Genomic DNA, 56,694 nt, shown 5'->3' with positions numbered 1-56,694 from the left:
ACATCAGCATGGAGCCGCAGGGCCTCCAGCATATGCGTGCGATCTACCGGACGATCCACGCCAGCAACTCGGTCCTGCTCAACAGGTCGATCAGCGGCCCGGATTACCTGGAACGGGACAAGCTGGCGCTCCTCCAGCACGCCGCCAACCTGGGCGTGCCGGGCCTGAAGACCATTGCGGTGCCCCCCAAGAAGTACGCTCGGAAGGTCATCCCCGAGGTGGAGCGGGAGCTCGGCCCCGGACCCTATATCGTCAAGCCACGCGAACTCGGCATGGGCGTGGGTGTCCTCAAGGTCGAGACGGACCAACAGCTCGCCTCGACGATCGATATCGTCTCGACGACCGGAACGGGCTACATCGTTCAGCAATTCCTCCCTCATCACGCAGACATGCGGGTGTTTGTCGTCGATGGCCAGGTGGTCACTTCGCTCAGCCGAAAGCCCCGGCCCGGTGGATATCTCGCCAGTATCAGCCAGGGCGGCTCACTGGAAGTGAACGACGATCATCTCCAGGTCGAGGAATGGTGCAACAGGATAGCAAAGAGCCTGAATGCAGAATTCCTTTGCATCGACTGGCTCATGACAGACTCCGGGCCGATTCTCAACGAGTGGAGTACGGCCAGTGCCGGATTCACACTCCTGCCGGAGCCGCAACTCACTCTGCTCGCCGACGCCTTTTTCGGCTGGATCAAGCGAAAATTCGAGGAAGGGAACTGACGGCGTGGCCGACGAGACCTGGTTCGGCACCGCGAAGCTGCCGGAGAAGTCGCGACTGGCGGTTCCGGAACTCACCGAGCACCTGGATCGTACGCTGGACGACCTGGACTATCCGGTCAACAGCATCTCCATGAACCCGGTGGTCCTGCCGCAGGAGCGCTACACGGAACTCTTCGACGCCACCCGGCAGTTGCTCCGGCTGCTTCGTCGCGCGCTCTTCGGAATCGCCCCGGACTTCCACGGAAGACTCCACGCGCTCGGCGCAGTGGAGGAAAACTACCCGCTGTGGGTCAAGGGACCGCTCGAAGAGACGTACGCGACGTGCATGACCCGCCCGGACATCGCCATCGGCCCCACAGGTCCCAAGTTCCTCGAGTTCAACATCGGTTCCGGCATCGGCGGCGTCGTCGAGACCTCCGTCCAGTCCGCAGTCTGGAAGGCCGCGTACGGTGGCACCGACGCGGCGCCCTTCCGCGCCACGCCGGACCCGCTCTCCGTACGAGACCAGATCTTCGTGCGGGCCGTGCGCGATCTGGGCACCCCTCCCGCCGTGGCCATCGTCGGGGCACTGCGCGAGTTCAACGCTGTACGCACCACACGGTACTTCGACATCCAGGTTCAGTCGCTGCGCAACCAGGGCCTGCAAGCGGAGTACTTCGAGCCCGAGCAACTGCTCCAGGGGCTCGGCCTGGGCGGAGGCCGCTCGACTCCTCGCTACCGGCTGGGCCTGCGGCACTTCACCATCTTCGACTGGACGCGGCTCGGGATCGATCTTGCACCGATGCGTTCTGCCCTGGACGCGGAGTGCTTCCTGATCGCCTCTCAGAGCGCCTACCTCGTCGCCAACAAGAAGGTGCTGGGCTGGGTCTCTGAAGGGCTGCCGTGGATGACCGCGGAGGACCATGCCCTGGTCGAACAGTACTTGCCGTGGACCAGGACCGTTTCCGACCGGCCGGTGCGCTGGCGCGGTATCACCCGGCCGCTGCCCGAACTGCTGCTGTCGGAGAGGGAGAGCTTCGTCCTCAAGCCTGCCATCGGACTGGGCAGCCACGGTGTCGTCCTCGGCCGCCACGTCGACGAAGCCACCTGGCACACGACCTTGGACACCGCGCTGGGCACCGGCCAGTACATCGCGCAGGAATACGTCGAGCCCGTGCCGTACCGCGTGGAACTGCGCGAGGAGGGCAGCGAGGACACCTACGAGACCGACGTCCACCCGGTACTGAGCCCCTTCCTCTTCGACGGGCAGCCCGGTGGCTGCCTGGTGCGCTACCTGCCGCCCGGTCGCGCGGGTGTCACCACCATCCAGGGCAATGGCGCGTTGCCGTCGGTTGCACTGCCCGTCTGATCCGCCAGGTCGCCCTCCTGACAGGAACGCGATATGACCACGCCTTTATCCGAGCGCGCCGCCCGGTGGCTGCGCACACCCCGGCCGAGGCCTTCGGCGTCCGTCCGCCTGATATGCCTGGCGCACGCCGGGGGAACCGCCAGTGCATACCAGGACTGGTCGCCGTACCTTCCCGACGACATCGAGCTGTCCGTCGTCCAGTACCCGGGCCGCCACGACCGCATCGCGGAGCCCTGCGTGGACTCGATGGACGAGATGGCCGACGAGATCGCGGCCGCCGTACGGCCCCAGGGACGACAGGACATCGTGCTGTTCGGCCACAGCATGGGTGCCGCCGTCGCCTACGAAGTGGCCCTGCGCCACGCGGAGCACGGACACCCTCCGCGGCAGTTGATCGTCTCCGGACGTGCGGCTCCGCACCGTCATCCGGGGGGCGACCTGCACACCAAGGACGATGAAGCGCTCGTGTCCGAACTGCGCAGCATGTCCGCCACCGACCAGGCCGTGCTAGACGACCCCGAACTCATGGCCCTGCTGTTTCCGATGATCCGGGCCGACTACCGGCTCATCGAGCGCTACCAGCGCAAGTCACCGCCCCGGATCGACACCCCCATCACGGTCTTCCACGGCCGTGCGGACGACCGGTTCCCCCTCGAAGAGGGCGAAGCCTGGAGGGAACTGACGAGTCGGGGCTTTGACCGCCGGGTGTTCGAAGGCGGCCACTTCTACCTCCACGACCGTGTCCATCAGGTGGTGTCTGCAGTCGTCGAGGCCATCGGCACGACCACGACAGCACTCCAGACGCCGGAAGGCAGCGCCCGAGGAGCCGACACGTGAGCGACAATGCCGCGGCCACTGCCGTCTTCGACGCTCTCGTCGCCCACGACATGGGTCCTTACTTCGCCACGCCGTGCGGTGTGCTGGCACCACTGCTGGCCCACTTGCAGGAGCGCGCCGACTACCACGTGGTGGCGCGCGAGGACAACGCCGTCGGGATGGCAGCCGGCGTGGCCCTCGCCGGAGGTACTGCCACCGTGCTGATGCAGAACTCCGGATTCGGGCAGTCCGTCAACGCCCTGGCCTCCCTGGTGGTCCCTTACCGCATCCCCATGCTCCTGATCATCAGCATGCGTGGAACTCCGCCGGACCCAACACCCGAAAACCTCGCGATGGGCCGGCTGACCGCGCCAATCCTGGACGGCCTCGGTATCGAGCACGACTACCTCTCCGCCGAGACGGCCGACGATCAGATCCGGGACGCCCGGCGCACGGTCGTGGAGAAGCGTCACAGCCATGCCTTGCTGGTACGACCCGACGAATTCGACTGGAAGGCGTGACCGTCGTGCCGTTCGACAAGTCCACGGCCATCGCCGAGATCCTGGCCGCCGCGCCCGGGGTCCCCACTGTGTTCACCACTGGCTTCGCCTCCCGTGTGGCCGCGTCCATGGACGAGCGGCCGAACCACTTCTACATGACCGGCTCCATGGGCCTGGCCCTGGCTCTGGGGACCGGTGTCGCCATGGCCTGGCAGCAGCCGACGATCGTCGTCGACGGGGACGGCAGCCTGCTGATGAACCCGGCCACGCTGCTCGCCGTGGGAGCGGCACCGGAGCTGCCCCTGGTGCACATCGTTCTGGACGACGGCCTGTACGCCTCGACCGGTGGTCAGCCCACCCCGGGAAAACACGCCCATCTTGCTGGGTTTGCCACTGCGAGCGGTTACCGGTCTGTATGCGAGGCGACCAACCCGTCCGCTCTGCGGACCCGGCTCGCGACTGCGCTCGGGGCTCCCTCAGCCGTCTTCATTCACTGCCCCGTCCAACCGGACGCGGCCCCGCCCCTGAGGCGTGTCACGCCGGACCTCCCAGGCGTCGCGATGCGCTTCTCGCAGTTTGTCAGGAGGGCTGCTGCACCGTAGCCGGCTTGTAGGACACCCAGGCAGTCCGTCATGAACTCCGATGGTGCTGTCGCTTCTTCACCCCGATTCGACACCTGGACCACGGGCAACCACACCCGGTCTGCCTCGGCCGCTCTTGTCACCTGTGCTGGGGCGGCGTGTGCAGGATGGGAAGGACCCGGACGACCGGGTCGGGGGTCGACAGAGCTTTGCGCAACTGGTGGTTTTCCAAGGTCAGTTGATTGACCACCCGGACCAGCCCCTGAACGTCGGCGCGGAGTTGCTCGAGTTCGGCTTTGTCCTTCTCGCGGAGTTCCTTGAGCCGTACGATCTGTTTACGGAGCCGGGTCTCGGCGTCGGTGGGCTGTCCGCGCTCTTTGACCTTGGCGTAGAACTCGTTCTTCAGATCGAGGTGGCGCTGGGTGAGAGCGTTGCGGGGGACGCCGGCCTCGATGGCGAGGGCCACGATGGTCAGGGCCCCGTTGGAGCGCTCGGGTCGGCCGGTCAGGATGCGGTCCATGGCGGCGCGGATGCGGTCGCGCTCGTCTGCTGCTCCGCTTACGCCTCGAGGGCGGCCTGGCCGGCAGGAGTGCTGGGGATCGTCCGGCCGGTCTCCGCCAGCCGCTTCGTGTCGGTGTGCCCGGCGAGGATGTCGTCGGCGAGGTCGTCGACCATGCGCAGGGCCCAGACGAGCAGCGGCCCCATAGTCTCTTCGGCCAGTGGCTCGCTGGCGTTCTCCCCACTGCCGGCGGAGGAGACGGCCGGGAGGTAGTCGTCGGCACCGAGTTCGTCCCACGGCGGCCGGGAGACCCCCGTGGGGCGGGCGGAGAGCTGGTCGAACGCCCACAGGCGGGTGAGGGTGCCGAGGATTTCCAGCACACGCTCCCGGCTGGAGCCGGCGGCGAGCAGGTGCTGGTCGTAGGCGGTCCAGACGGCCGTGGTGCACTGGGCGAGCGAGGTCAGCCCGCGTTCCTCGAGCCACGCCGCCAGGTACATCCACTGCCGTACCGCCTCGGTCAGGTCACTCAGGCTGACGCGGGCCCGCAGCCGGGTGGCGCGTTCGGCGAGGAACGTGGGCCGCAGCTCGCCGTTGATCATGGTCCAGGCAACCAGCCGGGGTGTGGTCGCCTGGGGGCAGGGATGCCCGGCGTCCGTGTCGGCTCACGCCACACCCCCGCAGGGGTCCAGGCGGTCGTCGAGATCCTGGATGCCTTCGGACTCCCGGGCGATGCGCGCGAAGACCTCATCCAGCTCCGGCATCGGCGCCTGTTCCGGATCGTCATCGGCCGTGGCCAGCATCGCCCGCAACTGCAGGTCGGCCACCGGCGCTAATGGTGACGTCGGGTATTGGAACTGTCCGAATGCCCCCTGAGCCGGCCGTTGCCGCCGGGGTCGTCATGATTGGCAGGCCCGGATCAGAGACGCAAGGACGGTGTCTGGGTCGTGCAGGGGACGGGCGCCGTCGGTGACGACTCGGCGTGTGCCAGGATCCACCGGGTCCGTCTGTGCCCAGTCGGGAGACCCGATGTTGATCTCGACCTCCAGCCCTGACGTTGTGGCAAAGCGTCGTTCGCTGATCGGTCCCCATGACTGGGTTCTGACCAGCTTGCCGAGGGCGAGCTCGACGGCCCATGCGTTGTCGGAGTACTGGGACTCGTCAGTCGTGAGAAGGACGAGGTCGATGTCGGAGTCAGGCCGTGCGCCATTGCGAGCGCACGATCCGACAAGTAGGAGACCGACGACGTCGTGGCGGCCTGCGGCCCACCGCGTGACGCGGTCGATGATTTCTTTCGTTTCGGCAGCCCGTTCCGGTGAGATCGCAGGTCGCTGACTCGCTGGCTGGTTGTCACGGTGCATCGTGTTGCCTCCCGGGTGAGTAGCGGTGGCTGACTTCCGCGGCGTAGTTGGCCCAGTCGCCCGCGGAGAGACGTTGCCAGGCGACGGCGACGTCGGTGTGGATGCCCAGGGTGCGGGCGAGGATCGCAGCGGGGATCGCGGTGGCGAGCTGGAAGAGAGCGGTGCTGCGGGCCTGGTTGGGTCGGATGCCGAGGTTGTTCAGCCGTTGCGTCAGCTGTGTGGTGCTGATCGGCCGTCCGGGCTGGCCGCCGGGGAAGAGCCAGGGAGAGGGCGCCAGGGCGCCTATGGTCGCGTGTCCCTTGCGGTTCGCGGCAACGGTGCGGGCCAGCTGGGCGACGGGCTCGGGCAGCTGAACGGGTGCATTGCCGAGGTGGAGACGGACTTCCTGAGGACCGATCTCGACGTCCTCGGTGGTCAACCGGTGGATTGACGACGGCCCTTGGGCATAGAGGAGGAGAAGCAGCCCGGCGAGGCGGTCTTCGGGCTTGAGGGTGTCGTCGTGCAGGAGCCGGCGTGCGGTGTTCCAGCGGTGTTCGTCGTCGAGTGGCTGGGTGGGGCCGTTCCAGCGGACGGCGGGGACGTGGACGGTGGTGAGCTTGTTGGTGCGGGCCCAGCGGATGAAGTGCCCGGCCGTCTGGCGGTAGGCGGCCAAGTCGTCGGTGAGCCACCGGTCGAGGTCGGCGTGCCGACAGGTCTCCAAGGTGAGGTCGTGGGCCGCCAGCCAGCTCAGGAAAGCGACGGCCGCGTGGGTGCGTTGACGCGCGGACATGAACTGCTGCGGGGTAAGAGGGCGGCCGTTGTTACGTTGACGAAGCCGCCGGACCAGGTGCCAGATCGTGTACCGGTGCAGAACTTTGCGATGTTCGGGGTCCGGCTGGGAGGCGAGGAGGCTGGTGAGGAAGCGTTCGAGGCGGACCATGTACTCGTCGCGCTCGGGCAGGGCACCGACGCCGACGAGGACTTGGCGGAGGTGGGCGAGGGGTGGGCTGTCGGGCAGTTCGTCGAGGGCCTCGTGGGTCAGGGCTCGCCGGCCGGACGCGAGGTCGGACAGGACTGGGGAGACGGACGGCTTGTTCAGCCACCGCCTGGCGGTGATGGGGTGCTCGGTGGTGGCGATGTTGTGCCGGAGGGCTTCAAGGCCTGGGTGGAGGGCATTGGACGGGGCCCCCAGTAGCTCGCCCAGGCGCCGGTTGATGAGACAGCGGGCGCACTGGCCGGGGTGCGGGTAGTCGGGATCGCTGCAGGTGGGACAGGTGTGCCAGACCTCAGGGGCGGTGCAGTCCGCGCAAAGTGGCTGGTCGAGGGTCCCGGAGACGACCGCCGCAACACCTCGGCAGACCGAGCACGCGGCTGAGCGGCGCTGGCAGTCCGGGCACCACGGCTGGCCCGTGGTCCGGGAGGTGCCGCAGGGCTTCTCCTCGCCGCAGATGCTGCACGTTCCGGTGGGCAGGGAGGGGCAGCTGGAGCAGAGCGGACCGTCCGGCGTGCGGGTGTTCACGACCTTCCGGCGGCCGCAGTTGATGCAGGTCTCCAGGTTCGCCGGGTCGTTGACCAGGCAGTTCGGACACAGCGGTCGGCCCTGGTCGTCGCGGGTGGCCGGTTCTCGGCGGGCTCCGCAGCTTGAGCACTCCTCGATGCGGGAGTGGGCGATGCAGGTGCGGCAGACTCGCTGTCCGTCCAGGGGCTTGTCGATGCGTACGACTCTGTGGCAGCCCGGGCAGGACGGCTGGACGATGCCGGCGACGCCGGCCGCGTGCAGCAGGTCGATCAGCCGGAGGATCGCGCGGTGGGGTGCGAGGTGGCCGTCCCCGGTCAGCAGGGCGGGGTTGGCTTCCAGGGCCCAGGCGAGTTTCTGCTGGTAGGAGGGGCGGGGTGCCGACCGGCGGACCGCGTCGGCGATCACTTCCCGCCCTGCGTGCGGATCCAGTTCGGCGATCAGGGCGCTGATCACCGTGATGGGATCGCGTCCGTCGGTGTCTGGGCACTTGGCGCATCGCGGTCGCCCGGCCCGGTCCCGCGTAGCGACCCGGCGGGTGTTTCCGCAGGCAGCGCAGGACTCGGGTTGCGGTCCGCAGTTCCCGCAGTACCAGTCCTGGCCGCGGCGCTGGAGGGTTCGCATCTGTCGGCCGCACTCGGCGCAGCACGGCGGCGAGACCGTCTGGGCTCCGGCCTCACGCAGGGCGATGAGCAGGTCGCCGACGGCCCTGGGCGCCGGAGAGCGTCCGTCGCTCAGCACGCTGGGATGCTCGGTCAGATGCGCGGCGAGGCGGCGTGACTTCGCGCGGCCGCCCGCGACGCCTGTGACCACGTCGCGGATCCGGTCGGGCTCCAGTCGGTGTTCGACGGCCGCGACCAGGTCCACGATCAGCCCGATCGGATCGGAGACGGCCCGCTCGGGGTGTCCGGGTGCGGTCACGGCCGCTCGACACCGCGGATGCGGGCCCGCTTGGGCCGCAGGTCACCGACACTGCTCTCGGCGCCAACGGCCTTCTTCGTCCGGGTGGTTGAGCTGGCTCCGGCTGCGGTGACGGGCTCGATGAGGTCGTCCATGGTGCAGTCGAGAATGTCGAGCAGGGCCATGAGGATCTTCAGGCTGAGCCGCTCGGGGCGTTCGACGACGAGCCGGTAGACCTGGCTGGACGACAGGGTGATGCCTCGTTCGTCCAGCAGCGGGATGAGGTCGGTGGTGGAGAAGAGCCCGCGGTCGGCCATGACCTTGCGCAGGTGCCATTGGTAGTCGAGCTTGGCGGCCATCATCGGTCCTTGTCTGCGGAGGTCGGGGCGAGTGCGGGCGCAAGTGCCTTGTGGAGCATGGTGTTCATGAAGTCGTCGCTGACGTGCGTGTAGATGGCGGTGGAGCTGTCATTCTCGTGACCGACTTGCTGCTGCAGAAAGCGCCGGTCGACCCCGTCCTCCGTGAGGTGGGTGACGTAGGCGTGGCGAGCGGAACCGCCCTCCGGCGCGACCAGCCGACGGCGTTCTGCCGGGGTCAGCGATGCCCAGGGCCGCCGGATGCCGTTGATCAGCCCGCCCCTCTCGTCGGGCTCGGTCACCATCAACGGCTCACCCCACCGTCGCGGCGGCCGCCAACGGGTGCCCTCTGCGGTGGCGGCCCGGTCCAGCTCCACGTAGTCGTGCACCGTGGCGAGGACCTCATAGGAGACCCAGGTGGTGCGGAACTTCCTGCCCTTGGTGATCCCGGCCGGCACCGGGAACGGGATTGGCACCACGGTCGGCTCGGGCGGCAGCGCGGGGATCTCCCACGGCAGCAGGTAGGTGAACTCCTGCAGCCGCAGCCCAGTGGCAAGCGCGAGGTCCCCGACGGCCGCATTGCGGATCATCTCCCGGCCGTGAAAGCCGGTGTCCTGCGAGCCGTCCGGGGCCAGTCCTCGCAGGCCCTTGCGGAACAGCTCGGTGAAGTCCGGCTCCAGGTACTTGATCGTCACGTGCGGCTTGGGGGTGCGGCGGACCGCCAGGTTCACCTTCACCTCCCGGCCGGTCCCGGCGAACAGGGCCCGCGCGGCCCGGTAGGTGAACGGCTCGGCCGTCGCATACTCCTCGTGCATCGCCCACCGGTAGAACAGCGACAGGATGCTCATGTGCTGGCCCCACGTCGTCGCCCCGAACCGGGCCTTCAACGGGCCCGCCGCCCGGTGCTCGGCGTACCGGCTCAACGCAGCCTTCAACCGTGCCCGCGAGTCGAACAGACCCACCCCGTGTACGGCCAGGAACTCCATCCACTCCTTGACCACCCGCGCGTAGTTCTCCCACGAGCTCGGCGCAGGCGCCCCGCTGGCCGGTAACTCACGCAACCACCGGTTCACCACCGCCGCCGGACGCGGCGCAGCCGGACCGTCCTCGAAGCACAGGTCGTCGTCGACGAGCACGGGCATCCCCTCGGGGATCAGCGGCCGATGCTCGACGTCCCAGGACTCCCAGCCCCGGGACGAGAAGAAACTCAGGATCATGGGCGCTGACAGTAGAAACACCACACGGCTGAGCGCAAAGCCCAAACACCCAGGCCACCAGCCCCGTTGGAGCCAATCGCCACACGGAAACTAAGCAGAGACAACGTGCCGCAGGAGGTGCGGGTAAAGATCGGTGACGGGGCCGGTCAGGAAGTTCGCGGCCGCGGCGTGCAACTGCCGGCGGAACGTCGACGGCGTGATCGCGGGTGCGATCGGCAAGTTGAGCGCCGCCACCGCCTTCGGCTTCCGTTCGGACGGCCACAAGGGTGCCGAGGCATGCTCGACGTCGTCGCCGAACTCCGCCCGGACCTCTTCGATGTACCACCAGAGCAACTCACGTCCCTCGCGGAACAGGTACGCCTCGCGTGGCCTCGGCCCAGAGCCCCGAGCTCCCTTGCCCTGGACGACGAATCGGCCCCACTGCCCGTGCTCCCAGTGAATGTCCCCCATCGTCACCGGGCACAGTTCCGCAGCTCGGACTCCGGAGATGTACCCGATCTTGGACATGACGTAGTCGCGGCAGGCCACCGCGAACTTCCTGGAGTGGGACAGCTGCTCCCGCCAGCGAGCGAAGAACTCCTTCATCGCTGTTTGTGACGGTGGGATCCTCAGCCCGAAGTCGCCCCGGTGCACGGGCCTGTTGAACGGGTCGACCGGCGACTCCATCGACGCCCCGAACCGCATCATGATCTCGTGCGCGTAGCGCTGCTCGAGGAACGCGAAGAACGCGTCGATATGGTTGAGCTTCTGCCGGTTGGTGTGGCGGGCGCGCTTCCCCGGGCCGGCGAAGTACTTATCGACCTCGCGCGGGGTCAGGTGCCAGGGAACGGTGCCGTAGAAGTCACAGACCTCGATGACGGGCTTGATCAGCTTGTCGATCGACGAAGGCGCCAGCCCGGCCGCATCCCGGGCCCACTGATACTCCGTGAGCGCATCGACGAAGAAGCTCTCCTCGTCCTGGGCGGACATCCGCGCTTGTTGCCGTCGTTGAAGAGTGACGACATCGGCCAAACCGGTCTCGATCGGACCTGAGCCTCGTCCATGGCCGTGAGTGGCGGCACGAGGGTGAGGGTGCAACCTTCAAAATCTGACACAGTCGCTGAGATTACCTGAGTTGCAGCGAACTTCTTCCAGTTACTCGCAAATTCCTGGAGATCGAGAATCGGGGGCTCGGCATGCCCCTGACCTGCTGACGAGCACCTTCACCCCTCTTGGTGGCCCCGCGGGAACCTGCGCGTCCTCCACTAATGCAGGCCGGCCCGCTGGTGGCCTCCCAGCCGGCCCTCACCCTCGGCGACGCGGGTCTCAGCCTGACCCTGGGCATCGTCGTCTACGCCGAGTCGGTCCGCACCGGCTGGTGGCTGCTGCCCCAGCTGCTCGGCGTCGCGCTCATCGCCACCGGAGTCCTCGCCCTCGCCGCCCTCCCCCTCACCCGCACCCTGACCAGCGAGGAACAGCCCGCCGAAGCACACGACGAGGCATCTTGACGCAGCCCGCGCAGATGAGGTCGCCCGACCGACGCATTCTCAGGCCGGCCCGCCCGGACCCGCTCCGCCCCCTTGGAGGCGCTCCAGGTCGGACGGGCGGACCTGGATGGCCACCAGTGCGATCAGCGCGGCCAGCGCGGCGAAGACCGCCGCCATGATGAACGCGGCCGACACCCCGGCGGTGAGGATCTCGTCGGCGAAGGGTGGTGGCAGCTCCCCGGTGCGCTGGAACCGGACCCGCTCGGCCGGTGTCGCCTGCTGCAGGAAGAGCGGGATCTGCTGCTCGGCCTCGTTGGCGCTGGCCGTGCCGTACATGGTCACCAGGATGGACAGCCCGAGCGAACCGCCCACCTGCTGCGTGGCGTTGAGCAGACCCGAGGCCGCCCCCGTCTCCCGCGTGGAGACGTTGGACAGCGCCATCAGCGTCAGCGACACGAACTCCATGCCCATCCCGAGGCTGAACACCAGCATCGGCCCGAGCACACTGCCCGCGTAGGTGGAGTGCACGTCGGTGAGCGTCAGCCAGGCCAGTCCGGCCGCGGCGAGGAGGCCGCCGAGCACCATGAACGGTTTGGGCCCGAACACCGGCAGGAACCGCGAGGCCAGCCCGGCCCCGATCGCGATGACCGCACTGACCGGCAGGAACGCCAGCCCCGCCTGCAAAGGGCTGAAGTCCAGCACGTTCTGCACGAACAGGGTCAGGAAGAAGAACATGCCGAACATCGCCGCGGCCAGGCACAGCATGATCCCGTACGTCCCCGCCCGGTTGCGGTCGGCGAACATGTGCAGTGGCGTGATCGGCTGCCGGGACCTGCGCTCGATCGCGATGAACACCGCCAGCACGACGGCGGCCGCGCCGAACGAGGCCAGCGTCAGGGCGTCCCGCCAGCCGTCCTGCGCGGCCCGGATGAACCCGTAGACCAGCAGCACCATGCCGGCCGTCGAGGTGAGCGCACCGGCCAGGTCGAAGCGGCCCGGATGCCGTTCGGACTCCTTGATCCAGCGCGGTGCGGCGAAGGCGATCAGCAGGCCGATCGGCACGTTGACGAACAGCACCCACCGCCAGTTCAGCCACTCCACCAGAATTCCGCCGGCCAGCAGCCCGATGGCGCCGCCGCCCGCCGAGACCGCGGCGAACACGCCGAAGGCCCGGTTGCGTTCCGGCCCTTCACGGAAGGTCGTGCTGATCAGGGCGAGCGCGGTCGGCGAGGCGATGGCACCGCCGACGCCCTGCAAGGCGCGCGCGGCGAGGAGTTGACCGCCGTTCTGCGCCAGCCCGCCCAGCAGGGAGGCGAGCACGAACAGCAGCACGCCGAAGATGAACACCCGCCGCCTGCCGAGGATGTCACCGGCCCGCCCGCCGAGCAGCAGCAGCCCGCCGAACGTGAGCGTGTAGGCGTTCACCACCCACGACAGGCTGGTCGTGGAGAAGTCCAGAGAGCGCTGGATGTGCGGCAGCGCGATGTTCACGATGGTGATGTCCAGCACCACCATCAGCTGACACGAGGCGATGACCAGCAGGGCCATCGCGTTCCCGCCGCCGCCGGACCTCTCGGCGGTGGTCTGCTGGGCTGCGGGTGCCGGGCGTGGTCCACCGGTCATGCGGGATCGCCCCTTCGGGAGTCCACCCGTCCGACGCTACGCCCGGGTGGTGCGCCCCACCACTCGATCGGAGCAGCGCCCTCACCCGAGGGGCCGCCGCCCCCACGCCACCGCCATACCCGGCCCCAGTTCGGCGAGGAGCGGCGAGTCCAGATAGGCCAGGGCCTCGTCGACCACCTCGTCGTCGACCCGGCCCGTCGCCACCAGTTCGGGCCGCATCCGGCTCCAGGTCTCCGACCAGAAGCGCGCCAGCGGTCCGCCCGCGGCCAGCGGCGGGCAGTACACCTCGGCGCCCACGTCCCGCAGGCCCTCCTCGCGCAGCACATGCGGGTAGCCGGGCACACCGGAGATGTCCGTGCCGATGGTCGCCCACAGCGCCTGCCACATCGCGTTCATGGTGCGCCGGTAGGCGGAGGAGGTGTCCAGCACATCGGGCAGCTCCACCGCGTCGGCCAGCACCAGCCGGCCGCCCGGTGAGAGCCAGCCGGCCAGGCGGGAGACGATCCGGCGCCGCTCCGGCAGATGCATCAGCACGAACCGGGCGTGGATCAGGTCGAAGGACCCCGGCCGCAGCTCCTCGTCGGTGAGGTCCGCCGCCATCACCCGCAGCCGGGGACCGGCGAGACCGGCCAGCGCACCCGTGTCCCGGTCCAGCGCGACCACCTCCTCGACCCCCGCCTCCTCCACCAGCCAGCGCGCCACCGTGCCGGTGCCCGCACCCACCTCCAGGCACCGCATGCCCGGCCCCGCCCCCAGGGCGCGCAGCCGGGCCGTGGTGACCGGGTCGTACACCAGCGCGGCGGCGTCGATGCGCTCGGCCTCGCCCGGCCGCTCCGGCTCGAACAGCCCTTCTCCGTACCGGCCGCCGGCCGGTGCCTCGCCCGGACAGGGGGAGCTGCTCATACTGGTACCTCCTGACGGGGAGCGCCCGGTGCCGGTGCGCGCTCACAGGCGCTGCTCGGCCCAGATGGTCTTGTCCCGGCGGCTGTGGCGGACTCCCCAGCGGGAGCAGACCTGCATCACGATGAACAGGCCCCGGCCGCCCTCGTCGCTCTCGCGCGCCTGCCGGATGTACGGGCTGGCGTTGCTGGCATCGGTGACCTCGGTCAGCAGCCGGCCGGTGTCGTGGATCAGCCGCAGCCGGATCGGCCCTTTGCCGTAGCGGACGGCGTTGGTGACGAGCTCGCTGGCGACCAGCTCGGTGGTGTATGCCTGCTCGCCCAGGTCCCAGGCCTGGAGCTGCTGCTCCACGAGCCGGCGGGCGGTGCCGACGACGGACGGGTCGGCGGGCAGCGTCCAGTCCGCGACACGCTCGTCCGGCAGCTCCTGGGTACGGGCCACCAGCAGCACCGCATCGTCCTCGCGGGACGGCGCCAGACGGTACACGGCCGCGTCGCACAGTTCCCGCAGCGGCAGCGTGGTGGAGGCGAGGACCCGCGCCAGGACCTGCCGGGCGTCCTCGCACGCCCCGTCCCGGCTGGTGACCAGACCGTTGGTGTAGAGGGCGAGGACACTGCCCGAGGCCAGGGTCACGGAGGCGGGCGTGTAGGCGCGCCCCCCGCCCTCGCCGAGCGGGGGCCCCTCCGGCACGTCAAGCTCCAGGGGCGCGCCGTCCGGGTCGACGATCACGGGGGCGGGATGTCCCGCGCGCACCGCCGTGCACAGCCGGGACACCGGGTCGTAGACGGCGATCGCGCAGGTCGCCACATGGGCACCGCAGGTCGGCGAGGGCGGGTCGAGCAGGGAGGCGACCTCGTCCAGATGGGTGAGCAGCTCGTCGGGCTCCAGGTCCCGCAGGGCCAGGGCGCGCAGGGAGAGCCGCAGCTGCCCCATCGTGGCCGCCGCCTCGATGCCGTGTCCGTTGACGTCGCCGACGACCAGGGCGACCCGCGCGCCGGACAGCGGGATCACGTCGTACCAGTCGCCGCCGGCGCTCTCCGGCAGATACACATGGGAGGTCTCGGCGGCGGAGAGCTGCGGCAGCGTGCCCGGCTGCAGCCTGCGCTGCAGCGCGGAGGCCACCATGTGCTCCCGCCGGTAGCTGCGCGCGTTGGCCAGATGGGCGGCCCCGGCGGACGCGGCCTGCCGGGCCACCTCCAGATCCTTTTCGTTGAACGGTTTGGAGCGGTGCCGGTACAGGGACAGCAGCCCCAGCACCGCTTCCTGGGCCACCAGCGGGGCCACGATCATGGAGTGCACCCCGGTCTCCACCAGCGGCGCGAGCCCGTCGGGATCGGCACCCAGCCACGACATGCCCGGCTCCACCTGGACCAGCCGGGCCTCGGCGTCGGCCAGCGCCTGGGTGTACGGGGTGGGGTAGGGGAAGGCTTTGCTGTCGCCCTTCTCGCGCAGCGTGCGCGGGGCGGTCGCGGGAGCGTACGCGACGCGCCGCAGCGGTGTGTCCGACGGCACCGGACCCGGCTCGCGGCGCCCCCACCCGGCGGGCGGCTCGTCGATCAGATCGACACCGGCCGCGTCCGCGAAGTCCGGCACCAGCGCCGTCACCAGCTCCTCGGCCGTCCTGTCGATGTCCAGGGTCGACCCGACGGTGCGGTGCACCCGGCCCAGGACCGCGAGCCGTTCGGCCGCCGCCTCCCGCTCGCTCACGTCCTCCAGCACCGCCACCACGGCCGTCGTGCCGTCCCGCGGGTCGCGCACCGGGAACAGCGATATCTCCACGGTCATGGTGTGCTCCGGGTCCGACGGCGCACGCCCCCGCACCAGACGGTTCCGCAGTGGGCGCCCGGTCGAGAGGGCCTCGTCCACCAGCCCTTTGATCTTGTCCGGCGCGAACTCGGGGGCGAACTCTTCGATGGTGTGCCCGATGATGTCCTCGGGCGGGAGGTTCCGCACCCCGCGCCCGGCGGCGTTGTACCTCAGGACCCGGTGCTCGGAGTCGAGGACGTACACCCCCTGGGGCGAATTGCCGAACAGCGCGTCCAGTATGAGCGAGTCGTCCACGGCATCGGGGTCCATGACGTCCTCCCTTCACCACCGCCCCGCACTCACCTTCTCGCATCGTCCCGCCACGGCAACTCGGCCGCCGCACCACCTCACCCGCTCCCGGCGCTCAGGAACGGTGCGTGCACTCGGGTGACACACGGCGCGCAACGGCACTCCCGACGCGGAAAGTCCCTGCCCGGCCGGTTGGATTCATCCCGACGCACGACCGAAGTGAGGGCGCATGACGAACGCGACGGCGGAGGCGGACCGGCCGGAGGGACTGAAGCCCGACGCGATCGGGTTCCTCGACGCACTCGTCATCGGGCTCAACGCGACGTCCCCGGCCTACTCCCTGGCCGCCGTCGTCGGCCCCATCGCGGTGCTCGTCGGGGTCTACGCCCCGGGCGTGATGCTGGCGTCGTTCGTCCCGATGCTGCTGATCGCCTCGGCGTTCTACTACCTCAACCGCGTCGACCAGGACTGCGGCACCACCTTCTCCTGGGTCACCCGCGCCATGGGCCCCTGGGCGGGCTGGCTCGGCGGCTGGGCCATCACCATGACCGGCGTCCTGGTCGTCGGCTCACTGGCCGACGTCGCCGTCACCTTCGCCCTGCTCGCGGTCGGCCTGGACAGCTGGGTGGAGAACGAGACGGTCCGGCAGGCACTCGCCGTGCTGCTGATCATCGTGATGACGGCCGTGTGCGTGATCGGCACCGAGGTCTCCGCCCGGGTGCAGAACGTGCTCATCCTGGCCCAGGTGGTCTGCCTGCTGATCTTCGCCGTGGTCGCCCTGTACCGCGTGTACGCCGGCACCGGCTCCCTGGGATCCACCGAACCGTCGATCGAGTGGCTGAACCCCTTCGGCGCCGGAGGCGCCTCACTGACGGGCGCGCTGCTCCTTGGCGTGTTCATCTACTGGGGCTGGGAGTCGGCGGTCAATCTGACCGAGGAGACCGAGAACTCCGTCAGCGCCCCCGGCAAGGCCGGCGTCTGGTCGACCGTCGTGCTGCTGGTGACCTACCTGTCGGTCGCCATCGCCGTGGTCGCCTACGCGGGCACCGCCTTCCTCACCGAGAACGCCGAGGAGGAGGAGTTCATCTTCTCCCTGCTCGCCGACGAGGCGATGGGCAACTGGGACTGGATCGTCCTGCTCGCCGTCTCCACCTCCGCGATCGCCTCCACCCAGACCACGATCATCCCCGCCTCCCGCACCGCCCTGTCCATGGCCCGCAGGCACGCACTGCCCCATCACTTCGCGCGCATCCACCCGCGGTTCCGCACCCCGGACGTCAGCACCTGGTGGGTGGCCGCCATCGCCATCGTCTGGTACGTGGTCGTCGCCCAGATCAGCGAGAACGCCCTGTTCGACTCGCTCACCGCCCTGTCGCTGCTGATCGCCTTCTACTACGCCCTCACCGGACTGGCCTGCGCCGTCTTCTACCGCCGCCATCTCACCGAGAGCGTCAAGCAGTTCTTCCTGATCGGCGTCGGACCGGTGGTGGGCGCCGGACTGCTCACCTGGCTGCTGGTGGAGTCGGTCATCGACATGGCCGACCCGGCGAACTCCTACAGCGGGGTCTCCTGGTTCGGCCTCGGCCCGCCCCTGGTCATCGGCATCGGCATCTCCCTCGCCGGAGTCGTCCTCATGATCGTCATGCGGTTCGTGTCACCGGTCTTCTGGTCGGAACGCCCCACGGTCGCCGACCCGGAACTCGTCCACCTCAAGGAGTCCTGAAATGTCCCTGGTCCTCGGCTACGACGAGTCCCCCGCCGCCGTCCGCGCCCTGCACGTCGCGATCGAGCTGGCGGCCGCGCTCCACGAGCCCCTGGTGCTGGTCTACGGCGCCGCCGCGCCGGGCGCGCTGGGGGAGGAGTACCGCACCCATCTGGAGGCCCTGCACGAGGCCGGCCGCAAGGTGCTCGACCATGCGGCCGGCGTGGCCGAGGGCGCGGGCGTTCCGACGACCATGGAGGTGCTCGACGAGAAACCGGCCCAGGCCCTGCTGGACGCCGCCCTGCGCCACGGCGCCCGCTTCATCGTGGTGGGCAGCTGGGGGGAGGGCCCGGTCCGCGGCGCCCTGCTCGGTTCGACACCCCACAAGCTGCTCCACCTGTCGCCGGTGCCGGTCATCTGCGTGCCGATGGACGAGGGAGGGAGTGAGGGGGAGTGAGAGAGGGGAAGGAGTGAGCGGGCGGCATCGCGACCGCCGCAGCCGGGCAGCCTTGCCTCATGCAAACGAACGCGAACGCTGATTCCGGCGTCCACGTCTGCTCCCTGAAGGCCGACACTCCCCAGCTGATCCGGCCCGGCACGGCCTACCAGATCGTCAGATTCCCGTTCGGGTCGGCGGAGCCGTACGACCGCTTCGGGATGCACCAGGCCGAACAGCCCGACGGCCGCGTGGTGGACGACTGGGCGAACGACGACCGCAGCGGACTGATATGGCCGTCCAAGCCGGGCTGGGGACACCTGTACGCGATGCTCCAGTGGGAGGCGGGCGGCTACACCGAGCTGCGCGACCAGTTCGTCCGCGACCCGCTGGGCCTGACCGCCGACCCCGAGGACACGACGGCCACCGAGCATCGCAGGCCCACGCCCGGCGGCCAGTACTACGTGAAGAGCCACGGCATCTTCGTCGACCCCGGCACCCCCCTGGCCCTGCGCGTCACCCACAACGACTCGGGCCCCCGGCGGCTGACACTCGCCGAGTTCAAACTCGTCATCCACGACGTCGCCTAAGGGCCTGTCTTTCGGATCTTGCCGCGGGTCGCGGGGTCCGGCACGCGCATCTGCGGCGTTGTCGTCGGTTGGCGACTCCCCCACGCTCGGCTGCGCTCGCGCGGAAGGGACCCCCAACGTGTCGCCCCCCTCCTCCGCCTTGCAGCTGCACGCACCAGACCCCGCTCGGGCCGGCTGAAAGAGCACCGCCACCGGAAGCGACAAGATCCGAAAGACAGGCCCTAACGGCGCAACCGCACTCCCCGCCGCCGGCTCCCGGCTGCTCGGCAGGCGTCCGGCCTACCAGATGAGGCACCAGTACCCGCCGTGCTCCCCGATCCCGACGCGGCCGCCGTGCGGGACCAGCCGGGGATCCACCCCGCCCACCGAGGCCAGCGAGCACACCGGGTCGCCGACCACCGCGTTCCCGGCCATCCGCCGGGCGGCAGCCGTGGCCGCGGCGGAGGTGTACCAGGTGGTGGTCACGGCGGGCGGGCGGTCACCGGGGCTCGGTGCCACCGGCAGCGCGGGAGTGGCCGAGGGGCGCGGCCGGTGCGGAGGCGTGGTCACCGCGGCCGTGGGCCGGGAAGGCCGGGCCGAGGGGGTGCGCCCCGGGGACCGGTCCGGCTTCGCGGTCGGTGTCCCGGGCTTCGGGGGCTTCGCGGTCGGTGTCCCGGGCTCCGGGGGCTTCGCGGTCGGTGTCCCGGGCTCCGCGGTCGGCTTCTCGGGCTTCACCGGCTTCGCGGTCGGCTTGAGGGTGCGACCGGGCGATGCGTCGGTGTCGGTCGGCGTGCGGCCGGGAGCCGGCGGCTTGCCCGGGGGACTCGTCCGCCGACCCGGGGCGGTGGTCGCCGGGCGACTCGGCGGAGCCTGAGGGGTACGGGCGGTGGCCGAGGCCCGTTTGCTGGGTGTCACCGGCCGCCGGGATGCGCCTGTGGCGGCCGGGCGGTCGCTGGGCCGGGCCGGCCGCCGCGTACCACCGGGCGCGGTGGGCCGACGAGTGGCGGCGGACGGCCGGGACGGAGCCGTGCCCGCGTCCCGGGTACCCGGCGGTTGCTGCCGCGGTGTCCGTGCCCCGGCGGTCGGCCGGCCGCTCGGCGGGGCCTGCTCCTGTGTGCGGGAGGTGGACGTGGGGCGCCGGCCGGTCGGGGACGGCCGGGAGGTGCGGTCCGTGGGCGTCGGCCGGGCCGACCGCGAGTCCGTCGGGCTCGGGCGCCTGGTGCGCGTCTCCTCCGGGCCGACCGTCCAGGTCGGCAGCGGATCGAGCGAGGGCAGGGCGATGTCGGTCGTGGAGGTCGGCTCCGGCCGCGCCCCGTCGCCGTCCTGGGACACCAGGGCCCACACGCCGACGCCCCCCAGGGCGAGCACGACGGCGCCCCCCGCGATCCAGGGGGCGCGCCGGGGTGGGCGTCGGTGACGGTTCATGGTTCTTACTCTGCTCCGCGATCACGAGGGCCGCTCGTCGCCGCCGGCGGCCCCGGGCGAGCGGCGCGGCCCCCCTCACGAACGCGACGCCCCGCCGACTGCCGCCCGCTGACAAGGGCTCAGCGGGGGTGCGGCGCCCGGACCGGGCGCACGCCTGCGGCCGTACGGCGCCACAGTTCATCCTCCGGGACGTCCTCCGGATGGGTCAGGAACTCCCGGACGAACCGGTCGGAAGCCGGCCCGGGTCGCACCCCCTCTCCCGTGTGACGGTTGCTTCCTGAACCGTTGACAGGTGCACAACACGGCGGGACTCTGAGAGCGCTCTCAAGGCCCCATATCGGCCATCACCGAAACGGAGACGGAGCATGCTTCGACTCATCAGACGCGTCCTCGAACGAAGGGCCGCCGCAGCGGGACCGGCCCTTGCCGCGCTCCTCGCCGGCTCCCTCCTGGCGGCCGGAACCCCGGCCACCGCCGAGGCCGCCGTCCCGGCGACCATCCCGCTGAAGATCACCAACAACTCCGGCCGCGCCGAGCCCCTGTACGTGTACAACCTCGGCACCGACCTCGCGTCCGGCCGTCAGGGCTGGGCCGATGCGAACGGCACCTTCCGTCCCTGGCCCGCGGGCGGCAACCCGCCGACGCCCGCACCCGACGCCTCGATCCCGGGGCCGGCGCCCGGGCAGACGGTGACGATCCGCCTGCCGGGGTTCTCGGGCCGTGTGTACTTCTCGTACGGCCAGAAGCTGGCGTTCAAGCTGGCCACCGGCGGACTGGTGCAGCCTGCCGTGCAGAACCCCTCCGACCCCAACCGCGACATCCTGTTCAACTGGTCCGAGTACACGCTCAATGACAGCGGGCTGTGGCTCAACAGCACCCAGGTGGACATGTTCTCGGCGCCCTACAGCGTCGGTGTCCAGCGGGGCGACGGCAGCACCGCGACCACCGGCCGGCTCAAGCCCGGCGGCTACCAGGGTGTCCTCAACACCCTGCGCGCCCAGCCCGGCGGCTGGGGCAACCTGATCCAGACCAGGTCCGACGGCACCGTCCTGAGGGCCCTGTCACCGCTGTACGGGCTGGAGACCGGCGCGCTCCCGGCCTCCGTCATGGACGACTACATCAACCGCGTCTGGCAGAAGTACTCCACCGAGACCCTCACGGTGACCCCGTTCGCCGACCGGCCCGGCACCAAGTACTACGGGCGCGTCTCCGGAGGCGTCATGAACTTCACCGACGGGTCGGGCGCCGTCGTCACCAGCTTCCAGAAACCCGACGCCTCCTCGGTGTTCGGCTGTCACGGCAAGCTCGTCGCGCCCAACGACCAAGTGCGCGGGCCCATCTCGCGCACCCTCTGCGCCGGCTTCAACCGCACCACCCTGCTGGTCAACCCCAACCAGCCCGACCCGGACGCCGGCGCCTTCTACAAGGACGGCGTCACCAACCACTATGCCCGCGCCATCCACGCCCACATGGCCGACGGCAAGGCCTATGCCTTCGCCTTCGACGACGTGGGCAACCACGAGTCCCTGGTGCACGACGGAAACCCGCAGGAGGCACGTATCACCCTCGAGCCCATGAACTGACCGACCCCCCTCTGATGCAACAGGCGCATCTCCAGGAGCCGGCGCGCGCCCCACTCTCGCCGTCCGCCTGACGCATGTGCCGCAGAACCGGAGCCCGTCGTGCGCCGCTCGCCCGACCGGGGCGGCGCACGGCGGGTCTGTTGTCACGGTCGGGAGCCTGTTCGGTGACGCCCCGTCAAATGAATCCTTCTCTCCCTCGCCAATTCCCTTGTATCTGGCAAGCATTGACTGTTCGTCAGTTCGCTGATCAACTACAACTTTGCCTTTCCTTGGTGTAGCTCCCCCGCGGTTTACGTGAGCCTCAGGAGCACAGGACGGTGACTCCAGTCCCATCAGCACCACCTGGCCCTGGTGTCACCGCTCCCCCACGTAGGTGAAAGGCAACAACGAACAGATGACAGTGAATCGCTTGCTGCGCCACGGCGGTCGTGCCATGGCACTGACGGCCGCCGTGCTCGGCACGGTCGCCGCGACCGCCGTGCCCGCCGCAGCCGACGACGACCAGCCCACCAGGGAGCAGATCCTCGCCGACTGCGCCTCCAGCGAGGGCCAGTGCACCTTCAACGACCCGAAGATCGGCGAGGCCTTCCTCGGCGAAGCCCGCCAGGTGTCCGACCTGCTCTACAACTGCTCCTCCTCACCCGCCTCCCAGACCCTGAGCTGGGCCGACACCGTGGGCTCCAGCCACTCGGTCGGGGGCTCGGTCACGGTGAGCGGCGGCCTCGAGGGCATCATCAGCGCCAGCCTGACCGCGACGTACAACTACACCTGGCAGAGCAGCCACACGGAGACCAGCACCGCCACGGTGACCGTGGCGCCGGGCGAGGTGGGCTGGATCTCCCGCGCCCAGGTCATGCAGCGCATATCCGGTACCTGGCAGACGCACTACGAGGACCGGAAGTGGGACCACTACTACTGGTTCGTGGACGACGTCATCACCAGCCCCGCGCCCAACGGCACCGACGGCAAGCGCAGCGCGGTGATGGTCAAGTCCCGCAAGATGACCGCCGAGGAGAAGAAGGCCTGCGCCTCCGAGAAGGCCGCCTCCGGGGACCGGGTGTTCACCCGCGCCTCCTGACGACGGCCGGACCCCGCCCGTGCGGCGGGGTCCGCTTCTGCCGCCCACCGGAATGCTCGGCGGCCGTCCCGTCAGCCGCCCCTCAGGGCTGGTAGCTCACCCCGTGGCGGCGGGGCGTGCCCGGAAGGCGTCCGCGTGCTCGGCCGCCCACTGGGCGAAGCTGCGGGCGGGCCGGCCGGTGACCTTCTCGACCGTGCCGGTCACCGTGCGCCCCACCTCGGGCGTGTGCCCGTAGGCCTCCAGCAGGAAGCCGATCACGTCCTCGGGGTGGCCGGACGCCCGCCACGGCGCCACGGCCTCCTCCTCGGTCAGAGCGACCACGGTGATGTCCCGGCCGCGCGCGGCGGCGATGGTCCTCACCTTGTCGCCGACGGTCAGCACCTCCGGGCCGGTGATCACATACTCCTGGCGGCCGTGTCCCTCCTCGGTGAGCGCGACCGCCGCGACCGCGCCGATGTCGCCCTCGTGGACCATGGCGCTCAGCCGTGCCACGAACGGCTCGCGGACCTCGTCCGAGCTCGCCACGGAGTCCGCCCACTCCAGGGCGTTGGCCATGAACTCCACCGGCATCAGGACCGTCCAGTCCGCACCCTCGTCCGCGCGCACCGCGTTCTCCAGCGGAGTCGGCCCGCCACCGTGCAGCACCGTGATCCGCCGCACTCCGGCGGCGCGCGCCAGTTCCAGGATCCGCGGGCCGGTCTCCAGCGGAGTGAAGTAGGGGGCCGCCGAAGGTGATCAGATGGAGGCCGGTGACCCCCTCCAGCGCGGGGGCGAGGCTCTCCGGTTCGGTCAGGTCGCCCTGGACCCTCGACGCCGGCCGGGAAGCCGTCGGCCCGCGCCGCGTCCCGGGTGAGGGCGCGCACCGCGTGGCCGCGGGCGAGCAGTTCAGAGACGACCTGGCGGCCGACGGTTCCGGTGGCTCCGGTGACAAGAATCTTCTGCGTCTGAGTCATGCCCCGACCGCAGAAAGCCTTGCGGTCAGCTTCTGTCCGCGGGTGACCGGGCCGGTCATGCCTTGCGGCCGACTCCTCCGAACATGGCGACCTCCGCGGGGGGTTCGCCGTCGACCGGGGTCGCATGCCAGCGATTGCAGGAGACCACCCCCGGCGGCAGCAGCTCAAGGCCGTCGAAGAAGCGCTCGACGGCCTCCGGGGTGCGCTGGGTGAGCTTCGGGGTGCCGTGGGCGTTCCAGAACTCGACCGCGGCGTCCACGTCGGGCATGTCCGGCCGGGTGATCGTGTGGGAGAGCACCAGATGACTGCCGGAGGGCAGCGCGTCCATCAGCCGGCGGACGATCCCGTACGCCTCGGCGTCGTCCTCGACGAAGATGACCACCCCGAGCAGGATCAGGGCCACCGGCCGGGTCAGGTCCAGGGTCTTCCCGGCCCGTTCCAGGATGGTGGCGACGTTGCGCAGATCCTCCTCGAGGTAGTCGGTGCGGCCCTCGGGGGTGCTGGTCAGCAGGCCCTCGGCATGGGCCAGGACGATCGGGTCGTTGTCCACGTAGACGACACGGGACTCCGGCGCGAGCCGCTGCGCCACCTCATGGGTGTTGTCGGCGGTGGGCAGACCGGTGCCGACGTCGAGGAACTGGCGTATGCCGCACCGGGTCACCAGATGGCCGACCGCCTCCTTGAGGAAGGCGCGGTCCGCGCGGGCGTACTCGCCGATGCCGGGGTGCAGTGCGCGGATCTGCTCGCCCGCCTGCCGGTCGACCTCGTAGTGGTCCTCGCCGCCCAGCCAGTAGTTCCAGATCCGTGCGGTGTGCGGCTGATCGGTTCTGATCCTGCCCTCGGCCATCCGGTGCGCTCCTCGTCGTACGGTGGGTTCAACTGCCAACCTACCGAACGATGTTGACGTTACCGGCGCCGATCGATCGCGTCCCGCGGGGCAGGGGCAGGGGCAGGGGCAGGGGCGGGGCCGGGCGACGGGCACGAGGAAGGGGTGACGAGCACGGGGGAGAACTGGATGAGCGCGTGGGGGAGGGGCGGCGGCGCCGTTCTGCCCGAGGCCCGCCGTGCGCCGTCACCTCATGTCATCGTGCGCAGCCCACATCCAGAACTTCGATCACATCACCGTGCCGGGTGTACACCAGCCAGCACCAGTCGCCGAACGCGGCGGCCAGATCCGAGGCCTGGGTCTCCCGGTCACCGGCCACGGCCCCGATCAGCGTGATGATCTCCTCGTGCACCTCGTCCGGGACATCGAACAGGACGCTCGCGGCCTGCTGGACCATTTCCACTTTCATTACGCCTCCCGCGGACAGCAGGAGCAGTTCAGAAGGTCTGACCAGCATAGTCCTCCGGACGGCCAATCCTCCTTGACAAGCCGAGACTCAAGTTTTATTCAGTTGACGTAGGCAACCCAGGTCCGTGGTCGCAGTGCGCAGGGGCAGGAGGTGGCCTGAATGAACGTGCCGGACCTGTACGCGGTGCTGGGGGTGGAGCCCTCGGCGACGGTCGAGGCGATCACCTCCGCGTTCCGCCGCCGGGTGCGGGAGCTGCGCCCCGACACCAGGGTGGACGCCGTGACGGCCGAGGAGTTCGGGCAGGTCCGTGCGGCCTACGAGACGCTGCGCGACCCGGAGCGGCGCGCGGCCTACGACCGTACCCACCGGGAGACGCGCCGCAGGCCACCGGTCCCGCCCCGCCGCTACGCGGCCGACCTCCTCGGTGCGCCGCCGGCAGAGCCGCCCCTGCGTGCGGGACCGGTCCGATACGAGCCCGGCAGGTGACCCGAGGACCGGTCCGCAGAACGTGCACAGGGCATGTTCGAGGAAGGAGAGTCCAGATGGCCCGTTCGGTCGGTATCGATCTCGGTACGACGAACTCGGTGGTCTCCGTCCTGGAAGGCGGCGAGCCCACCGTCATCACCAACACGGAGGGCGCCCGCACCACCCCGTCGGTCGTGGCGTTCGCCAAGAACGGCGAGGTGCTGGTGGGCGAGGTCGCCAAGCGGCAGGCCGTGACGAACGTGGAGCGCACCGCGCGGTCGGTCAAGCGGCACATGGGCGATCACGACTGGCGGTTCCCCGAGCACGGGGACATCGACGGCAAGCGGTACACCGCACAGGAGATCTCCGCCCGCGTTCTGCAGAAGCTGAAGCGGGACGCCGAGGCGTACCTGGGCGAGGAGGTCACCGACGCCGTGATCACCGTCCCGGCCTACTTCGACGACACCCAGCGGCAGGCGACCAAGGAGGCCGGTGAGATCGCGGGGCTGAACGTTCTGCGGATCATCAACGAGCCGACGGCCGCCGCCCTGGCGTACGGCCTGGACAAGGAGAACGACCAGACGGTCCTCGTCTTCGACCTCGGCGGCGGCACCTTCGACGTGTCCCTGCTGGAGATGGGCGAGGGCGTCATCGAGGTGAAGGCCACCAACGGTGACACCCACCTCGGCGGCGACGACTGGGACCAGCGGATCGTCGACCACCTGGTCAAGCAGTTCAAGAACAACTACGGCGTCGACCTGTCCAAGGACAAGATGGCCGTGCAGCGGCTGCGTGAGGCGGCGGAGAAGGCGAAGATCGAGCTCTCCAGCTCGACCGAGACGACCATCAACCTGCCCTACATCACCGCCTCCGCCGAGGGTCCGCTGCACCTCGACGAGAAGCTCACCCGTGCCCAGTTCCAGCAGCTGACCGCCGACCTGCTGGAGCGATGCAAGGTCCCCTTCCACAACGCGGTCAAGGACGCCGGGATCAAGGTGTCCGACATCGATCACGTCGTCCTGGTGGGCGGCTCCACGCGGATGCCCGCCGTCACCGACCTGGTGCGCGAGCTGACCGGCAAGGAGCCGCACAAGGGCGTCAACCCGGACGAGGTCGTCGCCGTCGGCGCCTCCCTCCAGGCCGGTGTGCTCAAGGGCGAGGTCAAGGACGTCCTGCTGCTGGACGTCACCCCGCTGTCCCTGGGTATCGAGACCAAGGGCGGCATCATGACCAAGCTGATCGAGCGCAACACCACGATCCCGACCCGCCGTTCGGAGATCTTCAGCACCGCCGAGGACAACCAGCCGTCGGTGACCATCCAGGTCTACCAGGGCGAACGGGAGATCGCGGCGTACAACAAGAAGCTCGGCATGTTCGAGCTGACCGGCATCCCGCCGGCGCCGCGCGGCGTGCCGCAGATCGAGGTCACCTTCGACATCGACGCCAACGGCATCATGCACGTCTCCGCCAAGGACCTCGGCACCGGCAAGGAACAGAAGATGACGGTGACCGGTGGCTCGGCGCTGCCGAAGGAGGAGATCGACCGCATGATGCGGGAGGCCGAGCAGCACGCCGAGGAGGACCGCAAGCGCCGCGAGGCCGCCGAGACCCGCAACCAGGCCGAGCAGCTCGTCTACCAGACGGAGAAGCTCCTGAAGGACAACGAGGGCAAGATCCCCGCCGATGCCAAGAGCGAGACGGAGGCGGCCCTGGGCGACCTGAAGGAGAAGCTCAAGGACGAGAACGCCGACACGGCGACGATCCGGGAGGCGGTCGATCACGTGGCGCAGACGGCCCAGAAGATCGGCTCGGCCCTGTACGCGCAGGCACGCCCGGAGGGCGCGGCCACCGGAACCTCCTCCACCTCCGGGGGCGGTGACTCCGGCGGCGACGACGACGTGGTGGACGCCGAGATCGTCGACGACGACAAGTCGGAGGCGAGCTGACGATGGACCGGGACGGGCTGCGGACCCAGGACACCGCCCAGCTGAGGCGGCTGCTGGAGGAGCGAACGGCCGACCTGCAACGGGTCAAGGCCGAGTACGACAACTACCGCAAGCGGGTGGCCCGCGACCGCATGGCCGTCCGCACCGTGGCGGCGGCCAACGTTCTCCGCGCGCTGCTGCCCGTCCTCGACGCCGTCGACCGCGCCTGCGCGCACGAGGAGATGACGCCCGGCCTCAAGGAGATCGCCGACACGCTGCGGGACCGGACGGGGTCGCTGGGCCTGCAGGCGTTCGGCGAGGTGGGCGACCCCTTCGACCCCGCCTGCCACGAGGCCGCGGCCTTCCACGCCGATCCGGACGCCACCGAGATGATCTGCAGCAAGATCCTCCGCCCCGGCTACCGCCTCGGCGACGAACTGCTGCGCCCCGCCTTCGTGGAGGTGACGGGCCCGCCGGCGGAGCAGAGCGGGAAGAGCGGCGGGGAGAGCGAGGAGACGCCCCCCGCCGCCGACGACACCGGGACGGACCGGACGGACGCGCAGGACCATTCCGGTGGCGGGCGTTCTGCCGCGCGGGAGCGTTCCGGCGGTCGGGACGGTGAGCAGAACCGGTCCGGCGAAGTGCCGTCCGGCGCGCAGAAGCGTTCCGACGGAGAACGGGCGGACGCTGAAAGCCGGCCCGGCGAAGGGCAATCTGCCGCGCCGCAGAAGCGTTCCGGCGGAGGGCGGCCGGTCCGCCCGGGACGGGCGCGCCCGCAGCAGGTCATCCACGGACCGTGGCCGGACCCCTGAGCCCGCTCGCGGGAGTGCGGCGTGACACTCGCCCGGAGGCGGGGCAGGATCTTGGCCGACCGACAGTCAGGTACCCCGCCGACGCCTGAAGACGGAAGGCCGAGCCGCCCATGCCCCGCCCCATCGCCACCAACACCCGCGTCGACCTCGACGGCCTGCTCGAGTTCGTCCGCCCGCGCCACCGCGCCCTGATCATCACCCGCCGCTCCGACGGCTCGCCGCAGGCGTCGCCGGTGACCTGCGGTGCGGACGACGCCGGGCGCCTGGTCGTGTCCACCTACCCCGAGCGGGCCAAGACCCGCAACGCGCGCCGCGACCCCGCGGTCAGCCTCGTCGTCCTGTCCGACGAATGGAACGGCCCCTGGGTGCAGGTCGACGGTGAGGCCGAGGTCCTCGACGTCCCGGAGTCCGTGGAGCCGCTGGTGGAGTACTACCGCAACATCTCCGGCGAGCACCCCGACTGGGACGAGTACCGCAAGGCGATGGTCGAGCAGGGCAAGTCGCTCATCCGCGTCACCCCACGCCGCTGGGGGCCGGTCGCGACGGGAGGGTTCCCCGCCCGTCTCGCCGGCTGATCGCACACGACCGCGCGCTTCCGGGTATCACTGCAAATCCGCTGATATGTTCCCTTTCGGTCCATTCAGGCCTCAACTGTTCGACCTATCAGCGGAAAGGAACGCAGCCACGTCCCCCGTCGATCCCGAGCGCGCGCCCGATCCCGCCGCGGTCAGGCGCCACCCGGTCCGGCGCCGGCGGAATCCGCGGCTGCGCCGGTCGGACATCACCGTGACGGACGAGCGGGCGGTCAGACGCGCCGTCAAGGCCGCCTCGCCGGGCAACGCCATGGAGTGGTTCGACTTCGGCATCTACGCCTACCTGGCCGGCATGCTGCTGCTCGGCCTGTCCCTGGTCTGCCTCCTGGGCACCATGTCGGCGGCGCTGCCGGCCATGTTCCCCACGGCCGTGCGCTACGGCTCCCTCTCCGTCGGCTGCAACCTCTCCGCCTCGCTCTTCGGCGGCACCACCCCGCTGGTCATCACCGCCCTGATCAGCGTGACCGGCTCGGACATGATGCCGGCGTACTACTCGATGGCCGCCGCCCTGGTCGGCGTCATCGCGGTCGCCTGCATGAAGGAGACGGCGCAGCGCCCCCTGGAGGGCTCGCCGCCCTCGGTCCAGACGCCCGAGGAAGCGGCGGAACTGGTCGAGTCACAGGCACCGACGCCGAAGTTCTGAGCCCGCGCCGGCGCCGCAGTCGATTCCCGCCACGGCAGGCGTGAGTGAGAGGGCCCCGGGCGGAGCAGAATGCCGGTGCGCGTGAGTCGGTGTCAGGAACCCGACAAGCGTGCGAGGTTCGTTCCGTCCGTCCGCAGCCGACCCTGGAGATGGCACATGCAGCCCAGTTCCCGGCGCGCCACCGGCGCCAGACGTGCTCTCGCGGCCGTCGTCACCGCACTGGCCCTCGCCGCGGCCGCCCCGTCACAGGCCTCCGCCCAAGGAACGGAGGACACCCACGGAGTGAAGGGGCGTCAGGTCCCGCTGCGGGTGGCGACCTACAACATCCGCGCCGGAGCCGGCCAGGACAACGTCTTCGACCTCGACCGTACCGCCCGGGCGGTACGCGATCTGCACGCCGACGTCATCGGCCTGCAGGAGGTCGACGTCCACTGGGGCGCCCGCAGCGACTTCGTCGACGAGGCCCGGGCCCTGGCCGAGAAGCTGCGGATGCGGGTCTTCTTCGCCCCCATCTACGACCTGGACCCGGCCAGCGAGGGCGGCAAGCGCCGGCAGTACGGCGTGGCGATACTGAGCCGCCACCCGGTGCTGGACGCCGAGAACCACGAGATCACCCGGCTCTCCACCCAGACGCCCGACCCGGTGCCGGAACCGATGCCCGGATTCGCCGAGGTGGTGGTCAAGGTGCGGGGCGTCCCGGTCCATGTCTACTCGACGCACCTGGACTACCGGTCCGATCCGTCGGTGCGTGCCGCCCAGGTGCGGGACATGCTGGCGGTGCTGGCCGAGGACCGGGGCCCGAAGATCCTGGTCGGTGACTTCAACACCGAGCCCTCGGCCCCCGAACTGGCCCCGCTGTGGCAGCGGCTGCGGGACGCGGCCCCCGACGGCGGCGGCACCTACCCGGCCGCCGTCCCGGTCAAGCGCATCGACCTGGTGACCGTCTCACCCGGGGTGACCGTGGCCGGTGCCCGCACGGTCGCGACCGACGCCTCGGACCACCGCCCGGTCGTCGCCGACCTGAGACTCCGCAGGCACCACCACTGACACCCCGCGGCACGAGGACTCGGGCGAGGAGCCCGGGGTCACTCCTGGCCGGAGACGCTCATCTCGCCCAGCAGCGACCAGTCGTCCTGCGGGACGGTCGTGTTGACGATCCGGGGCGTCTCGGCCAGGTGGGGCGGCAGCGTCTGCTGCGCCTTGCGGAAGTGCTCGGACTGCACATGGGCCGCCCCGGCCTCGTCGTCCCGGAAGGCCTCGACGAGCACGTACTCCGTGGGGTCCTCCACGCTGCGGGACCAGTCGAACCACAGACAGCCCGGCTCCTGCCGGGTCGCCGTGGTGAACTCGGCGGTGATCTCGGGCCACTGGTCGGCGTACTCGGGACGGACGCGGAACTTTGCGGTGATGAAGATCATCGGTCTCCCTGGTAGTTCGCGGTTCACCATGATCGTAACCGGCCGGGGTCGCCGGGCCGCGGCCTCAGGCCGGCAGGATGCGCAGGCGCCGGGGCTGCTCCGCCGCGGCCCGGGGCCGTGGCAGGCCCCGGCGGCCGGGTGTGACCGACCCCAGGATGCTGGGCCGGCGGGCGCCGGTGCACGCCGGGATGGTGCCGTTGAGCCCGTGCACGGTGAGGAACCCCAGGACGGCGAAGGCGTACGCCTCCTTGGCGGCCGACGGCAGCCCCAGCTCGTCCGAGGTGCGCAGCGGGATGCCGCCCAGCTCGGTGCGCAGCATGGCCATCAGGGTGGGATTGCGGGTGCCGCCTCCTGAGGCGGCGACCTCTCCGGCCCCGGCCGAGCGGACCGCGTCGGCGACCGTGCGGGCGGTGAGCCGGGTGACGGTTGCCACCACGTCCTCCAGGGGGAGCGGACCGCAGGCGCTCAGCGCATCGCGCAGATAGGGCCAGTGGAACAGCTCCTTGCCGGTCGTCTTCGGCGGCGGCTCGGCGTAGTACGGCTCGTCGAGGAGCCTGCGCAGCAGGGTCTCGTCGACCCTGCCGCGCGCCGCGAGAAGCCCGTCCTCGTCGTAGTCCATCCGGCCCTCGGTGAGGGCGTGAACGGCAGCGTCGGCGAGGGCGTTGGCGGGTCCGGTGTCGAAGGCCACCGGGTCTCCTGCCGCGCCCGCGACGGTGAGGTTGGCGATGCCGCCGAGGTTCAGCGCGGCGGACACTCCGGGCCGGCCGCGCAGCCACAACACGTCGACGATGCTCACCAGGGGAGCGCCCTGCCCGCCCGCGGCGACATCGCGGCTGCGCAGGTCGGACACGACCGGGCAGCCGGTGGCCTCCGCGATCCAGGCGGGCGACCCGATCTGCAGAGTGCCGTGCACCCGGCCCTGCTCGACCCAGTGGAAGACCGTCTGGCCGTGCGAGACGACGAGTTCGGCGCGCCCGTCGCACAGCTCCCGGTCGGCCCGGACGGCCAGCTCCGCGAAGACCTGACCGATCCGGGTGTCGAGCCGGCACACCTCGCCCAGCGTGGTCGCCGCCGGCGGCAGCGCACCGGCCAGCGCGCTCCGCAGCTCCTCCGGGTACGGCTCGCTCACCATGCCCAGCGGCCGCAGCAGCAGGCTGTCGCCGTCGAGGGCCAGGTCCGCCGCTGCGGCGTCCACCGCGTCGTGCGAGGTCCCCGACATCAGCCCGACGACCCGCATGCCCGCCCCGGACTCCTTGCCGCCGGCCATCAGTTGCGCAGCGCCCGGCGGTGGTCGTCGCCGCGCAGTGTCAGCAGGGCGACGGTGCTGACGGCACAGGTGACGACCACATAGTGCGCGGGGATGTCGATGTTGCCGGTGCGCTTGATCGCCTCGGTGATGATCAGACCCGCGCACCCGGAGAACACCGCGTTGGACAGCGCGTAGGCCAGCCCGAGACCGGTGTAGCGGACGCGGGTCGGGAACATCTCGGCGAGCATCGCCGGTCCGGGACCGGCCATCATGCCGACGACGGCACCGGCGACGAACACCGCGACGCCCTTGGAGCCCGTGGAGGACCCGGGGTCCTGCAGCAGATCCAGCAGCGGGAACGCGAGGACGGCCACCAGCACGGCCCCGGCCACCATCACCGCGCGCCGCCCGATCCGGTCGCTGAGCGCGCCCGCCGGGATGATGGAGGCGGCGAAGCCCAGATTCGCGAGCACGGTCGCGATCAGCGCCTGCTGGAAGCTCGCATTGAGGGTGCTCTGCAGATAGGACGGCATCACGACGAGGAAGGTGTACCCGGCCGCCGACCAGCCCATCAGCCGCCCGGCGCCCAGCGCGATGGCCTTGGCGACCTCCCGGGCCGGGGCGGCGGTCACCGCATCCGCCCGCGGGGTGTCCTTCGCCTGCGGGGTGTCCTTCGTCTGAAGACCCCGGTCCTGCGCGGCCCGCTCGCTCGTCCCGGGGCTCCGGTCCCGGGCGGCCCGCTCGAAGGAGGGTGTCTCCTCGAGCCTGAGGCGCAGCCACAGGGCGGCGAGTCCCAGCGGCAGGGTCAGCAGGAACGGCAGCCGCCAGCCCCACCCGTTCAGCTGCGACTCGCTCATCACCGTGGCGAGCAGCGCGGCCATGCCCGCTCCGCCGAGCAGGCCGAGCGCCACCGTGAAGGACTGCCACGCCCCGTAGAGCCCGCGCCGTCCGGGCGGGGCGAACTCCGTCATCACCGAGACCGCACCGCCGAACTCCCCGCCCGCGGACAGTCCTTGCACGATCCGCAGCAGGGTGAGCAGCCAGGGCGCGGCGGCTCCCACCGTGGCGTAGGTGGGCAGCAGGCCGATCAGGGTGGTGGCCACCGTCATCATCAGCACCACCAGGATCAGCGTGGGCCGCCGCCCGATCCGGTCGCCCACCCGCCCGAACACCGCGGCACCGATGGGGCGGAAGAAGAAGGCGAGCGCGAACGAGGCGTACGTCTTGACCAGCGCCTCGATCTCGCTGCCGCCGTCCGGGGTGAAGAAGTTGGCGGCGATGATCGTGGCGAAGTAGCCGTAGACCCCGAACTCGTACCACTCGATGAAGTTGCCGACCGACCCGGCGACCAGCGCCCGTCGTGCCCGTGGTGGTCGAGCGGTTCCCTCGGCGGTGTCGTGCACGGGGGTGGTCATACGGCGCGCCCCTTCAGGGTCTGGGTGATGCGGAAGGAAAGATTCCCTGGACTGGCAGTAAGTTTCAGCAGCTCACGCGAAACTGTCAATAACTTTCACCTGGGGTGCTGCTCGATCACCGGTCGTTTTTGATCATCAGCTCCGCGGCGTGTCCCGCGCCTACCGGGACACGCGGTAGTGCAGGTACACGACGCGGGAGGCGAACGTCCGGCTCTCGACCAGTTCGAGATCCACCTGGCGTTCGTGCCGGGGGAAGAAGGGTGTGCCGCCGCCGACCAGGACGGGGTGCACCATGGTCCGGTACTCGTCGATCAGCCCGGCCTTCGCCGCCTCGGCCGCCAGCGTCGCGCCGCCGATCGCGATCTCGCCCTCCCCGGGCTCCGCCCGCAGCCGCTCGATCTCCTCCGCCACGCTGCCGGAGGCGAGGCGGGCATGCCCCCGCACCTCGGTCAGCGTGCGGGAGAACACCACCTTGGGCAGCGGATTCCAAAGGGAGATCCACTCGCGCTGCGCCTGGTCCAGCGAGGGGTCCTGCGCGGCCGTCTCCCAGTACAGCATCGTCTCGTACAGCCGCCGTCCCAGCAGATGCACGCCGACCCCGCGGATCTCGTCGATCCAGAACCGGAAGATCTCGTCGTCCGGCTCCCCCCAGTCGAAACCGCCGTCCGGCCCGGCGATGTAGCCGTCGAGCGACATGCTCATCGAATAGGTCACGCTGCGCATCGGGCCTCCTCGGTGACGGGTCCGGCCGTATGACCACCCACGGTCGCGGAACTCATCGCAGGCCGCACGTCCGCCGGTGACGGCACAATGGGACGCAGCGGTATGAAGTGATTTGTCCCATCATGTCGAGGACGTGGCGGATGTCGGTAGATCACAAGGAGAACCGGAGCGCGCCGGAACGGCAGCGTTCCGAGCCCGGGACGCTGCTGGAGCACGTCTCCGTCGCCGTCCTCGGCATCGACGACCGCGACCGGATCTGCTTCTGGGGGCCGGGCGCCCAGGATCTCTTCGGCTACGACGAAGCGGCCCTCACCGAGCCCGTCGACCTTCTCTTCGACGAGCACGAGCCGGGCCCCGGCCCACCCGGAACACCAGCCGGCAGCTATCTCGCCGACCAGGGCCGCACCCTCGGCTACTGGCGCGGCCGGCTCCCTGTGCGGCACCGGGACGGGAGCATCTTCGACTGCGGCTTCCGCGCCTTCACGATCACCGGCGGCGACGGCAGCACCGTGGTGATGGCCCTGGCCAGCAGAAGCGCGGAGCTGGACCGGGTCAAGACCAACCTGGCGTTCGTCGACGCCCTCTTCGACGCCTGCCCGATCGGCCTCGTCCAGCTGGACCAGGACCTGCGCTACACGCACCTCAACCAGGTGCTCGCCGACATGGACGGCATCACCGTCGAGGAGCACATCGGCCGCCGCATGCCGGACGTCATGGCACCACGCGACCCCGCCGCACTGGAGCGGCTGCTGCGCAGCGTGGCCGAGCACGGCCGCTCCGTCGTCGGCCACCTCGTCCCCGTCCGGCACGCCCAAGGGGAACGGGTCAGGTCACTGAGCCTGTTCCCGCTCAGCCGGGCCACCGGCACCCGGCCGGGCATCGGCGGAGTCGTCATCGACGTCACCGACCGGGAAGCCGCCATCCTCGAGGCCGCGGAGTCACGCGCCCGGCTCGAACTGCTGGACCGGGCCACCGCCCGGATCGGCACCACCCTGGACGTCAAGGTGACCGCCGGCGAACTCGTCGAGGCCGCGGTCCCCGACTTCGCCGACGCGGCCGTGGTGGAGCTCGTCGACTGCATGGGTGAACCCGAGATCTTCGACCCGGCCCTGCCGCTGATCACCCAGCGGATCGCCTCCGGCACGGTGCTGCCGCCCCCCGCCGAGGAACTCGTCGGCGGCGTGGACACCGTCCGGTACCCGCCCGGCTCCAGCATCCACCGCATGCTGCGCACCGGCCGCCCGATCGCCGTCCCGGTGGACTCCGGCTTCCTGAGGAGCACGGTCCTGCGCGAGGACCGCACCCGGGTCCTCCTCGAAAGCGGTCTGACCGGCCTGCTCATCGCGCCGCTGATCGCCCGCGGAACGGTCCAGGGACTCACCATGTTCGGCCGCTCCGACGCCCGGCCGCACTTCACCGAGCAGGATCTGCGGCTCGCCGCCGAGCTGTCCGCCCGCGCCGCCCTCTGCCTGGACAACGCGCGCCTGTACACCAGGGTCCAGGACATCGCCCTCACCCTCCAGCGGGCCCTGCTGCCCGCCAGCCTGGCGACCAGCCCCCATGTCGAGATCGCCCACCGCTATGTCCCCGGCAGCCACGCCAGCCTGGTCGGCGGCGACTGGTACGACGCGATCAGCGTGCGCGGCGGGCGGGTCGCCCTCGTCGTCGGCGACGTGATGGGCCACGGGGTGCCCGCGGCGGCGGCCATGGGCAGGCTGCGCATCACCGCCCGGACCCTCGCCCGCAGCGGTCCGGACCCCTCCGCGCTGCTCGCCGAGCTGGACATCTCCGCCCAGGAGGCGGGCATCGACCTGGCCACCTGCCTCTACATCGACTACGACCCCGGCACGGGCCGCGCCCGCATCGCCAGCGCCGGCCACCCGCCCCTGCTCGTCCGCTCGCCGGACGGCCGCGTGGATACCGTCTGCGACACCCCCGGAGTGCCCCTCGGCGTGGGCGGGCACCCCTTTCACACCACCGAGATCACCCTGCCCGACGGCGCCGTGCTCGCCCTGTACACCGACGGCCTGGTGGAGACCCGGGACCGGGGCATCGACGAGGGGGTGGCGGCGGCCGCCGCCGTGCTGGGCAGTGCCACGGACGGTCTGGAGGAGACGGCGGACCGCTTGCTGTTCCAGCTGCTGCACGGCCCGCCGGGCGACGACACGGTCCTGCTCCTGGCCCGGGTCCGCCACCGTCGCTCACCGTGACGATCGGACCGGTGCCGCCCTCACCGGATGATCAGGGCCGGACCCGGACCGGACTCATGTCCGTGCCCTCACAGTGCGCGCGCCGCGTACGCCCTGACGTCGGCGTCCACGTCGCCCGTCGCCGTGGCGAGGGCCGCGCGGGCCTCCTCGTGGGCGCGGTGCCGGGTCAGCGCGGTGACGGACGCCTTGCGCACATCGGCGTTCGGATCGGCGAGCGCCTTGGCGAGGGCAGGCACGGCGAGGTCCGCATCCGCACGTGACAGGGCGGTCGCCGCCCCTGCCCGTGCCTGCCAGGCCGGGTCGGACAGTGCGGCGACGGCGCGCTCGGCCAGCGGCGCCGGGCATCCCGTCGTGCCCAGTGCCTCGAAGGCGGCCGCCCGGACCAGCGCGTCGGGGTCGTCGATGAGCGAGGCGAGCGCCGAGCGGACCGCCTCGGGACCGGGGCCGGCGGACGCCGAGCAATCCGTTGAAGTGCCGGTGACGGCGGCCAGGCCCTTGGCGACCGCGACGCGCACCTCGCGGGAGGGCTCGGCGGTCGCCGCGCGCGCCAGCACCTCGACGGCGTCCACCGAGACCAGCGCCCGCACGGCCGCGACCCGGACACCTATGTCGGCGTCCCCGAGGAGATCCGCGAACCGGCCCGCGTCCCCCAGACGCAGGACGCGCAGCGCGTCCAGTGCGGCGGCCCGGGAGACCGGATCGGCCTGCGACAGCGCGGCGACCAGCCCGTCGCGCAGGGCGGGTTCGGGCGGCAGCGTCTCCACCAGTTCGCGCAGCGAGTCGGCCGCTGCCGAACGGACCCCGGCATCCGGGTCGGCGAGCGCCGCGGCCAGCGCCGGCCCGCTGCCCGGTGGCGCCGTCTCCGTCAGCACCGTCACCGCGGTGCGCCGGACGGCGGGCTCGGGGTCGGTCAGGTAGGGAGTCAGATCCGCCAGCCCCGGCTCGTCCTCCGCGAGGGCGAGCAGGTCCAGCAGGCGCGGACTGACCGGCGTGTCCGCCTCGCCGCCCGTACCGCCGGCGTCCCGGCCGGCGGGCGTCCTCGGCCGCATCGCCACCGGCGCCGCCTCCCGGGCGCCCGCGGTCGCCACCTGCTCCGGGTGGACCTCCCCGATGTGGCGGGACGGCCCTCCTACCGGGCTGAAGCCTTCGACCGGGACCACATAGGGGGCCACCGGCCGCGCCGTGAACTCCATGACGCCGGCGGGGGACTTGCGCAGATCCAGGTGATGGAACCACGACGCGTCGTCCCGGTGCGGATGGTCCAGACGGTCGTGGTACAGCCCCCAGCGGGACTCGGTACGGGCCAGGGAGGCCCGCGCCGCCATCTCGGCACAGTCGCGGATGAACGTCACCTCCGCGCAGCGCATCAGCTCGTGCGGGGTGCGGGCGCCCATCGCGGCGATCTCGCCGCGCATCCGCTCGAACGCCTCCAGCGCCAGCGACAGCCGGGCCCCGGACTTCGGCGGCGCCACATAGTCGTTCACGAACCGGCGCAGCTTGTACTCGACCTGCGGCTGCGGCGGGCCGTCCGGGTTGCGCAGCGGACGGTAGATCAGCTCGTGTGCCTCGCGCACCTGGCCCGCGGGCAACTCCCCGCCGAACGGCGCGTACTGGGCCGCGTCCGCGCCCGCGAGGTCACCGAACACGAACGCGCCGATCATGTAGTTGTGCGGCACACAGGCCAGATCGCCGGCGGCGTACAGCCGGTCCACCGTGGTGCGGGCGTGGTCGTCGACCCGGACGCCCGAGGCGGAGTGACCGCCGCACAGGCCGATCTCGGAGATGTGCATCTCCACGTCGTGGGTGCGGTAGTCGTGCCCGCGGCCGGCGTGGAAGGTGCCGCGGGTCGGGCGCTCGGTGGTGTGCAGGATGCCTTCCAACGCGGACAGCGACTCCTCGGGCAGATGACTGAGCTTCAGATACACCGGGCCGCGGTCGCTGGCGACCTCCGCCGCGAACTCGGCCATCATCTGCCCCGACCAGTAGTCGGAGTCCACGAAGCGCTCGCCGTGCCGGTTGACCTGGTAGCCGCCGAAGGGGTTGGCGACATAGGCGCAGGCGGGACCGTTGTAGTCCTTGATCAGCGGGTTGATCTGGAAGCACTCGATGCCGGTCAGCTCGGCGCCCGCGTGATACGCCATGGCGTAGCCGTCGCCCGCGTTGGTGGGGTTCTCGTAGGTGCCGTAGAGGTAGCCGGAGGCGGGCAGTCCGAGCCGCCCGGCGGCGCCGGTCGCGAGGATCACGGCTCCGGCGCGCACGGTGACGAACCGGCCGGTGCGGGTGTTGAAGCCCGCCGCGCCCACGGCGCGCCCCCGCACGGTCAGCACCCGCACCGGCATCACCCGGTTCTCGATGCGGATCCGCTCCCGCATCTCGCGCCGCCGCAGCTGCCGGTACAGGACCTTCTTGACGTCCTTGCCCTCCGGCATCGGCAGGACGTAGGAGCCGGAGCGGTGCACCTGGCGGACCGCGTACTCGCCGTGCTCGTCCTTCTCGAACTTCACCCCGTACGACTCCAGCCGCTGCACCATGGCGAAGCCGCGGGTGGCGGTCTGACGGACGGTGGACTGGTCGACGATGCCGTCGTTGGCGCGGGTGATCTCGGCCACGTAGTCGTCCGGTTCGGCGCGGCCGGGGATGACGGCGTTGTTGACGCCGTCCATGCCCATGGCCAGGGCACCGGAGTGGCGCACATGGGCCTTCTCCAGCAGCAGCACTGCGGCGCCGTGCTCGGCCGCGGTCAGCGCGGCCATCGTGCCGGCGGTGCCGCCGCCGATGACGAGGACGTCGCAGGAGAGCTCTTCGGCGTCGGTGAGGTCGGGGATCTCCACCAGAGGGCCTTTCAGGTACCGAGGGATGTCAGGACGTCGCGCCGCAGCGCGCGATGCGCCGGGTCGTCGTGCGCGGCCCGCTCACGAGGACGCGGGACGTCCCGCACGGCGAGGAGCCGGCCCGCGCCCAGCAGGGCCACCCGGTCGCCCAGGAACAGGGCCTCGTCCACGTCATGGGTGACGAAGACGACGGTCGCCCCCGTGCCGTGCAGGACCTCCACCAGCAGGTCCTGCATGCCGGCCCGGGTCTGGGCGTCCAGGGCGCCGAACGGCTCGTCCATCAGGACCGCGCGCGGGCTCGCGACCAGGGCGCGGGCCAGCTGGGCCCGCTGACGCTGGCCGCCGGAGACCCGGTGCGGCAGCCGCTGGGCGTGCTCGGCGAGCCCGACCCGCTCCAGCCACGCCTCGGCCCGCGCCCGGCGTTCGCCCCGGGGCACGCGCCGGATCGCCAGCGGCAGTTCCACATTGGCGCGCAGCGTGCGCCAGGGCAGCAGCGCGTCCTCCTGGAACACCAGGGCGCGCTCGGCGGACGGCCCGGTCAGCCGGCGCCCGTCCTGGGTGAGCTCCCCGGCCAGCGGCGGAAGCAGCCCGGCCAGGGTGCGCAGCAGCGTCGACTTGCCGCAGCCGGAGGACCCGACGACGGTGAGGATCTCGCCCGGCGCCACATCGAGGTCCACCCCGCGCAGCACCTCGGCGCCCGGACGCCCCAGGGTGGCGGCCCGCAGACCGAGCCCGGCGCCGGAGCGCGGCGCGGAACCGGCATCGGACGCGCCGGTCGTACGGACACCGTGCGCGGTGGTCGTGCGGACGCCGGCCGCGGTGGCCGTGCGGACATCGGACCCACCGCTCGTACGGACGTCAGACGAGCTGGTCATGGGGAACCTCCTGCTTCGTCGGGACGGCGGCGGGTGCCGAGGAGGGGGCCGCCGGAGCCGGCCGCTCGGTCCGTGCCCCGGGCACGTACGAGGTGCGCGGCAGCCAGCGGGTCAGCCGCCGGCCCAGCAGCTCGACCGCCGTGGAGGTGAGCCAGCCCAGCACGCCGATGGTGACCATGCCGACGAACACCCCCGGATAGTCGACGACGGTGTAGTCCTGCCAGGTGCGGTAACCGACCCCGTACTGGCCGGAGATCATCTCGGCGGAGATCACACAGATCCACGACACGCCGATGCCCACCGACAGACCGCCGAAGATCCCGGGCAGCGTGCCCGGCAGGACCACCGAGCCGAGGATCCGCCACCGGCCCCCGCCCATGGTGCGCACCGCCTCCTCCCACACGGGACTGAGCGCGCGCACCGCGTGCCGGGTGGAGACCAGCACCGGGAAGAACGCGGCGGTGAAGGTGATGAAGACGATGCCCTGCTCGTTGGACGGGAACAGCAGGATCGCCACCGGCACCAGGGCGATGGCCGGGATCGGCCGGACCACCTCCAGCAGCGGCCCGAGCAGATCCTCGGCGAGCCGGGAACGGGCGATCAGCACACCCGCGGCCACCCCCAGCACCGCGGCCAGCAGAAAGCCGGTGACGATCCGGGTGAGGCTGTCGGTCAGGTCCGTCCAGTAGTCGGGGCCGGACAGCCGTCCGGCGAACGCGTGGGCCACGTCGCCGACCGTGGGGAACTGCGAGAAGCGCAGCCAGATGTCCACGTCCAGGCTGGTCAGCAGCTGCCAGAGGCCGAGGGCCGCGGCGAGCGCGCCCGCCCGCAGCGCGAACCGGACGGCCCGGGGTGCGGTCCTGCTCATGAGGCACGCTCCAGTGCCTCCGCGTAGCTGATCACCCGGGCTCCGTCGTGCCGGGCGGCGTACGCCCGCGCCGTGGCCGGCGCGACGAACGGCAGCAGCTTCCCGCCGTCGGCCACCCACACCGCCTTGTCGGCGAACCAGAAGGTCCCGGTGGTGGCGTCGGGGACGTACGCGGCCCTGACCTCGCCCGGGTGGGCGGCCACATGACGCAGCAGCTCCTCCGGCGAGGCGAAGGTGCGGGTCCGCGCGGCGCCCTTCGGCCAGACCTCGCTCTCCGGGGTCGGCGGCGCCGACGCCACCCGCTCGGCGTACGACGCCCCGAGCGCCTTCCGCACGTACCGGTCGTCGACGAAGGCGTCCACGTCCACGTCACCCGTCAGCTTCGCGGACTTCAGGATCGACACGTCCTGCTTCAGCGCCGACACCAGCCCGGGCTTGATCGCCGGGTCGAAGGTGGCGATGCCGTGGGCGCCGTTGTAGAGGTAGACGACCTCGGCCGGCAGCCCCGTGGCCTCGGCGACCTTCTCCGCCGCGGCCACCGGCCGCTCGTTGAGATAGTCGGTCGCCTCTGCCTGGGCCTTCAGGAACGCATCCAGCACCGCTGGATGCTTCTTGGCGAAGTCCTCGCGGACCGCGACCCCGTGGAAGGTGGGAAGGTTCAGCTGCGCCCCGTCGTACAGCGCCTTCGCCTTGCCCTGGTGGGCGAGCAGACCTGGCCAGGCGACGAACTGCGACAGGGCGTCCGCGCTGCCCGCCGACAGCGCCGAAGCCCCCACCGCCGGCTGCTGGTTGAGCTTCTCGATGTCCTTGGCCGGGTCGATCCCGGCGCGCTGCAGCGCCCGCACGAGCGTGCCGTCGGCCGCCGAGCCGACGCTGGTGGACACCTTCTTGCCCTTGAGGTCCTTCAGCGAGGTCAGCTTCGAGTCAGGGGCGGTGACGACCGTGTTGAGGCCGCCGCGCAGGTTGTAGCCGGTCACGGACACCATGCGGGTCGGGCGGTTGAGCTGCTGACCGCGCGCCGCGTTGATGAGCAGCGGGAAGTCGCCCATCGAGCCGATGTCCGTCTTCCCGGCGGTCATCTGGGCGGTGATCGGCGCCCCGGTCGCGTGGTCCTGCCAGACGACCTTGTACCTGCGGCCGTCGCCGAGCGCATCGAGCTGCTTCTCGAAGTAGCCGAGGGAGCGGAGCAGGGTGCCCGCCGTGACCGTGTTGATCGTCTTCGACTGATAGCCGACGGTGACCGTGACCGTGCCGTCGTCACCGGCCCGGGCATCGCCGCCGCAGGCCGTCAGCGGAGCGAGCAGGACGACGGCCGACGCCGCGACTGCAGTGCGTTTCATGGGAGTTCGTCGCCTTTCACCGGAGCAGATAGGGCATGTTGACCGTGACGGCTCCGGTGGGACAGCGAGCCGCGCACGGGCCGCAGTACCAGCACTCGTCGACGTGCATGTACGCCTTGCCGCTGCTCTCGTCGATGGCGAGGGAGTCCAGCGGGCACATGTCCACGCAGAGCGTGCAGCCGACGATGCACTTCGACTCGTCGATGGTCACGGGCACATCGGCCCGCTGGGGCACCAAGGGCATGGCTGTCTCCAGGAAGGTGTTGCAGGGGGGAGGGCTCGAGGTCAGGGCGAGCGGCGCAACAGGCCGCTCATGGTGATGCGGTCACCGCGGAACCGGATGAACTCCAGGTCCACCGGGCGGCCGTCGGCGAGATGCGTGAGGCGCTCCAGCATCAGGACGGCGGCTCCGTGCGGCGCCTCGAGGACGGCGGCGGAATGGGTGTCCGCGGTCACCGCCTCCAGGGTGATCTCGGCATGCCCGAGGGGCTGCCCCGCCACGGCCTCCAGCAGCCGGAAGACGTCCGTGTTCTCCAGGTCGGCGCCGAGCAGAGCGGTGCCGATGTCCAGAGGGATGTACGTCAGGTCGAGGGACAGCGGAAGACCGTTCAGCCGGCGCAGCCGCTCGATGTACAGGACGTCCGAACCGGGCGGCACGCCCAGCCGCCCGGCCACCGGCGCGGGTGCCGGGACCGGACCCATGGTGCGGACCTCGTTGGTCACCTGCCCGTGTTCACGCAGGGTCTCCGCCAGGCCCATCAGGCGGTCCAGCCCGTGGGGGTACTTGCGGGCCACGACCACCGTGCCGACACCGGGCTGCCGCTGCACCAGCCCCTCCGCGCGCAGCAGGTCGAGAGCCTGGCGCACGGTGTTGCGGCTCGCGCCGTAGTCGGCCGCGAGGACCGACTCGTGGGGGAGCACACCGTCGGCGAAGACGCCGGACAGCAGCTGGTGACGCAGCAGGTCGGCGAGCTGCCGTGCCCGGTCGGCACGCAGCCGGCGCCGCGTCCGGTGCGCCGCGACGGTGGTCGCGGCGGCGTGCCCGGAGTGGTCTCGGATGCGGTCGGCGGGTGGCATGGCAGGAACCATACCTATCCGATAGGGAAAGTAGTATTGCGACAGTATTGCGCCATCTGACACCTCGCCACATATGCCTCTGACCTGCGGTTTCATTAACATCCGGGGGACATCCGCCAGGCCGGGACGGGACGGGCGGCCCGGACGGACCGGCAGGGGCGGGCCGGCAGGGGCGGGCCGGCAGGGGCGGGCCGGCAGGGGCGGGCCGGCAGGGCGAGAGGATGCGGGGCAGTGGGGACCGACGAAGGAGGGGGAACGGTGGAGAACGGGGGAGGAACACAGTGGAGAAGATGACGGTGGCCGTCACGGGTGCCGCGGGGACCATCGGCTCCGCCGTGCGGGCCGCGCTGCGCGACGAGGTCGCCCGCCTGGTGCTGCTCGACCGGGTGCCCCTCCGGCAGGAGACCGGCAACGAGATCGTCCACACCGTCGACCTGCGGGACGCCGCCGCCGTGGAGTCGGCACTCGCGGGCGCCGACCGCGTCCTGCACCTGGGCCGTATCCCCGACGAGGCGCCCCTGGCCGACCTGCTCGAAGTCAATGTGCTCGGCACGCACCACGTCCTGGAGGCCGCACGACGCACCGGCATCCCGCGCGTCGTCCTGGCCGGCAGCAACCGTGTGACCGGCTTCTACCCCACCGGACACCGCACCGACCCGAGCGAACCGGTGCGCCCCGACGGGCTCTACGGAGTCAGCAAGGCCGCCGTAGAGGCGCTCGGGCAGATGTACGCCGACAAGTTCGGCCTCTCCGTCATCTGCCTGCGCATCGGCAGCTTCGAGCAGACACCGAGTGAGCCCCGCCACCTGGCGACCTGGCTGAGCCCCCGCGACGCGCTCGGCTACGTCCGGGCCGCGCTGACCGCACCGCCCTCCGTCCGCTTCGCCACCGCCTACGCGGTCTCCGCCAACACCCGCCGCTCCTGGGAGCTCCCCGACCCGGCCGTACTGGACTACACCCCCGTCGACGACGCCGAGCGCCACGCCGCCGACATCCCCGGCGCGGACCGACCGGCGGACCCGGCCGCACCCCAGGGCGGACCCTACGCATCGCTTGTCGCATACCTCTCGCTGAAGCACGCTGACGTCCATGACCACACCACCCGCGCACACCGTCGCCGTCCTCGGCCTGGGACGCATGGGCGCAGGCATCGCGACCCGGCTCACCTCGCAGGGCTGGGACGTCGCCGGCTGGACCCGCTCCGGACGCCCCGTCGACGCCGTGCGGACGACCGCCGACCCGAACGACGCCGTGGCGAAGGCCGACCTGGTGCTGCTGGCCTTCTTCGACGGCCCGGCCTGCCGGCAGGTGCTCGACGAGGTCAGCGGCTCGCTCGCGGCGGACACGATCGTCGTCAACGTCAGCACCATCGCCCCCGCCGAGGCGGCCCATCTGGCCCGCGAACTCGGCCCGTCCTACGTCCATGCCCCCGTGATCGGCTCCGTGCCCGCCGTCACGACGGGCACCCTGCAGATCCTCGCCGCCGCCCCCGACGCCGCCGCGCTCGAGCGGGCCCGCCCCGTGCTGGAGGCGCTGGGCACCGTACGACCCGCCCCGGACGCCGCCACCGCCGCCGCACTCAAGCTGATCGCCAACCAGGGCCTGGCCGGCGCCGTTCTCGCCCTGCGTGACGCACTGAGGCAGGCCGACGCCCTCGGCCTGCCCCGCGCCCAGGTGCTGGATGTCCTCGAACTCGGGCATCTCGGCGGCCTCGTGGCGAGCAAACGCCCCGCCCTCGAGGCTCCCGCTTCCGATGCCGACGCGGCGAACACGCGCCCGGCCACCTTCACGATCGGCGCCAACAAGGCCTACCACCGCCGCAGTTCCGACACTTCGTGACCTCGCGGAAGGCTCTTCGTGACCTCGGGGGAGCCGGGAAGGAGCGCCTCCTCAGCGCGGCGCGCTCCTCTCCCGCCATGCCTCCCACGAGAGATTCCACTCGCCGAAGCCGTTCTCCGGTGCCACGACGGCTCAGCGAGCAGCACGACAGCTCAGCGAGCAGGGGGAATGACCCCCGGTCCACCGGAGGCGGACTGTCGCAGATCTGTTTCCTTTCCGCAGGGGACGTGAAGACGCCGTGCGCGTACTCTGTGCCCAGTTCTACGGCGTCGCCGCACCGCGACCGCGGCGAGCCGGCCCCTGCCCTGCGCAAGGCCGGCCGCCGACGACCGCTCCGTGGTGCGAGGGGGGAGCAGACTTGACGGACACCACTTCCCACATCCGGGCGGGCTCGGTCCCACCGGTGGTCGCGGCGCGGTGGGCGCTGGGCACCTTCCTCGTGCTCAACCTGCTCATCGTCGAGACCCTCTTCATCACCGAGGGCAGCGGCAAGAACGGCACACTCACCGTGGCCAAGTTCTTCGGCCTCCATGCCGCGCTGCTGCTGCTGTTCCAGCTGCTGCTGATCGCCCGGGTGCCCTGGCTGGACCGGCGTATCGGCATGGACCGGCTGACCGTGTGGCACCGCTGGACCGGCTTCACCCTGCTCTGGGTCGTTCTCACGCACGCCTTCCTGGTCGTGCTCGGCTACGCACGGCTCGACGACGCGTCGATGACCAAGACGTTCTTCGCGCTGGCAGGGGTGCCCGCGTCGCTGCTCGGCATGCTGGCCGCCGCCATCCTGGTCGCGATCGCGGTCGTGTCCACCCGGGCGCTGCGCAGGCGGCTGCCCTACGAGGTCTGGCACGGCCTGCACCTGCTGATCTACCTGGCCCTGGGGCTGGCGTTCGTCCACCAGCTCGAGGAGACGACCACCTTCACCTCCTCCAGCTTCGCGGAGCTGTACTGGTGGACGCTGTGGCTGCTGGCCTTCGGCGCGCTCGTCGTCGGCCGGATCGTGATCCCCGTGTGGCGCAACGCCTACCACCGCTTCCAGGTCTCGGCCGTGATACCGGAGTCGCACGACGTGGTGTCGGTCTACGTCACCGGCCGCCACCTCGACCGATTCCCCGCACGGGCAGGGCAGTTCTGCATCTGGCGGTTCCCCGGACACCGGAACTGGTGGCTGGCGAACCCGTTCTCCCTGTCGGCGGCGCCGGACGGCCGCTCGCTGCGCCTGACCGCCAGGGCCGTCGGCGGCGGAAGCGCAGGACTGCGCCATCTGCCGGTCGGGACCCGGGTGTTCGTCGAGGGCCCCTACGGCGCGTTCACCTCCCTGCACCGGACGCGGCCCGGCGCCCTGCTGATCGCCGGCGGCGTGGGCATCACACCCGTCCGGTCCCTGCTGGAGGAGCAGAGCGGCGGTGACGTCGTCGTCCTCTACCGGGTGCGCACCGAGCAGGACGCCGTACTGGTCGACGAGATACGCCGGCTCCTCGCGGTACGCGGCGGACGGCTGCATCTGCTCACCGGCCGCACCGGGGAGGGCGCCCGGCCGTTCGAGCCGGAGAACCTGCACGCCCTGGTGCCCGACATCACCGAACGCGACGTCTACGTCTGCGGCCCGCCCGCCATGACCTCCGCGGTCCTCGGCGCCCTGGACCGGCTCAACGTCCCCGGCCGCCAGGTGCACGCCGAGAAGTTCGGCATGGCCTGAGACCGGCCACTGCACATCACACCGGAGAGGTGTCCCCGGGCCCCTGCACCGCAGGCCGGGGACACCTCTCGTCTTTGGCCGAGGGCAGCTGCCGACCCAGCCTCTCGCGCTCCGAGCGAGGCCATGACAAGCCGCCTCTGCCCCCTGTGACGGACCTCACCACCCACGTCATACCTACCGGTCGGTACCCTCGTCGTCATCCGGAACGACAGGAGCCGTCATGTCTGCGACCAACCGTCAGATCCGCCTGGCAGCCCGCCCCGTCGGCGACGTCAAACCCGAGGACTGGGAGCGCCGCTCGGTCCCCGTGGAGGAGCCGGGGCCCGGCCAGTTCGCCGGCCGGACGCTCGTCATCTCCCTGGACCCCGCCATGCGGGGCTGGCTGGACGACCGGCCCTCCTACCTGCCTCCGGTCGGCCTCGGCGAGGTGATGCGCGCCGGATCGGTCATCGAGGTCACCGCCTCCAACCACCCTGACTACCGGCCCGGCGATCACGTGGTCGGCACCTTCGGCGTCCAGGAGTACGTGGTCTCCGACGGCAAGGGCGCGATGAAGGTCGACACCTCCCTCGCCCCGCCCTCCACCTACCTCGGCGCGCTGGGCATGCCCGGCATGACCGCCTACTTCGGCCTCCTCGACGTCGGCGCGCTGAAGGACGGCGAGACCGTCGTGGTGTCCGGGGCCGCCGGCGCGGTCGGCAGCCTGGTGGGCCAGATCGCCAAGGCCAAGGGCTGCCGGGTCGTCGGCATCGCCGGAGGGCCCGAGAAGTGCGCGCTGCTCACCGGTGAACTGGGCTTCGACGCGGCGATCGACTACCGCGCCGAGGACGTGCGCAAGGCGCTGCGCCGCGAGGCGCCCGACGGCATCGACGTCTACTTCGACAACGTCGGCGGGGACATCCTCGACGCCGCCCTGACCCGGCTGGCCATGCACGCCCGCGTGGTGATCTGCGGCGCCATCAGCCAGTACAACAACTCCACCCCGGTCCAGGGCCCCTCCAACTACCTCACCCTGCTGGTGCGCAGGGCCCGCATGGAGGGCTTCGTCGTCTTCGACTACGCCAAGCGGTACGCCGAGGCCGCCCGCGACATCGCAGGCTGGATCCAGGACGGCCGCATCAAGGTCAAGGAGCACGTCGTCAAGGGAACCGTGGACGACTTCCCCGACACCCTGCAGATGCTGTTCCGCGGCGAGAACATCGGCAAGCTCGTGCTCGAACTGACCTGAACACCCATGCAACCGGCGGCGCCGGACCCGCGATGACGGCACGCGACGCGGCCCCCATAGGGTGCCCTCATGTCTGCCCGCCTGAACTCCGCGAGAACCCGCGCCGCCCTGCACACCTCGGCGCGCGTGTCCGGGGAACTGCTGCTCGTCGTCGTGCTGTCGGTGGCCGTCCTCTGGCTCCTGGGACGGATGTGGCCCGTGGTCTGGCCGCTCGTCATCGGCCTGCTCCTGACCACGCTCACCTGGCCGCCGACCCGCCTCCTGCTCCGGCGCGGCCTGCCACCGGCGCTGGCCGCGTCGCTGGTGACCGTGCTCTTCCTGCTGCTCGCCGCCGGCACGGTCGCGCTGATCGCCGTGCCGGTGGCGTCCCAGTCGGGAGAGCTGGCCGACGGAGTGGTCGCCGGCATCGACCGGCTGCGCGAGTGGGCGGCCGGACCGCCGCTGAACATCGGCGAGGACCAGATCGCGGACGCCCTGGACTCGGCGGCGGCCCGCGTCCAGGACAGCGCCGGAAGCATCGCCACCACCGCCGTCACCGGCGTCACCACCGTGTTCAACGGCGTGGTCACCGCCGTCCTCGCGCTGTTCCTGATGTTCTTCTTCCTCAAGGACGGCCCGCGCTTCCTGCCCTGGCTGGAGCGCCAGCTGCCCGGCCGCCTCGCCACCGACGTCCCCGTCGTCGCCGCACGCTGCTGGAACACCCTGGGCGCCTTCGTCCGGTCCCAGGCGCTCGTCGGCCTGATCGACGCCGTCCTCATCGGCCTGGGCCTGTGGTTCCTGGGCGTGCCGCTGGTCCTGCCGCTCGCGGTCCTCACCTTTGTGTCCGCGTTCGTGCCCATCGTGGGCGCCCTGTTCGCCGGCCTCGTCGCGGTACTGATCGCGCTGGTCTCCAACGGCCTCACCGACGCGCTGATCGTGCTCGCCCTCATCGTGGTCGTGCAGCAGGTGGAGGGCAATGTCCTCCAGCCCATGATCCAGAGCCGCGGACTCGGCCTGCACGCCGCGGTCGTCCTGCTGGCGGTCACCCTGGGCGGCAGCCTGGCCGGCATCGTCGGCAGCCTCCTCGCCGTCCCCGTCGCCGCACTGATCGCCGTGATCTGGAACTACCTCCGCGAACAGCTCAGCGACCCGCAACAGGAACCGGACCTCGTCCCAGCCTCCGACGGCTCCCCCTGACCGACCGCCCTTCACCCTCCGCCCCGTCCGGGCGCGCCCTCATCGCTCCTGGACGGGGCCGGCCACCGCTCCTACGCAGCCTGCCGCCGCCCCACCCTGCGAACCGCCACCCCATACACCCCCGCGAACACCACCACCGGCTCGAAACCGATCACCTGCAACACCCACGGAATGTCGTCCCCGCCCCACTCCGCCGCATACCCGACGGCCAACCCGCAGCCCAGCAGCAGGAGAAACGACCCCGCACTCAGCAGCAGAGCCCACACGACCGCCGACTCCCGCACCCGAGCCCGCTGCCGGGCCGCCTCGGCGAAGGCCGCCGACGGGGAAGCCCACCCCTCACCTCGCGACCGCTCCCACACCTCCACGATCTCCCGCACCGCATCGCTCCTGGCCCCCACACCCCCGGGCAGAGCGAACAGCCTGCCCTCCCGGTCCAGCAGCAACGTCCTGGCCGACGCCGGATTGCGGTCCCGCTCGATGCTCAGCACATCGCACCACGCGGTCCGGCGCGTCCGGAACAACTGCCGCACCGCGATGTGGTCCTCGCACACCACGGTCGCCGCCCGCCAGAGCCACACGACACCGGCACACACCAGCCCCACCAGCACGAGCAGGCTCGCCTTGAACATCAGCGGAAGGCCCTCATCCGGCACAACCAACCGCACAAAAAGAACCGCCGGCCACCCCAGCAGCAGGGTCACGAACACCAACGGCCCCGCCCCCAGCCGGTACGTACGCACCACCCGCCCGTCGCTCCCTGCCACCACCGCTCCTCCAGCCGGGGTCCAGCGCTCGAGAAGCCCACGGTAGCGCGCACCCAAGTACGTGCTACCGGCCTGAAGTTGTGCTTTTCTCCTCCGGAGGAAGCCGGTACACCGACACATGGGACGTCGACTCGGCGGTGAACTCGGAACCCCGCCAGTCCGCGTGCCTGGACTCCAGCTCAAGACCTGCCAGCTGCCCCATGAGGTCGAGTTCGGACGGCCAGATGTAGCGATGCGGGCTGCGGTACAACCGCGCCTGCCCGGACTCGTCGTAGTGGAAGTGGTGGGACACCAGGTGCTGGCGCAGGGTGTCGTACGTGTCCAGGCCGATGTAGCCGTCCTCGGTGTGCCACACGGTCGCCTTCCGCCCCGGCGGAAGCCGGCGCAGTTCCGGCACCCCGAGCTCGATCACGAACCGCCCGCCGGGCCTGAGATGGCGGGCGGCGTTGCGGAAGCACTGGACCTGCTCCTCCTGGGTGAGCAGGTTGGAGATCGTGTTGTAGACGAGATACACGAGGCTGTACTTGCCGGGGGCGACCGTGGTCGCCATGTCTCCCATGACGACGGGGATCGTCGCCTCGTCGGCCTTGGTGCGCAACTGCTCCACCATCGGCGCCGACAACTCGATGCCCGTCACCGGGACACCGCGCTCGGCGAGCGGGACGGCCACCCGGCCCGTGCCGATCGCGAACTCGAGTGCCGGTCCGTCGCCCGCGAGCCGGGCGAGAAAATCGACGGTCGGCCCCAGAACCTCGGGCGCGAACATGCCGGTCCCGGGCGTGTCATAGCGCCGGGCGGCCTCGGAGTCCCAGATCTGCTCCTGCTCCATTCCATCAACGTTCCTCGGTGCTGCGGGCGTTGTCCAACGACTTAATCGTCGGCCGGTGGCGGTGGGTCGAAATTGCGTTGGCCGCCCCCGCGTGCTCCTGCTACGTTCACGGAGGCCGTGCCCGGCAGAACGAGGAGGTGGTACCCGTGAACGCAAGAGACATGGGTGCTCCCCTCGGAGTCACGGTCGGGCGACGAGCCGCCCGGGAGCGCCGTATCTGAGCACTCCCGAAAGGCATGACGACCATGCTCTTCACCTCCGAACGGCACCTCCCCGACGGCGTCCTCGAGCGTGAGTTCACCCTCGGCGACATCCCCGGCACCCTGTGGACGCCCGATTCCGCCGCACCGGCCCCGCTGATCCTCACCGCCCACAACAACGGCCTGTCCAGGCGCGCGGCCCGCCTGGTCGCCCGGGCCCGCCACACCGCGGCGAACGGCTACGCGGTGGGGCGAACGCAAGCATGTCAGCTGGTGGGGCTACACCTGGCCCCGCACCTACCACCTCAACCGCGTCACCTACACCACCGGCCGGATGTTCGGCGACGGCGGCTGGTTCAGCAGCACGCCCAGGATCCAGGTCCGGCGCGACGGAGCCTGGACCGACGTGACCGGACAGACCGTCACCCCCGCCTACCCCACGTCCCCCGCGGCCGGCACCAATCGCACCTACGTCTTCGACTTCGACACCACGACCGGCGACGGAGTCCGCATCATCGGCGGCAGCGGCGGATCCCAGACCTTCACCTCACTCGCCGAACTGGAGGCCTGCCACCGCTGACACCGGCCCACCCGGCCGGGGACACCGGCCCCCGGCCCCACAACACCCCGCACTCGCCCAAGCTTTCCTCGAGAAAGTAGAAACTTTGTCCTTGACGAGTCGAAAGTACGCCCCTTAGCGTCCAACTGACTCGCTACGCACAGGGTTTCACCCACTTCACTCCGCAACGACCAGCCGGTGTTTGCCGAGGGCCGAGCGCTCTGAGCGCCCTCGAGCTCGGGCAACCGCCGTGCAGAGCAGAGGAGTTCCGAGTGCGCAACAGACGGATCGTCACGTTCGTGGGGGCGGCGACGCTGGCCGGAGCCGTCGGGCTCCTGCCGCTGTCCCCGGCCCAGGCCGCCAGACCCGACCCGGCACCACCGCCCGCGTCGGACTTCCAGAAGGTCACCCTCAACGACCGCCCCGGCGAGCCCATGGCCCTCGCCGTCCTGCCCGACCGCCGAGTCCTGCACACCGCCCGTACGGGCGAGGTCCGCATCCACGATCCCAGGAGCGGCGTCAACTTCCTCGCCGCCGACCTGAAGAAGAGCCCCGCCGGCCTCTACCAGCACGACGAGGAGGGCGTCCAGGGCATCGCCATCGACCCGGACTTCCGCAAGAACCACTGGGTCTACCTCTACTACTCGCCCCGCCTGAACACCCCGGTGGACGACCCGGACACCCCCGGCGTCAACGAGGGTGACGCACCGGAGTTCGGCAGCCCCGAAGACTTCGCCAAGTACAAGGGCGTCACCCGCCTGTCCCGTTTCAAGCTCAAGGGCAACACACTCGACTTCAACAGCGAGCAGAAGATCCTCGACGTCCCCGCCGACCGCGGCATCTGCTGCCACGTCGGCGGAAAGATCGACTTCGACGGCAAGGGCAACTTGTTCCTGTCCACCGGCGACGACACCAACCCCTTCGCCTCGGACGGCTACGCCCCCCTCGACGACCGCCCCGACCGCAACCCGGCCTACGACGCCCGGCGCACCTCCGGCAACACCAACGACCTGCGCGGCAAGATCCTGCGCATCAAGGTGAAGCCGGACGGCAGCTACACGGTCCCGCGCGGCAACCTCTTCGCCCCGGGCACCCCGAAGACCCGCCCCGAGATCTACGCCATGGGTCTGCGCAACCCGTTCCGCTTCGCGGTGGACGACAAGACGGGCGAGCTCTACGTCGCCGACTACTCACCTGACGCGGGCAAACCGGACCCGGACCGCGGCCCCGCCGGCCACGGCCGCTGGATGGTCGTCGACCGCCCCGCCAATTACGGCTGGCCGTTCTGCGTGACCCAGGACATGCCGTATCAGGATTACGACTTCGCCGCTCAGAAGTCGGGCGGCGCCTTCGACTGCAAGGCCCCGGTGAACGACTCCCGGCACAACACCGGCCTGGGCAAGCTGCCGCCGGTGAAGGACGCGCAGATCGTCTACGGCTACGGTGCGTCAAAGGAGTTCCCGGAACTGGGTACGGGCGGTATCGGCCCGATGGGCGGTCCGGCCTACCGTTACGACAAGCACAACAGGGCGGTCAACCGCTGGCCGGCCTATTTCGACGGCAAGCCGCTGTTCTACGAGTGGACCCGCGACCAGATGAAGGCGATCACCCTCGGCAAGCGGAACGAGGTCAGGAAGATCGAGGACGCCATCCCCTCGATCACCACCGACGGCCCGATCGACGCCGAATTCGGTCCGGACGGTGCGCTGTACGTCCTGGAGTACGGCACCGGCTACTTCGCCGAACTGCCCGAGGCCCAGCTCGCCCGCATCGACTTCACCCGCGGCAACCGCACCCCGGAGCCCAAGGTGAGCGCCGACGTGGTGAACGGCCACAGCCCGCTGACGGTGAAGTTCTCCAGCGCCGGCACCAAGGACGCCGACGGCGACGCCCTCAGCTACGCCTGGGACTTCGACGCGGACGGCAGGGTCGACTCGCGCGAGGCCGACCCGGAGCACACCTACACCGAGAACGGTGTCTACGAGGCCACGCTGAAGGTCACCGACCGCACCGGCCGTTCGGCTTCCGCCTCGGTGCCGGTCGTGGTCGGGAACAGGGCGCCGGTGGTGAGGCTCGTCACTGATCCCGCCCCGGACGGCGGGACACCGTTCCACTGGGGCGACACGGTCAGCTGGGAGGTGGCCGTCACCGACGACCAGCCGGTGGACTGCTCCAGGGTCACGGTGACCTTCATCCTCGGTCACGACACGCACGGGCACCCGCTGTCCTCCAGTAACGGATGCTCTGGTTCGTTCAAGACTTTTGTGGACGGCGGTCACGCCGGTGCGGACAACTTGAAGGCCGTCTTCAACGCCACCTACCAGGACACGCCGCCCGAGGGCCTGCCGTCCCTGTCGGGCAGTGATGAGGTCGCACTGATCCCGGCCGACTGAACCGGACCTGCCGGGTGGACACACCGGGAGAAACAGGCGGGGCGCCATGGTCACGGTGGCGCCCCGCCTTGCCGTGTCCGTGCGTGCCGGCCGCAGGGCCTGTCATGCCCCGGGGTGCGGTGCGGTGAGGTAGTGCTGCAGGGTCGGGGCGAGCCAGGCCGCGATCTCCTCGGGGTGGAGGTGGGCTGCGGGCGGGAAGCGCAGGACGTAGCGGGTGAGCGCCAGGCCCAGCAGGTGCGAGGACACCAGGGCGGCTCGCACCGGCGCCTGCTCCGGGTCGGGGCAGACCCGCTCCACGAGCGGCAGCAGCTGGTCGTTGAAGATGCCGCGCATGCGTTCGGCGCCGGCCTCGTTGGTGATGCCGACCCGCAGCAGCGCGGTGAGCACCTCGTTCTCCTCCCACATGTCCAGGAAGTGGGTCACCAGCGTGCGGCCGGCCTCGTTGCGGGGGAGTGAGGCCGCGTCGGGCAGCTGCAGGTCGATGGCGACGGCCGCGGCGAACAGGCCCTCTTTGTTGCCGTAGTAGCGCATGACCATGGAGGGGTCGATCTGCGCCTGCTGGGCGATGGCGCGGATGGTGGCGCGTTCGTAGCCGTCGGCGGCGAAGCGTTCGCGGGCGGCGTCGAGGATGGCGCGGCGGGTGGCGTCGGAGCGGCGGGAGGGGGCGGTGGTCTTGCTCTGGTTCATGCCAACGATCGTAGGCCAACATCTGTAGGCCAACAAGTGTTGACACTCGTGCGCACCTCGGCCTACTGTTGCCAACAGGCGTTGACCAACATTCGTTGGCCAACAAGCGTTGGCGATAGTGGGAGGTCATCATGAACGGCACCGGCACCGGCATGGGTCAGGGCACCGGCCGCACCACGGGCTCCGCGCAGTCCGTGATCGTCGTAGGAGCCGGCCCCACCGGTCTGCTCCTGGCGGGCGACCTGGCCGAGGCCGGCGTGACCGTCACGCTCCTGGAGAAGCGCCCCCACAAGATCAGCAACCTCTCCCGTGCCTTCGGCGTGCACGCCCGCACCCTGGAGCAGCTCGACGCCCGGGGCCTGGCCGACGACCTGCTCGCCACCGGCAGCACCATCACCCGGCTGCGGCTGTTCCGCCGGCTCTCCCTCGACCTGAGCACCCTGCCCTCCCGCTTCCCGTTCCTCCTGATCACCCCCCAGTACGAGGTCGAGCGCCTGCTGGAGAAGCGTGCCAGGGATCTCGGCGTCGCCTTCCACTACGAGACCGAGGTCCTCGCCCTGCGGCAGGACGACACCGGCGTGGACGTCGTCGTCCGGGACACGGACGGATCGACCGCCACCCGCCGCGCCGCCTACGTCGTCGGCACCGACGGCCACCGCAGCGCCGTGCGCGAGGCGATCGGCCAGCCCTTCCCCGGCGTCTCCGTCATCAAGTCCCTGCTCCTGGCGGACGTCCGCCTCGCCGAGAAGCCGGAGAGCGTCCTGACCGTGGACGGCGCCGGTGACGTCTTCGCGATGATCGCCTCCTTCGGCGACGGCTGGTACCGCGTCATGGGCTGGAACCGCCGCCACGAGGTCCCCGACGACACCCCCCTCGACCTCGAGGAGGTCAGGGAGGTCACCCGCCGCGCACTGGGCACCGACTACGGCATGTACGAGGCGCGCTGGCTCTCCCGCTTCCACAGCGACGAACGCCAGGCCCCCCGGTACCGGGTGGGACGTGTCTTCCTCGCCGGCGACGCCGCCCACATCCACTCACCGGCCGGCGGCCAGGGCATGAACACCGGCCTGCAGGACGCGGCCAATCTCGGCTGGAAGCTCGCCGCCGTCGTCAACGGGCAGGCCCCCGACAGCCTCTTGGACACCTACCAGACCGAACGCCACCCGGTGGGCCGCGCCGTATTGCGCAGCAGCGGCGGCCTGGTCCGGCTGGCCCGGGCCCGCATCCCCGCCCTGCGCGCCGTACGCGCCCTGGTCACGGCGGTCATCAACGCCGTCGCCCCCGCCCGCGCCAGGGTTGTGGCCCAGCTCACCGGTATCGGCGTCACCTACCCGGCCCCGCGCGGCGCCCACCGCCTCGTCGGCACCCGGATCCCGGACGTCACCCTCCAGAGCGGAAAGCGCGTGTACGAGGCCCTGCGCGGTGGCCGGTTCGTCCTCATCACCCCGCCCACCGCACCCGCCCCGTACGACGGCGGCCCGCACGAGGGCGCGGCGGACCTCCCGCTCGCCGAGCACTGGACCAGCGCCCGCCGCACCGCCGTGCTGGTCCGCCCCGATGGATACGTGGCCTGGGCGGCCGACGCCCCCGACACCACGGCCCTGCAGAACGCCCTGGCCTCCCGCTACCCCACCGCCCCCTGACCGGACACCCTCCCGGTGCCCTGCGCCCGGGGCGGCCCGCCCCCTTCCCGCGGCCGCCCGGGGTCAGGGCTCTGTTGTCTGTGCGGGCCTTCCGCCGTCCGGCGCTCCCCGTACAGCCCGTCCACCAGAACCGGATCATGACCGTGCCCGCGCTGCTGGAAGCAGTCTCACTGCCGGTGCCGGACGAGCTCGCCACCGCTGACGGCCTCACGGTGAACGACGTCCTTCTTTCCGCGCGGGACGCTCAGGTTGGCTGATGCGGTCAGCTGCCGGCCCCCTTGCGGGTATGTGTGAACGGCATACTTCCAGCGCGCAGCATCGGTGATTTGGAAGGCCGCGGGCGGAGCGGGCCACCAGCCGTT

General features: G+C 71.0%; 50 protein-coding genes and 6 pseudogenes (1 of these 56 only partly in view). 28 read left to right on the top strand and 28 right to left on the bottom strand.

Annotation, left to right across the window (positions count from 1 at the left end; all coding sequences use genetic code 11):
- The 5 genes in view from ABD207_RS02655 to ABD207_RS02635 are tightly spaced (at most 33 nt apart) and all read left to right on the top strand, a layout consistent with a single transcriptional unit that may run on beyond the window.
- Positions 1-716: the 3' portion of an ATP-grasp domain-containing protein gene (locus ABD207_RS02655; RefSeq protein ID WP_344009743.1), read on the top strand. It extends 229 nt beyond the left edge of the window; only the last 716 of its 945 coding nucleotides appear in the window; its start codon lies off the left edge, out of view; its stop codon occupies positions 714-716.
- 4 nt (positions 717-720) lie between these two features.
- On the top strand, positions 721-2,064 hold the full coding sequence (locus tag ABD207_RS02650) for a hypothetical protein (RefSeq protein ID WP_344009742.1): 1,344 nt from the start codon (positions 721-723) through the stop codon (positions 2,062-2,064).
- A 33-nt stretch (positions 2,065-2,097) separates the two neighbouring features.
- Positions 2,098-2,901: a thioesterase II family protein gene (locus ABD207_RS02645; protein ID WP_344009740.1), complete on the top strand. Its 804-nt coding sequence runs from the start codon at positions 2,098-2,100 to the stop codon at positions 2,899-2,901.
- Positions 2,898-3,401 (top strand): thiamine pyrophosphate-binding protein, encoded by a 504-nt coding sequence (locus tag ABD207_RS02640; RefSeq protein ID WP_344009739.1) that lies wholly within the window; start codon positions 2,898-2,900, stop codon positions 3,399-3,401. Before ABD207_RS02645 ends, ABD207_RS02640 begins: the two co-directional genes overlap by 4 nt.
- Complete coding sequence (locus ABD207_RS02635) at positions 3,398-3,982, top strand: thiamine pyrophosphate-dependent enzyme (protein WP_344009737.1); 585 nt, start codon at positions 3,398-3,400, stop codon at positions 3,980-3,982. Before ABD207_RS02640 ends, ABD207_RS02635 begins: the two co-directional genes overlap by 4 nt.
- 118 nt (positions 3,983-4,100) lie before the next feature.
- On the opposite strand, the gene ABD207_RS02630 is transcribed toward ABD207_RS02635, so the two are convergent.
- From ABD207_RS02630 to ABD207_RS02595, 8 genes and pseudogenes are all read right to left on the bottom strand, one after another.
- Positions 4,101-4,481 carry a hypothetical protein gene (locus ABD207_RS02630; protein ID WP_344009736.1) on the bottom strand — a complete coding sequence of 127 codons (381 nt, stop codon included), beginning with the start codon at positions 4,479-4,481 and terminating at the stop codon, positions 4,101-4,103.
- Positions 4,482-4,519: 38 nt separating this feature from the next.
- Positions 4,520-5,059 carry a hypothetical protein gene (locus tag ABD207_RS02625; protein ID WP_344009735.1) on the bottom strand — a complete coding sequence of 180 codons (540 nt, stop codon included), beginning with the start codon at positions 5,057-5,059 and terminating at the stop codon, positions 4,520-4,522.
- Positions 5,060-5,122: 63 nt separating this feature from the next.
- Positions 5,123-5,284: a hypothetical protein gene (locus tag ABD207_RS02620; protein WP_344009734.1), complete on the bottom strand. Its 162-nt coding sequence runs from the start codon at positions 5,282-5,284 to the stop codon at positions 5,123-5,125.
- 72 nt (positions 5,285-5,356) lie between these two features.
- Positions 5,357-5,818 carry a nucleotidyltransferase domain-containing protein gene (locus ABD207_RS02615; protein ID WP_344009733.1) on the bottom strand — a complete coding sequence of 154 codons (462 nt, stop codon included), beginning with the start codon at positions 5,816-5,818 and terminating at the stop codon, positions 5,357-5,359.
- Positions 5,808-8,234, bottom strand: coding sequence for a site-specific integrase (locus ABD207_RS02610; protein WP_344009732.1), 2,427 nt, complete (start codon positions 8,232-8,234; stop codon positions 5,808-5,810). Before ABD207_RS02610 ends, ABD207_RS02615 begins: the two co-directional genes overlap by 11 nt.
- The gene (locus ABD207_RS02605) at positions 8,231-8,572 is read right to left on the bottom strand and encodes a helix-turn-helix domain-containing protein (protein WP_344009730.1); all 342 of its coding nucleotides are present in this window, start codon (positions 8,570-8,572) and stop codon (positions 8,231-8,233) included. Before ABD207_RS02605 ends, ABD207_RS02610 begins: the two co-directional genes overlap by 4 nt.
- Positions 8,572-9,786 carry a tyrosine-type recombinase/integrase gene (locus ABD207_RS02600; RefSeq protein ID WP_344009729.1) on the bottom strand — a complete coding sequence of 405 codons (1,215 nt, stop codon included), beginning with the start codon at positions 9,784-9,786 and terminating at the stop codon, positions 8,572-8,574. The genes ABD207_RS02605 and ABD207_RS02600 overlap by 1 nt, the downstream gene beginning before the upstream one ends.
- 105 nt (positions 9,787-9,891) lie before the next feature.
- Positions 9,892-10,829 (bottom strand): annotated as a pseudogene (locus tag ABD207_RS02595) (site-specific integrase); the annotation flags it as partial.
- A 204-nt stretch (positions 10,830-11,033) separates the two neighbouring features.
- On the opposite strand from ABD207_RS02595, the pseudogene ABD207_RS02590 reads away from it, so the two are divergent.
- Positions 11,034-11,273: pseudogene (locus tag ABD207_RS02590) on the top strand (DMT family transporter); the annotation flags it as partial.
- Between the two features lie 39 nt (positions 11,274-11,312).
- Here ABD207_RS02590 and ABD207_RS02585 read toward each other — a convergent pair.
- From ABD207_RS02585 to ABD207_RS02575, 3 genes are all read right to left on the bottom strand, one after another.
- Complete coding sequence (locus tag ABD207_RS02585; RefSeq protein WP_425580613.1) at positions 11,313-12,875, bottom strand: MFS transporter; 1,563 nt, start codon at positions 12,873-12,875, stop codon at positions 11,313-11,315.
- Between the two features lie 81 nt (positions 12,876-12,956).
- On the bottom strand, positions 12,957-13,778 hold the full coding sequence (locus tag ABD207_RS02580) for a class I SAM-dependent methyltransferase (RefSeq protein WP_344009727.1): 822 nt from the start codon (positions 13,776-13,778) through the stop codon (positions 12,957-12,959).
- Positions 13,779-13,820: 42 nt separating this feature from the next.
- On the bottom strand, positions 13,821-15,851 hold the full coding sequence (locus ABD207_RS02575; protein ID WP_344009726.1) for an ATP-binding SpoIIE family protein phosphatase: 2,031 nt from the start codon (positions 15,849-15,851) through the stop codon (positions 13,821-13,823).
- Positions 15,852-16,059: 208 nt separating this feature from the next.
- Here ABD207_RS02575 and ABD207_RS02570 point away from each other — a divergent pair, with 208 nt between their 5' ends.
- From ABD207_RS02570 to ABD207_RS02560, 3 genes are read left to right on the top strand one after another with little or no spacing between them, the layout of a single operon-like run.
- The gene (locus ABD207_RS02570; RefSeq protein WP_344009724.1) at positions 16,060-17,553 is read left to right on the top strand and encodes an APC family permease; all 1,494 of its coding nucleotides are present in this window, start codon (positions 16,060-16,062) and stop codon (positions 17,551-17,553) included.
- 1 nt (position 17,554) lies between these two features.
- Complete coding sequence (locus tag ABD207_RS02565; protein ID WP_344009722.1) at positions 17,555-17,989, top strand: universal stress protein; 435 nt, start codon at positions 17,555-17,557, stop codon at positions 17,987-17,989.
- A gap of 59 nt (positions 17,990-18,048) precedes the next feature.
- On the top strand, positions 18,049-18,558 hold the full coding sequence (locus tag ABD207_RS02560; protein ID WP_344009720.1) for a hypothetical protein: 510 nt from the start codon (positions 18,049-18,051) through the stop codon (positions 18,556-18,558).
- Between the two features lie 279 nt (positions 18,559-18,837).
- Here ABD207_RS02560 and ABD207_RS02555 read toward each other — a convergent pair whose 3' ends face one another.
- Positions 18,838-19,107 carry a hypothetical protein gene (locus ABD207_RS02555; protein ID WP_344009719.1) on the bottom strand — a complete coding sequence of 90 codons (270 nt, stop codon included), beginning with the start codon at positions 19,105-19,107 and terminating at the stop codon, positions 18,838-18,840.
- Between the two features lie 559 nt (positions 19,108-19,666).
- Here ABD207_RS02555 and ABD207_RS02550 point away from each other — a divergent pair.
- The 3 genes from ABD207_RS02550 (at position 19,667) to ABD207_RS02540 (ending at position 22,623) form a co-directional block, all read left to right on the top strand.
- The gene (locus tag ABD207_RS02550) at positions 19,667-19,954 is read left to right on the top strand and encodes a hypothetical protein (protein WP_344009718.1); all 288 of its coding nucleotides are present in this window, start codon (positions 19,667-19,669) and stop codon (positions 19,952-19,954) included.
- A gap of 373 nt (positions 19,955-20,327) precedes the next feature.
- Complete coding sequence (locus ABD207_RS02545) at positions 20,328-21,545, top strand: glycoside hydrolase family 64 protein (protein WP_425580612.1); 1,218 nt, start codon at positions 20,328-20,330, stop codon at positions 21,543-21,545.
- 433 nt (positions 21,546-21,978) lie between these two features.
- Positions 21,979-22,623, top strand: a complete 645-nt coding sequence (locus ABD207_RS02540) for a hypothetical protein (protein WP_344009716.1) — start codon at positions 21,979-21,981, stop codon at positions 22,621-22,623.
- A 96-nt stretch (positions 22,624-22,719) separates the two neighbouring features.
- On the opposite strand, the pseudogene ABD207_RS02535 reads toward ABD207_RS02540, so the two are convergent.
- The 3 genes and pseudogenes from ABD207_RS02535 to ABD207_RS02525 form a co-directional block, all read right to left on the bottom strand.
- A pseudogene (locus ABD207_RS02535) lies at positions 22,720-23,576 on the bottom strand (NAD(P)H-binding protein).
- Between the two features lie 55 nt (positions 23,577-23,631).
- Entirely contained in the window at positions 23,632-24,423 is a 792-nt protein-coding gene (locus tag ABD207_RS02530; protein ID WP_344009715.1) for an SAM-dependent methyltransferase, read from the bottom strand.
- Between the two features lie 235 nt (positions 24,424-24,658).
- Complete coding sequence (locus ABD207_RS02525) at positions 24,659-24,871, bottom strand: hypothetical protein (RefSeq protein WP_344009714.1); 213 nt, start codon at positions 24,869-24,871, stop codon at positions 24,659-24,661.
- 159 nt (positions 24,872-25,030) lie between these two features.
- Between ABD207_RS02525 and ABD207_RS02520 the strand changes: the two genes are divergently transcribed.
- From ABD207_RS02520 to ABD207_RS02495, 6 genes and pseudogenes are all read left to right on the top strand, one after another.
- Positions 25,031-25,357, top strand: a complete 327-nt coding sequence (locus ABD207_RS02520; RefSeq protein ID WP_344006373.1) for a J domain-containing protein — start codon at positions 25,031-25,033, stop codon at positions 25,355-25,357.
- A 56-nt stretch (positions 25,358-25,413) separates the two neighbouring features.
- Positions 25,414-27,282, top strand: coding sequence for a molecular chaperone DnaK (gene dnaK, locus ABD207_RS02515; protein WP_344009713.1), 1,869 nt, complete (start codon positions 25,414-25,416; stop codon positions 27,280-27,282).
- Positions 27,283-27,284: 2 nt separating this feature from the next.
- Complete coding sequence (gene grpE, locus ABD207_RS02510) at positions 27,285-28,073, top strand: nucleotide exchange factor GrpE (RefSeq protein ID WP_344009712.1); 789 nt, start codon at positions 27,285-27,287, stop codon at positions 28,071-28,073.
- A 110-nt stretch (positions 28,074-28,183) separates the two neighbouring features.
- Positions 28,184-28,648, top strand: coding sequence for a PPOX class F420-dependent oxidoreductase (locus ABD207_RS02505; RefSeq protein WP_344009711.1), 465 nt, complete (start codon positions 28,184-28,186; stop codon positions 28,646-28,648).
- Positions 28,649-28,952: 304 nt separating this feature from the next.
- A pseudogene (locus ABD207_RS02500) lies at positions 28,953-29,309 on the top strand (MFS transporter); the annotation flags it as partial.
- 156 nt (positions 29,310-29,465) lie between these two features.
- Positions 29,466-30,356 carry an endonuclease/exonuclease/phosphatase family protein gene (locus tag ABD207_RS02495; protein ID WP_344009710.1) on the top strand — a complete coding sequence of 297 codons (891 nt, stop codon included), beginning with the start codon at positions 29,466-29,468 and terminating at the stop codon, positions 30,354-30,356.
- Positions 30,357-30,394: 38 nt separating this feature from the next.
- On the opposite strand, the gene ABD207_RS02490 is transcribed toward ABD207_RS02495, so the two are convergent.
- The 4 genes from ABD207_RS02490 to ABD207_RS02475 all read right to left on the bottom strand — a co-directional run bounded on the left by ABD207_RS02490 (position 30,395) and on the right by ABD207_RS02475 (position 34,114).
- On the bottom strand, positions 30,395-30,727 hold the full coding sequence (locus tag ABD207_RS02490) for a putative quinol monooxygenase (protein WP_344006383.1): 333 nt from the start codon (positions 30,725-30,727) through the stop codon (positions 30,395-30,397).
- 64 nt (positions 30,728-30,791) lie between these two features.
- Positions 30,792-31,964, bottom strand: coding sequence for an anhydro-N-acetylmuramic acid kinase (locus ABD207_RS02485; RefSeq protein WP_344009708.1), 1,173 nt, complete (start codon positions 31,962-31,964; stop codon positions 30,792-30,794).
- A 29-nt stretch (positions 31,965-31,993) separates the two neighbouring features.
- Entirely contained in the window at positions 31,994-33,391 is a 1,398-nt protein-coding gene (locus ABD207_RS02480; RefSeq protein ID WP_344009707.1) for an MFS transporter, read from the bottom strand.
- Positions 33,392-33,550: 159 nt separating this feature from the next.
- Positions 33,551-34,114 (bottom strand): dihydrofolate reductase family protein, encoded by a 564-nt coding sequence (locus ABD207_RS02475; protein ID WP_344009706.1) that lies wholly within the window; start codon positions 34,112-34,114, stop codon positions 33,551-33,553.
- A gap of 140 nt (positions 34,115-34,254) precedes the next feature.
- On the opposite strand from ABD207_RS02475, the gene ABD207_RS02470 reads away from it, so the two are divergent.
- Positions 34,255-36,324: a SpoIIE family protein phosphatase gene (locus tag ABD207_RS02470; RefSeq protein WP_344009704.1), complete on the top strand. Its 2,070-nt coding sequence runs from the start codon at positions 34,255-34,257 to the stop codon at positions 36,322-36,324.
- A gap of 68 nt (positions 36,325-36,392) precedes the next feature.
- Here the strand turns inward: ABD207_RS02470 and ABD207_RS02465 are convergent, their stop codons facing one another.
- Genes ABD207_RS02465 through ABD207_RS02440 form a run of 6 tightly spaced genes read right to left on the bottom strand, consistent with a single transcriptional unit; the run spans position 36,393 to position 43,315 of the window.
- The gene (locus ABD207_RS02465; RefSeq protein WP_344009703.1) at positions 36,393-39,155 is read right to left on the bottom strand and encodes a fumarate reductase/succinate dehydrogenase flavoprotein subunit; all 2,763 of its coding nucleotides are present in this window, start codon (positions 39,153-39,155) and stop codon (positions 36,393-36,395) included.
- 11 nt (positions 39,156-39,166) lie between these two features.
- Positions 39,167-40,030, bottom strand: a complete 864-nt coding sequence (locus ABD207_RS02460) for an ABC transporter ATP-binding protein (RefSeq protein WP_344009701.1) — start codon at positions 40,028-40,030, stop codon at positions 39,167-39,169.
- Positions 40,014-40,898, bottom strand: a complete 885-nt coding sequence (locus ABD207_RS02455) for an ABC transporter permease (RefSeq protein ID WP_344009699.1) — start codon at positions 40,896-40,898, stop codon at positions 40,014-40,016. Before ABD207_RS02455 ends, ABD207_RS02460 begins: the two co-directional genes overlap by 17 nt.
- Positions 40,895-42,238: an ABC transporter substrate-binding protein gene (locus ABD207_RS02450; RefSeq protein ID WP_344009698.1), complete on the bottom strand. Its 1,344-nt coding sequence runs from the start codon at positions 42,236-42,238 to the stop codon at positions 40,895-40,897. Before ABD207_RS02450 ends, ABD207_RS02455 begins: the two co-directional genes overlap by 4 nt.
- A gap of 16 nt (positions 42,239-42,254) precedes the next feature.
- A complete protein-coding gene (locus tag ABD207_RS02445) occupies positions 42,255-42,482 on the bottom strand; it encodes a 4Fe-4S dicluster domain-containing protein (protein WP_344009697.1) in 228 nt (75 codons plus the stop codon).
- Positions 42,483-42,523: 41 nt separating this feature from the next.
- Positions 42,524-43,315 carry a GntR family transcriptional regulator gene (locus ABD207_RS02440; protein ID WP_344009695.1) on the bottom strand — a complete coding sequence of 264 codons (792 nt, stop codon included), beginning with the start codon at positions 43,313-43,315 and terminating at the stop codon, positions 42,524-42,526.
- 221 nt (positions 43,316-43,536) lie between these two features.
- Between ABD207_RS02440 and ABD207_RS02435 the strand changes: the two are divergent.
- The 5 genes and pseudogenes from ABD207_RS02435 to ABD207_RS02415 form a co-directional block, all read left to right on the top strand.
- Positions 43,537-44,079, top strand: a pseudogene (locus tag ABD207_RS02435) (NAD-dependent epimerase/dehydratase family protein); the annotation flags it as partial.
- 325 nt (positions 44,080-44,404) lie between these two features.
- Positions 44,405-45,154, top strand: a complete 750-nt coding sequence (locus ABD207_RS02430; RefSeq protein ID WP_425580611.1) for an NAD(P)-dependent oxidoreductase — start codon at positions 44,405-44,407, stop codon at positions 45,152-45,154.
- Positions 45,155-45,512: 358 nt separating this feature from the next.
- Positions 45,513-46,850, top strand: coding sequence for a ferredoxin reductase family protein (locus tag ABD207_RS02425; RefSeq protein ID WP_425580610.1), 1,338 nt, complete (start codon positions 45,513-45,515; stop codon positions 46,848-46,850).
- 220 nt (positions 46,851-47,070) lie between these two features.
- Positions 47,071-48,078, top strand: a complete 1,008-nt coding sequence (locus ABD207_RS02420) for an NADP-dependent oxidoreductase (RefSeq protein ID WP_344009693.1) — start codon at positions 47,071-47,073, stop codon at positions 48,076-48,078.
- A 69-nt stretch (positions 48,079-48,147) separates the two neighbouring features.
- Entirely contained in the window at positions 48,148-49,254 is a 1,107-nt protein-coding gene (locus ABD207_RS02415; RefSeq protein ID WP_344009692.1) for an AI-2E family transporter, read from the top strand.
- A 71-nt stretch (positions 49,255-49,325) separates the two neighbouring features.
- Here ABD207_RS02415 and ABD207_RS02410 read toward each other — a convergent pair whose 3' ends face one another.
- Both ABD207_RS02410 and ABD207_RS02405 read right to left on the bottom strand, forming a co-directional pair.
- Positions 49,326-49,958: a PH domain-containing protein gene (locus tag ABD207_RS02410; protein WP_344009691.1), complete on the bottom strand. Its 633-nt coding sequence runs from the start codon at positions 49,956-49,958 to the stop codon at positions 49,326-49,328.
- A 127-nt stretch (positions 49,959-50,085) separates the two neighbouring features.
- Positions 50,086-50,850: a class I SAM-dependent methyltransferase gene (locus ABD207_RS02405; RefSeq protein WP_344009690.1), complete on the bottom strand. Its 765-nt coding sequence runs from the start codon at positions 50,848-50,850 to the stop codon at positions 50,086-50,088.
- Between the two features lie 245 nt (positions 50,851-51,095).
- Here ABD207_RS02405 and ABD207_RS02400 point away from each other — a divergent pair.
- From ABD207_RS02400 to ABD207_RS02390, 3 genes and pseudogenes are all read left to right on the top strand, one after another.
- Positions 51,096-51,314 (top strand): annotated as a pseudogene (locus tag ABD207_RS02400) (alpha/beta hydrolase); the annotation flags it as partial.
- 70 nt (positions 51,315-51,384) lie between these two features.
- Complete coding sequence (locus ABD207_RS02395; RefSeq protein ID WP_344009752.1) at positions 51,385-51,630, top strand: hypothetical protein; 246 nt, start codon at positions 51,385-51,387, stop codon at positions 51,628-51,630.
- A 251-nt stretch (positions 51,631-51,881) separates the two neighbouring features.
- Positions 51,882-54,002 carry a PQQ-dependent sugar dehydrogenase gene (locus ABD207_RS02390; protein WP_344009689.1) on the top strand — a complete coding sequence of 707 codons (2,121 nt, stop codon included), beginning with the start codon at positions 51,882-51,884 and terminating at the stop codon, positions 54,000-54,002.
- Between the two features lie 102 nt (positions 54,003-54,104).
- Here the strand turns inward: ABD207_RS02390 and ABD207_RS02385 are convergent, their stop codons facing one another.
- A complete protein-coding gene (locus ABD207_RS02385; RefSeq protein ID WP_344009688.1) occupies positions 54,105-54,689 on the bottom strand; it encodes a TetR/AcrR family transcriptional regulator in 585 nt (194 codons plus the stop codon).
- A gap of 131 nt (positions 54,690-54,820) precedes the next feature.
- Here ABD207_RS02385 and ABD207_RS02380 point away from each other — a divergent pair, with 131 nt between their 5' ends.
- Entirely contained in the window at positions 54,821-56,332 is a 1,512-nt protein-coding gene (locus tag ABD207_RS02380; RefSeq protein WP_344009687.1) for an FAD-dependent monooxygenase, read from the top strand.
- Positions 56,333-56,694 lie beyond the last annotated feature (362 nt).

The sequence above is a fragment of the Streptomyces thermospinosisporus genome (genome assembly GCF_039526425.1).
Taxonomy (GTDB): Bacteria; Actinomycetota; Actinomycetes; order Streptomycetales; family Streptomycetaceae; genus Streptomyces; species Streptomyces thermocarboxydovorans.
Note: the sequence above shows the minus strand (reverse complement) of the source record. Positions and strands in the feature narration are given on the sequence as shown.

Coding starts and splice junctions, on each gene's coding strand:
- ABD207_RS02645 (WP_344009740.1), top strand. CDS start 2,098: ATGACCACGCCTTTATCCGAGCGCGCCGCCCGGTGGCTGCGCACACCC.
- ABD207_RS02630 (WP_344009736.1), bottom strand. CDS start 4,481: ATGGACCGCATCCTGACCGGCCGACCCGAGCGCTCCAACGGGGCCCTG.
- ABD207_RS02625 (WP_344009735.1), bottom strand. CDS start 5,059: ATGATCAACGGCGAGCTGCGGCCCACGTTCCTCGCCGAACGCGCCACC.
- ABD207_RS02615 (WP_344009733.1), bottom strand. CDS start 5,818: ATGCACCGTGACAACCAGCCAGCGAGTCAGCGACCTGCGATCTCACCG.
- ABD207_RS02605 (WP_344009730.1), bottom strand. CDS start 8,572: ATGGCCGCCAAGCTCGACTACCAATGGCACCTGCGCAAGGTCATGGCC.
- ABD207_RS02600 (WP_344009729.1), bottom strand. CDS start 9,786: ATGATCCTGAGTTTCTTCTCGTCCCGGGGCTGGGAGTCCTGGGACGTC.
- ABD207_RS02585 (WP_425580613.1), bottom strand. CDS start 12,875: ATGACCGGTGGACCACGCCCGGCACCCGCAGCCCAGCAGACCACCGCC.
- ABD207_RS02580 (WP_344009727.1), bottom strand. CDS start 13,778: ATGAGCAGCTCCCCCTGTCCGGGCGAGGCACCGGCCGGCGGCCGGTAC.
- ABD207_RS02575 (WP_344009726.1), bottom strand. CDS start 15,851: ATGGACCCCGATGCCGTGGACGACTCGCTCATACTGGACGCGCTGTTC.
- ABD207_RS02570 (WP_344009724.1), top strand. CDS start 16,060: ATGACGAACGCGACGGCGGAGGCGGACCGGCCGGAGGGACTGAAGCCC.
- ABD207_RS02565 (WP_344009722.1), top strand. CDS start 17,555: ATGTCCCTGGTCCTCGGCTACGACGAGTCCCCCGCCGCCGTCCGCGCC.
- ABD207_RS02560 (WP_344009720.1), top strand. CDS start 18,049: ATGCAAACGAACGCGAACGCTGATTCCGGCGTCCACGTCTGCTCCCTG.
- ABD207_RS02545 (WP_425580612.1), top strand. CDS start 20,328: ATGCTTCGACTCATCAGACGCGTCCTCGAACGAAGGGCCGCCGCAGCG.
- ABD207_RS02540 (WP_344009716.1), top strand. CDS start 21,979: ATGGCACTGACGGCCGCCGTGCTCGGCACGGTCGCCGCGACCGCCGTG.
- ABD207_RS02530 (WP_344009715.1), bottom strand. CDS start 24,423: ATGGCCGAGGGCAGGATCAGAACCGATCAGCCGCACACCGCACGGATC.
- ABD207_RS02525 (WP_344009714.1), bottom strand. CDS start 24,871: ATGAAAGTGGAAATGGTCCAGCAGGCCGCGAGCGTCCTGTTCGATGTC.
- ABD207_RS02520 (WP_344006373.1), top strand. CDS start 25,031: ATGAACGTGCCGGACCTGTACGCGGTGCTGGGGGTGGAGCCCTCGGCG.
- dnaK (WP_344009713.1), top strand. CDS start 25,414: ATGGCCCGTTCGGTCGGTATCGATCTCGGTACGACGAACTCGGTGGTC.
- grpE (WP_344009712.1), top strand. CDS start 27,285: ATGGACCGGGACGGGCTGCGGACCCAGGACACCGCCCAGCTGAGGCGG.
- ABD207_RS02505 (WP_344009711.1), top strand. CDS start 28,184: ATGCCCCGCCCCATCGCCACCAACACCCGCGTCGACCTCGACGGCCTG.
- ABD207_RS02495 (WP_344009710.1), top strand. CDS start 29,466: ATGCAGCCCAGTTCCCGGCGCGCCACCGGCGCCAGACGTGCTCTCGCG.
- ABD207_RS02490 (WP_344006383.1), bottom strand. CDS start 30,727: ATGATCTTCATCACCGCAAAGTTCCGCGTCCGTCCCGAGTACGCCGAC.
- ABD207_RS02485 (WP_344009708.1), bottom strand. CDS start 31,964: ATGCGGGTCGTCGGGCTGATGTCGGGGACCTCGCACGACGCGGTGGAC.
- ABD207_RS02480 (WP_344009707.1), bottom strand. CDS start 33,391: ATGACCACCCCCGTGCACGACACCGCCGAGGGAACCGCTCGACCACCA.
- ABD207_RS02475 (WP_344009706.1), bottom strand. CDS start 34,114: ATGCGCAGCGTGACCTATTCGATGAGCATGTCGCTCGACGGCTACATC.
- ABD207_RS02470 (WP_344009704.1), top strand. CDS start 34,255: ATGTCGGTAGATCACAAGGAGAACCGGAGCGCGCCGGAACGGCAGCGT.
- ABD207_RS02460 (WP_344009701.1), bottom strand. CDS start 40,030: ATGACCAGCTCGTCTGACGTCCGTACGAGCGGTGGGTCCGATGTCCGC.
- ABD207_RS02455 (WP_344009699.1), bottom strand. CDS start 40,898: ATGAGCAGGACCGCACCCCGGGCCGTCCGGTTCGCGCTGCGGGCGGGC.
- ABD207_RS02450 (WP_344009698.1), bottom strand. CDS start 42,238: ATGAAACGCACTGCAGTCGCGGCGTCGGCCGTCGTCCTGCTCGCTCCG.
- ABD207_RS02445 (WP_344009697.1), bottom strand. CDS start 42,482: ATGCCCTTGGTGCCCCAGCGGGCCGATGTGCCCGTGACCATCGACGAG.
- ABD207_RS02440 (WP_344009695.1), bottom strand. CDS start 43,315: ATGCCACCCGCCGACCGCATCCGAGACCACTCCGGGCACGCCGCCGCG.
- ABD207_RS02430 (WP_425580611.1), top strand. CDS start 44,405: ATGACCACACCACCCGCGCACACCGTCGCCGTCCTCGGCCTGGGACGC.
- ABD207_RS02420 (WP_344009693.1), top strand. CDS start 47,071: ATGTCTGCGACCAACCGTCAGATCCGCCTGGCAGCCCGCCCCGTCGGC.
- ABD207_RS02415 (WP_344009692.1), top strand. CDS start 48,148: ATGTCTGCCCGCCTGAACTCCGCGAGAACCCGCGCCGCCCTGCACACC.
- ABD207_RS02405 (WP_344009690.1), bottom strand. CDS start 50,850: ATGGAGCAGGAGCAGATCTGGGACTCCGAGGCCGCCCGGCGCTATGAC.
- ABD207_RS02395 (WP_344009752.1), top strand. CDS start 51,385: ATGTTCGGCGACGGCGGCTGGTTCAGCAGCACGCCCAGGATCCAGGTC.
- ABD207_RS02385 (WP_344009688.1), bottom strand. CDS start 54,689: ATGAACCAGAGCAAGACCACCGCCCCCTCCCGCCGCTCCGACGCCACC.
- ABD207_RS02380 (WP_344009687.1), top strand. CDS start 54,821: ATGAACGGCACCGGCACCGGCATGGGTCAGGGCACCGGCCGCACCACG.